Below are 54,706 nucleotides of genomic sequence, written 5' to 3' on the forward strand. Positions count from 1 at the left end.
GCGGTGGAAAGACAGTCGAGCATGGCTCGACTCTACAAGGCGGGCACCGGACGCCCCCGTGCGACAATGGGCGCCCCCACGCTTTCCCGGGCCGCTCCGAGCGGCCCGCCGTCGTCCTGATGTCCAATCCCGCTTCCCGTATCGCCACCGCCTCCCCACGCATTGCGCTGGGGGGTATCGGCCTGGCCGCGATCGGCGCCATCGCTGCTTCCGGCAAGGCGATCATTGTCAAGCTCGGCCTGCGTCACGGCGTGGATGCCACCACGCTGCTTGCCCTGCGCATGCTGATGGCGCTGCCGCTGTTCGTACTGATGGCGCTGTGGGCCGCGCGTCGGGCCGAACCACTGTCCTGGGCCGACCGTGCCCGCGTGCTGTGGCTGGGTTTCACCGGCTACTACCTGTCCAGCCTGCTCGACTTCCAGGGCCTGCAGTACATCAGCGTGACGCTGGAACGGCTGATCCTGTACTTGAATCCGACCCTGGTGCTGCTGATCAACGTGCTGCTGGCGCGCCAGCGGCCGGGCCGATGGCAGATCGGCGCGCTGGTGCTGAGTTATCTGGGCGTGCTGCTGGCGTTCGGCCATGACCTGCAGCGCGAGGGTGGGCAGATCATCGTTGGCAGCCTGCTGGTGCTGGGCAGTGCGCTCAGCTATGCGCTGTACCTGTTCGGCAGCGGGCAGGTGGTCGCGCGTGTCGGAGCGGTGCGGCTGACCGCTTACGCCAGCTGCGTGGCCAGCGTGCTGGTGCTGCTGCATTTCGCGGTGACCCATCCGCTGCCGTTGTTGTGGCAGGCGCCTGCGGCGGTGCAGTGGTTGTCGCTGGTCAATGCCACCGTGTGCACGGTGCTGCCAGTGCTGGCGATCATGCTGGCGGTGCAGCGCGTGGGTTCGTCGCTGGCCGCGCAGGTCGGTATGCTGGGCCCTGTTTCCACCATCGTGATGAGCCTATGGCTGCTCGACGAACCGATGGGGCCGGCGCAGATCGCCGGCACCGTGCTGGTGCTGATCGGCGTTCTGCTGGTAACCCGCCTGCGGCGCTGACGCCTGAGCAGGCGCGCGCGCATCCTGGCGGTGATCCGCGCGATCCCGGCGGGGCAGGTGATGGGCTATGGGCAGGTGGCGCTGCGCGCGGGCCTGCCCGGGCGTGCGCGCCTGACCGCGCGCATCCTGGGCCAGAACGACGACCCGGACCTGCCTTGGCACCGCGTGTTGCGCTCGGATGGGCGCATTGCCATGGAGGAAGGTTCGGCTGGTTGGCGCGAGCAGTCACAGCGGTTGCGCGCGGAGGGCGTGGTGGTGGAGAACGGCCGGGTGCGGATGACGGCGGCTGATCCGGCGGCAGCACTGGATGCCGCTGTGTGGGGTCCGGGCTGAGCACCGCTGGCGACTGAACAGGCCGCGCCTGCCGGTCGCCAACAAGACACGGTGCTGCGGCTATGATGGAGGCCGTTCCATGCCGGTGCTCCCATGTTCCCGCGACTGCCAACCGTCACCAAGGCCCTGCTGATCGCCAACGCGATCCTGTTCCTGCTGCAGCAGCCGTTCCTGCTCGGCATGCAGACCTTCGAGCCGTTCATGCTGCAACCCCTGCAGCAGGGCTTCGACGCATTCTCGCCGGGCGGCAACTTCCAGCCTTGGCAGCTGCTGACCTACGGCTTCCTGCACGGCAGCTTCGGCCATCTGTTCTTCAACATGCTGGCGGTCTTCATGTTTGGCGCGCCACTGGAGCAGACCTGGGGCGAGAAGCGCTTCCTGCTCTATTACCTGGTGTGCGTGGCCGGTGCCGGTGTCTGCCAGCTGCTGGTGGGCACGCTGCTGGAAAACCCGGCCACGGTGCTGGGCGCCTCCGGCGGCGTGTTTGGCCTGCTGCTGGCCTACGGCATGCTGTTCCCCAACCAGCGGGTGATGCTGCTGTTCCCGCCGATCCCGATGAAGGCACGGACCTTTGTGATCCTGTTCGGTGTGGGCGAGCTGGTGCTGGGCATGACCGGCTGGCAGCCGGGCGTGGCCCACTTCGCGCACCTCGGCGGCATGCTGTTCGGCTGGTTGCTGATCCGCTACTGGCGCGGGCAATCGCCGTTCAACAAGCGCCGCCCGCCCGGCCCACCGAAGCGCCCGAACCATCTGCGCAGCGTGAAGTGAGGCGCGATGCGCCTCGCTTCACGCGGGTAGGTGCCAACCTTGGTTGGCACGCCTTGAATGGAATCATTTGACGCGGTAGGTGCCGACCGTTGGTCGGCACGCCTTGTCCCACGCGGGTAGGTGCCAACCTTGGTTGGCACGCTTTGAATGGGATCATTTGACGCGGTAGGTGCCGACCGTTGGTCGGCACACCTCTACCCATCCTGCAACACCACCTGCGCGGCATTGTGCCCCGGCGCACCGGTGACGCCACCACCGGGATGGGTACCCGACCCACACAGATACAACCCCGGAAGGGCGCCGCGGTAGCCGGCTTGGCCGACCATCGGCCGTGCCGAGAACAACTGGTTGGCACTGAGCGCACCGTGGAAAATGTCGCCGCCGACCAGGCCGAAGGTGCGTTCCAGATCCAGCGGCGACAGCACCTGCCGACCGAGCACGCTGCCGGCAAAGCCGGGCGCATACCGTTCGACGGTGGCAATCATCAGGTCCGCCACAGTCTCGCGGTGATCATCCCAGTTACGCCCGTCGGGCAGTACCGGCGCCACGTGCTGGCAGAACAGGCTGGCCACATGCTGCCCGCGCGGCGCCAGTGAATCATCCAGCGTGCTCGGAATCAGCATCTCTACGATCGGTTCGCGCGACCAGCCTTCGCGGCGCGCATCCAGCCAGGCGCGGTCCATGTAGTCCAGGCTGGGGGCCATGATGATGCCGGCGCTGAGGTGATCGCCGGGGCCGGGCAGGGCACGGAAGTCCGGCAACCGCGACAGCGCCACGTTCATCCGGAAGGTGCCGGAACCGCAGCGCCAGTTCGTCATGCGTTCGCGTGTGGCAGCGGGTACCTGCGTCGGCTCCAGCAGCTGTTCGTACAGCAGCTTCGGATTGACGTTGGCCACCACCGCGCGAGCACGCAGGGTTTCGCCGTTGACCAGTTCCACCCCCACGGCGCGGCCTTGTTCGATCAGTACCTGTTGCACACCGGCATCCACGCGCAGTTCGGCCCCGGCCTCGCGCGCCGCGCTGGCGATGGCCTGGCTGATCGCGCCCATGCCGCCGATCGCGTGGCCCCACGCACCCTTTACGCCATTGCACTGGCCGAATACGTGGTGCAGCAGTACGTAGGCACTGCCCGCTGTATACGGGCTTGCGTAGTTGCCGACGATGCCATCAAAGCCGAACAGCGCCTTGATCGGCTCGCTCTCGAACCAACGGTCCAGGTAATCCGCCGCCGACAGCGTGAACAGGTCCAGCAGTTCCTGCCGCAGTGGCGCATCCAGCGCCGCCAGTTCGCGGCCGAGTTTCCCCATCTGCCATAGTGCGGGCAGCGCACGCCAACCGCCTGCTACACCCAGGTCGGGCGGCGCGCGCAGAGCCCATGCGCGCAGTACGTCGGCGAAGATTTCCAGGCGTTCCTCGTACGCGGGCAAGCGCTGCGCATCCCGCTCGGAGAACTTCGCCACTTCGGCCTGAGTGCGGCCAGGTGCCGACAACAGATAGCGGTCGTCGGGCAATGGCAGGAAGTTGTTGGCCGGGCGCGCGACGATGCGCAGCCCATACGCATGCAGCTGCAGGTCGTCGATCACCTTCGGCTGCAGCAGCGAGACCGTGTACGAGGCGACTGAATTGCGGAAGCCGGGATGGAATTCCTCGGTGACCGCAGCGCCGCCAAGAACGCCGCGACGTTCCAGCACCAGCACCTTCTTTCCGGCACGCGCCAGATAGGCCGCGCAGACCAGGCCGTTGTGGCCACCACCAACGATGATCGCATCCCAGGTCATCTGCACCTCGGAAAAAGGGGACGGAGGGGATTAAGTCGCAATTCGCATGGGGTCACCGGCAATGGGGAAAAAACGACTTAATCCCCTCCGTCCCCTTTTTTGATCGCTGCTTCGATGGTGGCGATGTCGATCTTCTTCATCGGTATCATCGCGTTGAATGCGCGCTTGGCCAGTGCCTTGTCCTGGCTGGTCACCGCTTCGATGAGCATGCGCGGGCTGATCTGCCAGGAGATGCCCCAGCGGTCCTTGCACCAGCCGCATTGGCTCTCCTGGCCACCGTTGCCGACGATCGCATTCCACAGGCGGTCGGTCTCGGCCTGGTCCTCGGTCTGGATCTGGAAGGAAAACGCTTCGCTGTGCTTGAACGCGGTGCCGCCGTTGAGGCCGACGCAGGGGATGCCGCAGACCGTGAATTCAACGGTCAGTACGTTGCCTTCCTTGCCGTCCGGATAGTCACCGGGGGCGTGATGCACGGCGGTCACCGCGCTGTCTGGCAGGATGCTGGCGTAGAAGGTGGCGGCCTCGAGTGCGCCGTTGTCATACCAGACACAGATCGTGTTCTTGTGTGCCATGTCGGGGCTCCACGTTGGACGAAGCCGCAGCGATAGCATGCGCGGTGTTAATCCGGGATCGTGCTGCACCTGCAAAAAAGGAGGGCGCCCGAAGGCGCCCTCTGCATTACCCGTGTGGCAGCTGGATCAGCGCCAGACCTTGATCTGCTCGGCTTCACTGCGCTGCATCGGCTGGCCGGCCTTGCAGCTGAAGGTGGCGCCGAAGGCCGGCAGGTTGGCCAGCGTGCCGTTGCTGCGCCACAGGCCCGGTGCACGGATGTCGGCGGTCAGGCGGCGTACGGCCTCGTTCGGCGCCAGCTGCTGCGCCCACAGCGCAGACCAGGCGCGGAAGAAGCCCTGCTGCTGGGCCTGCTTGGCCTTCGGCTCCTGCGCGACATACGCCGCCCAGGCCAGTTCCAGACCAGCGATGTCGGCCAGGTTCTCTTCCTGGGTGAGCGTGCCGTTGACCTTGGCACCCTTCACGCCCGGGAAGTCGTAGGCGCTGTACTGCGCGGCCACGCGGTTACCGAGCAGGGTCCAGGCGGTCTTGTCGGCCGGGGTCCACCAGCTGCGCAGCTCGCCCTTGGCGTCGACCAGCGCACCCTTGGCATCGATCGCGCGGGTCAGCTCATGGCCGACCAGGCCACCGAAGCTGCCGAACTTGTCGGCAGCGTCGGCCTTGGCGTTGAACACCGGGCCCTGCAGGATCGCGGCGGTGACGATCAGGCGGTTCTGGGCCAGATCGTAGGCCAGCGACGGCTGCTGCGGCAGCACGTCCCAGCGACGGTCGGCATTGCCCTTGCCGATGCGCTTCATTTCCTCGCGATGGCGCCAGGTCGAAGCAATCAGCATGTTGCCACCGAACGAACCGCGGCCCATCGGCTGCACGCTGTAGTCGAGGTCGCGCAGCGGGGTGCCGATCTCGATCTTCAGCGCAGCCAGCTTGGCCTGCGCTTCGGCCTTGGCTTCGGTGCTCATCCAGCTGCTGTTCTTGACCGCTTCGATCTGCACTTCGCGCACCTTGTCGACGATCCACGCCGCCTGGCGACGATCTTCGGCGGACAGGTAACGGGCAGCGTATTCGCGACCGACCATCGGGCCAGCGGCCACGTTGATCGCCTCCAGCACGTCTTCCCAGCGCTGCGGCGGCAGGGTCTCGCCACGCAGTACGCGGCCGCGGAACTCGAACTCGGCGTCGCGGTAGGCCTTGGACAGGTACGGTGCCATCGAGTCGCCCACGCGCCAGCGCAGGTAGGCCTTCCACTGGTCCGGCTTGAGCTTGGTGACCATGCCGTCGAGCTGCTTGAACAGGCCCGGGTCGGCCAGCGAGACCAGGTCGTCATCCACGCCCTGTGCCTTCAGGAAGGCATCCAGCTGCAGGTTGCGGTAGCGGCTGTTGAGCTCCTTGGTGGAGATCGGCGCGTAGTTGTTGAACGGGTTGTTGATGCCGGCCAGCGACTGCGCATTGCGTGCCAGCTCGGTTTCCAGCGCGATCACCGCCTGCGACTCGGCATCCAGCTTGGCCGCCGGGGTGCCGGTCAGCGCCAGGATCTGCTTGACGTAGTTGCGGTAGCGGCCCATCAGCGCCACGGTGTCGGCGTCGGTACGGGTATAGAACGCCGGATCCGGCAGGCCCATGCCGCCCTGCATGAAGTAGCCGATGTGGCGGTCAAGTGCCTTCAGGTCGACGTCCGGGCCGAAGTTGAAGGCCACCGGGATGCCGACCTGATGCAGTGCCGCGATCGAGGCCGGTACATCCTTGGCCTTCTTGATGGCGTTGATGCGGGTCAGCAGCGGGGCGATCGGGTTGGAGCCGTCTGCTTCCACGGCCGCTTCGTCCAGGCCACTGGCCCAGAAGTCACCCAGCAGCTTCTGCACGTTGCCCTGCGGCGCCTTCATCGCTGCGTCGAGCAGTTCACGCTGCTGCTGGCGGCTGCGGTCGACCAGCTGGCCCAGCGCGGTGGTGGCGCCGGTCTGCGGCACCGGGTTGGCCTTCAGCCAGCCTGCATTGGTGGCGTCGTAGAAGTCGCTGCACTGGGCACTGACAGCCGGGGCACGCGCGGCCTTTTTCTTGGCGGCGAAGGCATCGTGGGTCGGGACCAGAGTCGCCAGGCTGATGCCCAGGGCGATGGCAAGCGGACGGAAATTGGGCATGTGGAACGAATCCGTGATGGATTGAGGGCGCGCGCACTATAGCAAGCCGCGCATGGGCGCGGCATGCACGCATCACGGCGCATCCGCCGGGTATGGCCCGGCGCTACCGGGTGTGTGGCATCGACACCGCATGCACGCATCACGGTGGCTCCGCCGTGCCATACGCCGACCAAGGTCGGCATCTGCCAATGGCGTGGGCCTGCACAGGCGCAGCAGATCCACGCCATGCGTGGATGACGGGCGCGGCAAAAAAACAAAGGCCCGGGAATTCCCGGGCCTCTGCAGGTCTACCTTGGCATCAGCCAGGGCTTACCAGATCACCACCTGCTGCTCGCCGGCGCGGGCCATCGGCGAACCGGCCTTGCACTGGAAGGCCGCGGCAAAGGTCGGCAGGTTCGACGGCGCACCCATGGCGCGGAACTGCGCCGGCGCGTGCGGGTCGGTGGCCAGGCGGACCTTGGCGTTTTCCGGGGTGTACTTGGTGCGCCACACGGTGGCCCAGTTGAAGAAGAAGCGCTGGTCGCGGGTGAATCCATCGACCTTTGCATCTTCCTTGCCGGCGGACGCCTTCTGCAGGGCGTCGTAGGCGGTAGCCAGGCCGCCCAGGTCGGCGATGTTCTCGCCCAGGGTCAGGTGACCGTTCACGGCCTGGCCGTCGACCTTGTACTGGTCGAACTGCTTGACCAGCTTGCCGGTCAAGCCTTCGAAGTTCTTCTTGTCAGCGGCGGTCCACCAGTCTTCCATGTTGCCGGTCGGCCCGAAGCGTGCACCCTGGTCGTCGTAACCGTGGGTCATTTCGTGGCCGATCACCGCACCGATGCCGCCATAGTTCAGTGCGTCGTCGGCCTTCGGATCGAAGAACGGCGGCTGCAGGATGGCGGCCGGGAACACGATCTCGTTCTGCAGCGGGTTGTAGTAGGCGTTGACCGTCTGCGGGGTCATGCCCCACTCGGTCTTGTCCACCGGCTTGCCGATCTTGGACAGGTTGAACTTGTAATTGAACTCACTGGCCGCGCGCACATTGCCCAGGTAGCTGTCGCGCTGGGTCTGCAGGCCCGCCCAGTCACGCCACTTGTCCGGGTAACCGATCTTCGGAGTGAAGGTTTCCCACTTGGCGATGGCCTTGGCCTTGGTTTCATCGCTCATCCAGCTCAGGCCCTGGATGCGTTCCTTCAGCGAGGCGGCCAGGTTCTTCACCAGCTCTTCCATCTTCGCCTTGGCTTCCGGCGAGAAGGCAACCTTCACGTACAGCTGGCCGAAGGCTTCACCGGCGTCGTTCTCGATGGTGCCCAGCACGCGCTTCCAGCGCGGCTTCTGTTCCTTCTGGCCATTGAGGGTCTTGCCGTAGAACTCGTAGTTCTCCTGCACGAAGGCATCGGCCAGGTACGGCGAGGCGCTGTCCACGGTGTGGAAGCGCAGGTAGGCGCGCCACACCGACGGATCGGTATCGCCCAGCGCCTTGCTCACTTCCTCATGGAAGGCCGGCATGGCCAGCGAGAACTTCTCCGGCGCGGCTACGCCCTGCGACTTGAAGAACTCGGTCCAGCTGAAGTTCGGGGTCAGCTTGTCAGCGTCGGCCAGGGTGACCGGGTTGTAGTACAGCTCGACGTTGCGCGACAGCTCCACGCGCGACTTGGAGGCCTTGGCCAGGCGGGTCTCGAACTTGACCACGTCCTCGGCCTGCTTGGCAGCGTCGGCAGCGGCGACGCCGGACAGCTCCAGCACCTTGGCGATGTGCGCCTGGTAGGCCTTCAGCTTGTCGGCGTTCTTGGCATCGGTGTAGTAGGTGCTGTCCGGCAGGCCCAGGCCGCCCTGGCTGGCGTAGGCCAGGTTGACGGCCGAGTTCTTGAAGTCGGCTTCGGCGCCGAAGCCGAACAGGACGTTGTCACCCTTGGCCGCGCTGCTGCGCAGGTAGTCGGCGATGGCCGCCTTGTCCTGCAGGCCGTCGATCGCGGTCAGGTCGGCCTTCAGCGGCTCGATGCCCTGGGCATTGATCTTGGCTTCGTCCATGCCGGTGGCCCACAGGTCGCCGACGATCTTCTCGATATGGTTCGGGTTCTTGACCTGCGCGACCTGTTCAGCCAGCTGGTGCTGCACGGCCACCGAACGCTCGTCGAGGATGGTGAACGCGCCCCAGCTGGTGCGGTCGCCCGGAATTTCATTGGCGGCCAGCCACTTGCTGTTCACGTAGTCGCCGAAGGCGCCACAGGCGTCCTTGCTGGCATCCAGATCGCTGGGCTGGAAGGCGTTGTAGGCCGGCAGCTTGCTCTCATCCAGCGTGTAGTTGGTGGCTTCGGCCGCAGCCGGCGTGGAGGCGGTGGCATCCTTGGCCGGGGTTTCGTTCTTGCCGCAGCCGACCAGCGCGGCCGAAACGGCCAGGGTCAGCAGCACGATCTTGGGAGTACGGGTCACTTTGATGGCCTCCAGGCCGAGTGAGTCAGGGAAGGGCCGCGGGGACGGCCGTGGGCCGAACAATACGCCGCCGGCCTGCCCTGCAAGGGTGTCGAAGGTCATGGCCGGGCGCAAGGGGGCCGCTTCGTGGCCCGGAAAAGACAGACCCGGCAAAAGCCGGGTCTGTCGGGGTACTGCGATCAGGCGTGGATCAGAACTTGTACTTCAGACGCACGAACGGGGTGCGGCCGTAGTAGTCGTACTGGGTGGCGAACGCCGGTACGTTGCCGTAGCGGGAATCGGCGACACCGATGGAAACCAACGGCGGGGTCTTGTTGAAGATGTTGCTGACGCCCACCAGGATTTCCCAATCGGCCTGCGCGTAGCTGACCGAAGCGGTGTGGTAGATGCGCGAGTCGGCCACGATGTCACGATAGGAGTTCGGACGACCCTGGTAGGTGAACACCGGGCTCAGATCGATGTCTTCGGTCTTGTGGATGTAGGTGGTCAGCCAGTTGTACGACCAGTCACCGCGGGTCAGGCTCAGCGCCAGGTTGCCCACCACCTTCGGACGGCCGATGTCACCCAGCAGCTCCGAGGATTCCAGGCCGCTCGCAGCTGCGCTGGAGAACACTTCCTGGGTGTCTTCGATCGTGTAGGTGACCTGGGTCTCGGCCGAGAACTTGCCGAACGAGAAATCGTGGTCGAAGTTTGCGGTCAGGTCGTAGCCACGGGTGCGCTGCTTGTTGATGTTGATGAACTTGTTCTGGATCTGGGTCACCGCATACGGCTGGGTAGCACTGGCCGGATTGCGGGTCAGCAGATCGCAGTAGCTGTTCGGGTACACCGTGCCGCCGTAGCAGCCACGCATGACGTTGGTGCTGCCCAGCTGCGCGATTTCATTGCTCACTTCGTAGTCGAAGTAATCGATGGCCACGCTCAGGTTGGCGAAGGTCGGGGTGAACACGATACCGGCGGTCTTCGCACGCGAAGTTTCCGGAATCAGCGAATTACCACCGCCCTGGCGGTACACCGTGCCGCTGCTGCCGCCGCCGGCATAGTCGGCCGGGATACCTGCGGCCGCACAGTTGGCCTGGTAATTGGTATTGGAGCTTTCACCCCAGCGTACGCACGGATCGTTCGCCTGCTGGAAGAAACCAGTCTCGTTGCCAAGGTACAGCTCATACAGGCCCGGCGCGCGGTAGGAGGTGCCGATCGAACCGCGCAGACGCAGCGACGGAATGACCTGCCAGTTCAGGCCGACCTTCCAGACATTGTCCGAATCGGCAACGTTGTCGTACTTGAACACGCGACCCGAGGCGTTCAGGCTCAGCGATTCCACCGCCGGCAGGCCCTTCAGCAGCGGCACGTCGAACTCGACGAAGGCTTCCTTGACCTTGTCGTTGCCCTTGGTCACATCAGCCGAGGACGAGCCCCAGATGTCGCCAGTGCGGGACAGTTCGCTCGGCTGGTCGTTGAGCGAGTAATAGCGGTATTCCAGGCCGCCCGCAAAACCGACCGCACCGGCCGGCATCTCGAACAGGTCGCCGCTGACGATGGCGTTGATGGTAGCCTGCTTGTAAGTGGTCTTGCCCCAGTCCCACGCACCGAGCTTGTCGACCAGCTCGTCGACCTTGCGGCCGCTCAGGTAGTCCGGGTCGAAGTAGTTCACCGCCGGCGGCGCGTCGGTGTAGTCCAGGTCGCCGCTCTTGGAGGCCTGGATGGCCAGATTGCCGTACTTGCCACTGGAGTGGCTGAAGTTCGCGTTGACTTCCCACGCCCAGGTGTCGGTGCCCTTGAACAGGCCGTCAAGCTTGGTGGCGGCGTAGAAGTAATCGACGGTGACATCCTGCTGGGACTTGAACAGCATCACCGGGTTGGCGACGATCTCGGTACCCGGGATGTAGGCGTACGGGAAGAACTGGCGCCAGGAGAACGTCTCGGTTTCGCGACGGTTGAACAGGAACTGGGTCTTCCAGTTGACCGAATCGAAGCCGAAGTCGGTGGCCACGTAGGCGGTCTTCCGCTCCTGCTTGTTGATGATGTGGCCCTGGCCCCAGCGCGCGAAGTTCACCGGCTCATCGAAGAAGGCCTGGCCGCGCGCGTAGCTCTGGGTCTTGCGCGGGCGGTAGCCCGGCAGCGGGCCGACAGTGGTGCCATCACCCGACGGCACATAGCGGGTGCTGCCGATGTCGACCACGTTGTGCAGCATGTTGACGCAGTTGGCCAGCGGCGTACCGGCATTGAGCGAACGATCTTCGCGGTCGATGCGGTTGCCGTCGGCGTCCTTGACCAGGTCGTTGCTGCAGTTGAGGAAGTCGCGGTCGCCACGGGTCAGCTCGTTGTGCTGATACCACTCGACGGCAGCGATGATGCTGCCCTTCTCGAAGTTCCAGCCATTGGCCAGCGACGCCGAGAACACTTCACCGCCGCCTTCGGTCGGGACGCGGCCGGTAACGGTCAGCTCCGGGCGCTCGATGTTCTTCTTGGTGATCAGGTTGACCACACCGGCCACGGCGTCGGAACCATAGATCGAGGACGAACCGTCCTTCACGATCTCGGCACGCTGCAGGATGGCGGTGGGAATGACGTTCAGGTCGAAGGCGCCGACGGCGCCACGGGTACCGGCCGGGCCGGGGCGCTGGCCATCGAGCAGCACCAGGGTGCGGTTGGCGCCCAGGCCGCGAAGCGACACGGTCTGTACGCCGGTGCCGCCGTCCACGACGAAGCCGCCGAACTGGTGGGTGATCTGGGTTTCGGCCGAACCGATGGCCGACTTCTGCAGGAACTCGGCCACGTTGACCTGGCCCTGCTTCGCGTTGGTTTCGGCGTTGATGGTGAACACCGGCGAAGTGGTCTCGTAGTCCGCACGGCGGATCAGGGAGCCAGTGACTGTGACCTTGTCAAGATCGGTTGCGCGGGTGGAAGTGCTTGAGCTGCTTGACGCCTTTGCTTCCTGCTGGGTGGATTCCTGGGCCAGAGCCGGTGCGACCTGCAGGCAGGCCAGCACAGCAAGAGTCAACGGGACGCGGCTTGGCTTAGATTGGCGGTTGGCGTTGCGCATTTCGGTTTGATCCCCACTTGTTATGCTTCGGTTAATGGAGTGTATGAGTCGCGTAAAGTAAATGCAACATGAATATTAAAATCTCTTAACTTGCTGTTGTTATAGGGAAATTCAGTATTTGGGGCATGAAAAAGCCCCTGCCTGGCCGGCAGGGGCTTGGTGAAAGCGAGGGTGCCCGGGGAGGGATCAGAGGCCGCCGGGGCCGCAATCCTTGCTCAGGTAGTCGGCCATGAGCGTCAATGTCGTCCGGAAGTGCGCGGGGTACCACGGCATGCTGTGCGGCATGTCGGGGATCAGCTCGAACCGGGCTGGGACCTTGCCCTGTACGCCGTTGTAGAAGTTCCTCGCATGGAAGGACGGCGTGCGTACGTCACGGTCGCCGACGAAGGTCAGCAGAGGAATCGTGGCCTTCGCAGTGTTCTGCATCGGGTCCATGCCCTTCACCGTGCGCCCCTGCAGAATGCGTTGCAGGCGGTTCTGGCTCCAGGAGGTGCCCAGCCGGCCAAGATCGGTGACCGGGGCGCCAGCGATGGCGCACTGGTAGGGGGAGGGGCTGCGCACTGTCGCGGCGGCAGCCGCGAAGCCGCCGTAGGAATAGCCGAAGATCGCGATACGGTCCTTGGCGGCGATGCCCTGTGAGACGAGCCAGGCGGCGCCGTCATCCTTGTCGTCCTGCATCTTCTGGCCCCACTCGGCGTCACCTGCCAGCCAGAGCTTGCGGCCAAGGCCGGCGCTGCCGCGGTACTGAGGGCGCAACACGGCGTAGCCGCGCGAAGTGAAGAACGGTACCCAGCCGGATGCATCCCAGCCTGTGTAGTCGCGTGCCCACGGCCCGCCGTGCGGATGAACGAGTGCCGGCAGCGGGCCGTCGCCCTGCTTCCAGCCCGGCGGGAGATCCAGAATCGCTGGAATCTGCAGCCCATCGCGTGCGGTGTAGGTCACCCAGCGTTGTTCACCGATCTGCTTGCTGTCCACCCAGGGGCGCTCGCTGCCCAGCGGCACGACATTCTTGCGATCAGCCAGGATGAAGTAGCTCTTCGGGTTGCGGTTGCTTTCCGTGGTGAACAGGACGCGCGAAAGGTCGTCGTTGTAGCCGGTGATGTAGATGCTCAGGCCAGGATAGGCTTTCTGCAGGCCCTCCTGCAGGGCCTTCATCTGCGGATCCACGTACACGGCCTGTCGCTGCGGACCGTCGATATAGAAGCCGAGGACCTGGTTGAAGTTGCTCTTGCGCGTGCCCAGGATCAGTGAACTGATCGAGAAGGATGGATGGGCGGCCAGAGGCTCCTTGTCGAACTCCTTCTTGGCAGGATCGTACAGTCGCGCCTGCACCAGATCGGAGAACTGGTCGGTCAGCACGTACAGCTTGCCGCTGTCATCGTCTATGCCGACGACTTCCACCGTATAGCGTTCGCTCAGTCGGGTGGTCAGGGGGGCGTGCACTTCGAACTGGCCGGCGCTGTTCTTGATCAGAATGCGTTGTTCGAAATCGTCGGAGCCGGCGGATTCGACCTGGGTCTGGGTAAGGACTTCACCTGTTCGGGGATGGAACAGGCCGGGTGACGTGCGGGAGCTGCCCTTGAACAGCAGTTCGGTCTGGCCCGTGCGCAGGTTGAAGCGATAGTAGTTGGCCTGCAGCGTGGCCTCATTGAGCTGGCTGATGATGACCCTGTCTGCGTCCAGCGGCAGCCCATGGACGAGCGAGGCGGTACCCGCAAGTTCGAGGCAGCGAAGGGTCTCGGGGCTGACCCCGAGCGTGCGGGTGTTGTTGGCGAACGCCTCGTCGAACTTGGTCTGGGTGGCGTCGGTGAGGTAGGCCTTGGTCAGGAAGGTCTTGGTGGCTCCCGTACTGTTGCCTTCACCGCAGCCGCCGAGTTTGCCTGTCCATTCCTGGCGCCCGATGACGAGGTTGCGTCCCGCCTTCAGTGCGCTTGCCGCGATGAACTTCATCCGGTCACCGGATGGCGTGATGGCGACCGGACCGGCGCCGAGGTTATCCAGGTTCCAGTTGGCCAGGGCGGTATCGCTGTTGTCGCTGCCGGGCGCGGCGACGATCGCGACCAGCTGCTTGCCGTCGGCGCTCATGGTGACCGACTGGATGGTGGGGATCTTGGCGAAATCCTCGGCTGGCAGAGGGCTTGCGAGGGCAGGGGCAATGCACAGCGCCGCCAGTGCGGCGGCGCCAAGGCGGGCGGGGGACAAGCGCAGTTCCATGGTCGGCAGGGTCCTTGTGGCGGGCACATCAATATGACCTGAAGATGAACGAAGACGTGAATCCAGTCAACTTGGCGTGAATGCCCGGGCGCGCGTCACGCCCTGGAGGGACGACAAGCAAAAAAAGACCCCGCCGGGGCGGGGTCTTTGGTGCGGCAAGGGCCTGGATCAGTGATCGCCAAACTCGTACTTGGCCTGCACATAGATGGCACGCCCGTAGGCGTTGTACAGGTAATTGTTGTACGGCTGGCCGCTGGTGCCGGCGAAGCTGAAGCGCTGGTTGTCCGGCATCTTGTTGAACACGTTGTTGACCATCAGCGACAGGGTCAGGTTGTCCAACGCACGGTAGTTCACGCTCAGGTTGTAAGTGGTGTAGGAGCCCCACTTGCCTGCCTTGTAGCCGGAGCTGTGGACGTAGTCGTAGCCATTGCCCACGTACGCCATGTAGTTCGGCGTCTTGCCAATGTAGTTGGCGTACAGGGTGGTGGTCCACTTGTCCTTGGCCCAGCCGACCGAACCATCGGCGCGCACCTTGGCGTACGAGTCGTACACCCACATCGCGTACGGGTCACGCAGCAGGTCCAGGAACTCATCGCCCGGCTGCGGCTGCAGTTCGCGCTTGAGCATGTCGGTGTAGTTGCCCGAGAACTGAAGCGAACCGAAGCGGCCCATGTCGTGCACGTACTTGAAGCTGGCGGTCAGCGCTTCCAGGTTCTGGCGGGCGACGTTCATCTTCGGGGTATAGATCTCGTCCAGCACGCCGGACGCATCGCGGGTGATCCAGTCGTTGACGTTCTGGCAGCTGGCCGAGGTGTTGTTGGCCTGGCCGCCACGGCAGTAGTACTCAGCCAGCAGCAGCTGGTCGGAGCTGAGCGTATCGACCTCGTTCTTGATCTTCCAGTTGTAGTAGTCCACCGACAGCGACAGGTTGTTGATCGGTGCCCACACAACACCTGCATTCCAGACGTCGGCGGTGATCGGTTCCAGGTCCGGATTGCCGGCGCGGGTGCCGAACACCGAGACGCTGTCATACGGGCAACCGGTGGTGTTGGCCGGGTCGTAGCCCAACTGGCCGCAGCGGTAGTAGTCGGTGGAGCCGTTGGCGTAGTAGCCGCTACGGCCCTGGAACGCGTCGGACAGCGTCGGAGCGCGGAACGCCGTACCGTACTTGCCGCGGAACAGCAGGCTTTCGATCGGACGGAACTCGACGCCGATGCTGTAGGTGGACTTGTCGACGGTGTTGCTGCCGATCTTGAAGGCGTCGTAGCGACCGGAACCGGTCACCGTCAGCATGTCATGCAGGGGCAGGCGCAGTTCGCCGGTCACCGCATAGTTGCTGCGGTGGCCAGCACCGGAGACCGCCGTGGTGCCCCAGACGCTGCCATCCATCAGGCCCGGATCGGGGCTGTAGTCCCAGCCTTCGCTTCCACCTTCAACGACCACGGCCAGGCCGGCGTCGCCGCCGGGCAGCTTGAACAGTGATCCATTGGTGACCTGTGCACGGGCCAGGTTCTGCCAGGTGCGGCTCTGGCTGTAGCTGTAGCCGGTGAAGGTCTGGAAGTCACCGGCCGGCAGCGGCGCGTAGAACGCTTCCCAGTTCGGGCTGTAGATGTCGTAGCCGGTGCTGGTGGTTCCCAGCACCGGGCCGAGCACGCGCTGTTCGAAGTAATCGTTGATCGGGTCATTCCAGCGCACGAAGTTGCGCTCGGTCAGCTTGTACTCGCCGCGGGTGAAGCTGAGGCTGTAGTCCCAGTTGCCGGCCGTGCCGCGGCCGCCCAGCGTCACCTGATAGGCCTTGTTGCGGTCGGTGTTCATGATGTCGCGGTAGCCGGCGCCGCCGATGTCTTCCGGGGCGAACACGCGCTGCAGGTTCATGTACTGGCCGCTGGCCTGGTCGTAGAAGCGGCCCCAACCGGACGAAGTGCCCCACCAGGTGTAGCCGGAACCCGTCGCGTACTTGACCTCTTCCAGGCTGTACAGCGCATCGCCGAACAGCTGGAAGTTGTCATTCACGTCGAAGGTGGCAGAGCTGTAGATCTGCGCGCTTTCCTTGCCGTTCTTGATGGTCTTGTAGCCGGTGCCATAGGTCGAGCCACATGCCTGGCCGGTGGGCCGGGTGCCGAGCACGGTGGTGCCATCGAACTGCCCGGCGACGTTGGCGCACAGGTTCGGGTCCATCATCGCGTAACGGTTGTTGTTGGCCGGCAGCAGCACCAGGAAATCGTTGGAGACGTACTGCGGGCTGTAGCCGTCGGGATTGTTGACCTTGGTCAGATCGCGTTGGTAGCCCCAGATCGGGCTGGTCTTTTCGTACTGCACATTGACCAACGCGTGGAAGCGGTCATCGACACCATTGAAGCCGCGGGCGCCGCTGAAGCGGAAGCTGTTGCCGCCGCCTTCGCTGTAGGCGCCGCCACGGACGTTGAGGACGCCACCATCCATGCGTTCCTTGAGGATGATGTTGACCACGCCAGCGATCGCATCGGAGCCATACAGTGAGGACTGGCCGCCCGGCAGGATCTCGATGCGCTCGACGATGTCGATCGGAATGCCGCTGATGTTGTTGAACGTATCGCCGCCGTTGTACAGCGCCGGATACGAAAGCATCGGGCGGCCGTTGATGAGGTACTTGGTGTAACCCGGGCTGAGGCCGAACATGCCGGCGGCTTCGGCGCCCTGGGTGAACGAGGCCGAGGTCTGGCCACCCTGCAGGCCGCCAGTGGACAGCGAGGACTGCTGCAGGACATCGGCAACGCTGGTGAAGCCGCGGGTCTGGATGTCCTCTGCGGTCACGGTCAGGACCGGCGTGTGGTTCTCGATCTCGGTCTGCGGAATCAGCGAACCGGTGACCGTCACGCGGTCAAGCTGGGTCGGTGCATTGCCGCTTTGCGCCAGGGCCGTGCCGGAGGCGAGCAGTGTGCCGAGCAGGGCGAGCGTCAGTGGGTGGCGCGAGAGTGTGGAACGATGGCGAGACATGGAAAATCCCCGTAGTTAGCGATGTCTTGGCTACCGGCTTCCGTGTCGGCTTAACGATCTGTTCAGTTGCATTCCATTCAGCCGGACCGTAACACGCACTTAACGCAGGGAACACACGATCGTCATTTCGTCAATCGGGCTTTTGCCTGAAAAATGGTGATATATCAATGACTAACGCCAATTGTTTTGGAGTGTTTCAAAAGATGGCGATATGAAGGGCATTCTTTCGTAGTGCATTTGCTGCTTCTGCATCAATGCTTTACCGAAGGCTTCCTGGAACCAAAAAAAAGGCCCCGCCGAAGCGGGGCCTGGTCCAGACACGAAGTCCGGAAAACGACGGGATCAGAAGTTGTACTTGACCTGGGCCGAGATCTGGCGGCCGTAGACGCTGTAGAAGCCGTCATTGAACGGGGTCGATTCGTTGCCCGGGTAGTTGTAGCGCTGGCCTTCCGGCAGCTTGTTGAACACGTTGTTGACCATCAGCGACAGGACCAGATCTTCCTGTGCCTGGTAGTTCATGCTCAGGTTGTACGTGGTGTACGAACCCCACTTGCCGGCCTTGGCGCCGGAGGAGTGGACGTAGCCGTAGCTGCGGCCGGTGTAGGCCAGGTAGTTCGGGGTGCTGCCGACGTAGTTGGCGTACACGGTGGTGGTGAACTTGGCGATGTTCCAGGCCACCGACAGATCGCCGCGGACCTTGGCGAAGTTGTCGTAGTACCACATGTTGTACGGATCGCTCAGCAGATCCAGCTTGGCGGCACCCGGCATCGGCTGCACTTCACGCTTCAGCATGTTGGTGTAGTTGCCGGAGAACATCAGCGAGCCGAAGCGGCCGATATCCTGCTGGTACTTGGCCGCCACGGTCACCGCTTCCAGGTTCTGGCTGGCAACGTTGAGCTTCGGCGTGTACACGCGGGTCAGGTTGCCACCGGCATCGCGGGACACCCAGTTGGTCACGTCACCGCAGCTGGCCGAGGTGTTGTTCGGCAGGCCGTTGTGGCACTGGTACTCGGCCAGCAGCAGCTGGTCGCTGCTGAGGGTCTTGACCTCGTTCTTGATCTTCCAGTTGTAGTAGTCGGCCGACAGCGAGAAGTTGCTGACCGGGGCCCACACCACGCCTGCGCTCCAGACGTCGGCGGTGATCGGCTTCAGGTCCGGGTTGCCGGACTTTTCGCTGTACACCGAGGTGTTCTTGTAGAACGAGCAGGCCTCGTCACGCAGGCCGTAGCCCAGCTGGCTGCAGCGGTAGTAGTCGTTCTGGCCGGACGAGTACGAACCGCTCATGCCCTGGAAGGCATCGGACAGGGTCGGCGCGCGGAAGGCGGTACCGTACTTGCCGCGCAGCAGCAGGCTCTCGATCGGACGGAATTCCAGACCGATGCTGTAGGTGGCCTTGTCGACGGTCTTGTCGGCAATCTTGAAGGCGTCATAGCGGCCCGACGCGCTGACGGTCAGCTTGTCGTGCAGCGGCATGCGCAGCTCGCTGGTGACCGCATAGTTGCTGCGGTGGCCGGCACCGGCGACGGCGGTGGTGCCCCACACATTGCCATCAACGAACGCCTGGTCCGGCGAGTAGTCCCAACCTTCGCTGCCACCTTCCAGCACGACGGCCAGGCCGGCGTCACCGCCCGGCAGGCTGAACAGCGAGCCGTTGGTCACCTGCACGCGGCCCAGGTTCTGCCAGGTCTTGCTGCGATGGGTACCGTAGCCGGTGAAGCTGGCGAACTGGTCCGGAGTGATCGGCGAGTAGAAGGCCGCGTAGTCCGGGTTGTAGATGCCGAAGCCGCCAGCCGAGGTGCCCAGGCGCGGGCCCAGCACGGTCTGGCCGAAGAAATCTTCGATCTTGTCCTTCCAGCGCACGAAGCGGTTCTGGTCCAGGCGGTACTCACCACGGGTGAAGCTGGCGCTGTAGTCCCAGTCGCCGACCATGCCCTTGCCGCCCAGGGTGACCTGGTAGGCACGGCTTTCGTCGGAGTTCATGATGTTGTTGTAGTGGCCCGGGCCGATTTCTTCCGGCGCGAAGGCGCGCTGCAGGTTCACGACCTTGCCCAGGCCCTGGTCGTAGAAGCCGCCCATGACCGACTTGGTGCCCCACCACAGGGCGCTGGAGCCGGAGGTGAACTCGGTCTTTTCCTTGCTGTACAGCACATCGGCGAACAGCTGGAAGTTGTCGTTCACGTCGAAGGTCATCGACGAGTAGAACTGGCCGCTGTTCTTGCCGTTCTTCAGGGTCTTGTAGCCGGCGCTGTACACCGAACCGCAGGACTCGCCCGACGGGCGCTGGCCGACCACAGTGGTGCCGTCATACAGCCCAGCGACGTTCGCGCAACGGCTCGGGTCCATCATCAGCAGCTTGTTGTCAGCGTTGGTGATGACGGCGAAGTCGTTCGACGGAACCTGGGCGGTGTAGCCGACCGGGTTGTTCTGGCGGGTGATGTCGCGCTGGTAGCCCCAGATCGGGCTGCCGTTCTCGATCTGCACGTTGAACAGTGCATGGAAGCGGTCATCGAAGGCGTTGATGCCCTTGGCGGCGCTGAAGCGGATGTTGCTGCCACCGCCTTCGGTGTAGGTGCCGCCACGGAGGGTCATGGTGCCGCCGTCCATGCGCTCCTTCAGGATGATGTTGACCACACCGGCGATCGCGTCCGAGCCGTACAGCGAGGACTGGCCGCCCGGCAGCACTTCGATGCGCTCGACGATGTCGATCGGAATGCCGCTGATGTTGTTGAAGGTTTCGCTGCCGTTGTACAGCGCCGGATACGAGAGCATCGGGCGGCCGTTGATCAGGTACTTGGTGTAGCCCGGGTTCAGGCCGAACATGCCGGCAGCTTCGGCGCCCTGGGTGAACGAACCCGAGGTCTGGCCACCCTGCAGGCCGCCGGTGGTCAGCGACGACTGCTGCAGCACTTCAGCAACACTGCTGAAGCCGCGGGTCTGGATGTCTTGGGCGGTGATGGACATCACCGGGGTCTGGGTTTCAACCTGGGTCTGCGGGATCAGCGAACCGGTGACGGTGATCTTGTCCAGGTTGGTCGCCTTGTCCTGGGCCATTGCCGGGGCGGCGGCCATCAGAGCGGAAATCAGGGCGACGGCGAGCGTGTTGCGACGTGCGGTGTTGCTTACGTAGTTCATGTAGTTCCATTGGAGAGCAAAAACAAAAACGGCACTGCGCATGCGCCATCGCGCGGGCTGGCGCATGCCAGCTCCGCAGCCCAAAACAGTGCGGGTCGAACGTAACATGAACTTAACAATCTGTGCACGAATCTGTAGCAATCCTGAATTTCAGTCAGGTTACGTCCAGCTTGTATGATGCTCGGTTATTCCCCCTGACCCCGCTGGTGCTCGTTGTGAACAGTTCTCCCCGCCGTCCCCATGCAAGCCAGGTCCAGAAGGGACTTACGCCGCATGCCCGCATCCGCAACGTGATCGCGGTTGGTTCGGGCAAGGGCGGCGTCGGCAAGTCGACCACTGCGGTCAATCTGGCCGTGGCCCTGCAGCAGCTCGGCGCACGCGTGGGCGTGCTTGATGCGGACATCTACGGGCCGAGCGTGCCGGCCATGCTGGGCCTGTCCGGTCGCCCGGAAAGCCCCGACAACAAGAGCATCGAGCCGCTGCGTGCGTTCGGCGTGGACACCATGTCGATCGGCTACCTGATCGAAGAAGACACGCCGATGATCTGGCGTGGACCGATGGCCACCTCGGCGATGACCCAGCTGTTCAATGACACCCTGTGGGATGACCTGGACTACCTGCTGATCGACCTGCCACCGGGCACCGGTGACATCCAGCTGACCCTGACCCAGAAGATCCCGCTGGCCGGCGCGGTGATCGTCACCACCCCGCAGGACATCGCCACGCTGGATGCGAAGAAGGCGCTGAAGATGTTCGAGAAGGTCGAGGTACCGGTGCTCGGCATCGTCGAGAACATGGCGGTGCATACCTGCAGCAGCTGCGGGCATGTCGAGCACCTGTTCGGCGAGGGCGGCGGCGAGCGCATGGCCGCGCAGTACGGCGTGCCGTTGCTGGGTTCGTTGCCGCTGCAGATCGGCATCCGCGAGCAGGGCGATTCCGGTACCCCGATCACCGTGGCCCAGCCGGATTCGGTCCCGGCCCAGGCCTACCGCCATGCCGCCCAGCGCCTGATCGAGGAGGTTGGCAAGCGTCCGCGTGCCTCGATCCCGATCCTGTCGTCGCTGCTGTAAGTGCCAGGGCAGGGGCCGCCGGCAACGCCCGGCCCCCTGCTAGAATCCTCGCGCCCCCTCGTACCCCAGGACAAAGCATGAGCATCAAGAGTGACCGTTGGATCCGCCGCATGTCCGAGCAGCACGGCATGATCGAGCCGTTCGAGGCCGGGCAGGTCAAGCAGGCCAACGGCGAGCGCATCGTCAGCTATGGCACCTCCAGCTACGGCTACGACGTGCGCTGCTCGCGCGAGTTCAAGGTGTTCACCAACATCAACTCGACCATCGTCGATCCCAAGCACTTCGATCCGGGCAGCTTCGTGGATATCGTCGGCGATGAATGCATCATCCCGCCCAACAGCTTCGCGTTGGCGCGCACCGTGGAGTACTTCCGCATCCCGCGCGACACCCTGGTGGTGTGCCTGGGCAAGAGCACCTACGCGCGCTGCGGCATCATCGTCAACGTGACCCCGCTGGAGCCGGAGTGGGAAGGCCACGTCACCCTGGAATTCAGCAACACCACGCCGCTGCCGGCACGCATCTACGCCAATGAAGGCGTGGCGCAGATGCTGTTCTTCCAGGCGGCCGCCGATGACATCTGCGAGACGTCGTACCGCGATCGTGGTGGCAAGTACCAGGGCCAGACCGGCGTGACCCTGCCGCGGACCTGAGCGGCGCGCCATCGCATGACGAAAACGCCGGGCATGCCCGGCGTTTTCATGGGTGCGGCCACACGCTGCGCTCGCCGGGCATGGCCCGGCGCCAGCTTATTTCCCGCGACCGAACAGCATCGCGATGCCCACGCCCACCAGTGCCACCGGCCACCAGGTCAACAGCAGCTTGGACAGGTTCAGGTGCGTCCAGCCGAGGTTGCTGGCGAGCATGAACAGGCCGATCAGGATCAGCAGGACGGCGGCAACGAGGTTGAATCGCATCGGGTCGGCAAACGCTCAGGACTGGGCTGGATATCCTAGCCGTTCCTTCCAGTAGGCGACATGCTGGTCCAGCGCACCCGGCTCGTAGCGGTGCGCGGGGCCGCTGCCCCAGACCGGGCCCGGCCACGCGGGGTCGCCGTCATGGCGGCCGATCACATGGAAGTGCAGCTGGCGCACGATGTTGCCCAGCGCACCGATATTGATCTTCTCCACCCCGTCGGCGCCCTTCAGGGCCTTGCAGGCGCGGTTGAGCTCGGTGCGCAGCTTGTCCTGCTGCTCGCCGTCCAGCTCGATCCACTCGGTCACCCCGGCCAGGCGCGGTACCAGCACCAGCCAGGGGAATCGTTCGTCGTTCATCAGCCGCACTTGCGACAACGGTCCTTCCGCCACCAGCACGCTATCGGTGGCCAGGCGTGAATCGAGTTCGAAATCGCTCATCCAAGATGCTCCGAGAAGAAGTCCAGGGTGCGTTGCAGCGCCAGGGTGGCGCTGTCTGGATCATACGCATGTCCGACCTCCCGGTTGAAGGCGTGGTCGGCCGGATAGACGAAGGTGGCCATCTGCGGCAGCTTCTCGCGATGGGCCTGCACGGCCTCCGGCGGAATGCTCTTGTCCTGGGCACCGAAGTGGAAGATCACCGGGGCCTTGGGTGTCTCATCCAGGAACTGGACGTTGCGCGCACCGTAGTAGCTGACCGAGGGCAGGCCCAGACGCAGGGCCGACAGCATCGCCACCGTGCCGCCCCAGCAGTAGCCCACCGTGCCGACCTTGCCGTAGGGGGCCAACCGGGTCGCTGCGGCACGGACCACCTCCAGCGCCTTCTCCATGCCCAGTGCGGTCACCCGTTCCAGGCCCTGCTTCACGCCGTCGGCGTCATAGGGCAGGGCGTCCGGATCGGCTTCTGTGCCGTCAATCAGGTCGAAAAAGGACGGCGCCAGCACCGCATAGCCTTCGGCCGCGAAGCGCTCGGCCACGCCGCGGATGTGCGGGTTGGCGCCGAAGATTTCCTGCACCACCACCAGCCCGCCACGCGGGGTGCCCTCCGGCAGGGCGTGCCAGGCCCGTACCGGGCCGTGATGCGTATCCAGGGTGATCCACTCGGCCATCGTTTCCATCTCGTTGCGGGGAACAGAACGGCATTGTCGGCGCTGCGTGGGTTAGCGCGGTGTCAGCGGCTGTGCGTGATCGGGCGGCTGGCCATTCAGAGCGCGGCCGCCAACCCCGGTATACTGGCGCCCTTTCAGGCCCCGGCCCCCAGGAACCCCTGCCACGACGGCAGGGGCCCAGGCCCCCAGAGTCCCGCGATTCCATGTCCCAGCTGAACCCCAAAGTCGGCTTCGTCAGCCTTGGCTGCCCGAAGGCCCTTGTCGATTCCGAACGCATCCTTACCCAGCTCCGCTCGGAAGGCTACGACATCGTGCCGTCCTACGATTCGGCCGACGTGGTGGTGGTCAATACCTGCGGCTTCATCGATTCGGCGGTGACCGAGTCGCTGGACGCGATCGGCGAGGCGATGAACCAGAACGGCAAGGTCATCGTCACCGGCTGCCTGGGCAAGCGCCCGGAGCAGATCCGCGAGGCGTACCCCAACGTGCTGGCGGTGTCCGGCCCGCAGGACTACCAGAGCGTGATGGAAGCGGTGCACGAAGCGCTGCCGCCCAAGCACGATCCGTTCGTGGACCTGGTGCCCGACTACGGCATCAAGCTGACCCCGCGTCACTATGCCTACCTGAAGATTTCCGAGGGCTGCAACCACAAGTGCAGCTTCTGCATCATTCCGTCGATGCGCGGCAAGCTGGTCTCGCGCCCGGTGGATGAAGTGCTGCGTGAAGCCGAGCGCCTGGTGCGTGGTGGCGTGCGCGAGCTGCTGGTGGTTTCGCAGGACACCTCGGCCTATGGCGTGGACGTGAAGTACGCCGAGAAGATGTGGCGTGACAAGGCCTACCAGACCCGCCTGAAGGCGCTGTGCGAAGGCCTGTCCGAGCTGGATGCGTGGGTGCGCATGCACTACGTCTACCCGTACCCGCACGTGGACGAGGTGGTGCCGCTGATGGCCGAAAACCGCATCCTGCCGTACCTGGACATCCCGTTCCAGCACGCCAGCCCACGCATCCTGCGCCTGATGAAGCGCCCCGGCGCGGTCGAGAAGACCCTGGAGCGCGTGCAGAACTGGCGCCGTATCGCGCCGGACATCACCGTGCGTTCCACCTTCATCGTCGGCTTCCCTGGCGAGACCGAGGCCGAGTTCGAAGAGCTGCTGTCGTTCCTCGACGAAGCGCAGCTGGACCGCGTCGGCGCGTTCGCCTATTCGCCGGTCGAGGGTGCCACCGCCAACGACCTGCCGGATGCGGTTCCGGAGGAAGTGAAGCAGGAGCGCCTGGCCCGTTTCATGGAAAAGCAGGCGCAGATTTCCGCTGCGCGTCTGGAGGCCAAGATCGGCACCGTGCAGCAGTGCCTGGTCGACGCCATCGAAGGCGATATCGCGGTGGCCCGTTCCAAGGCCGATGCCCCGGAGATCGATGGCCTGGTGCACATCCAGAATGCCGACCAGGTGCCGTTGCGCGTGGGTGAGTTCGTCGACGTGGACATCACCGAGAGCGACGAGCACGACCTGTACGGTGACGCGCTGCCGGCCGCCACCCGCCCGGCATTCGATCTCAAGATGCTGTGACCGCGGCGACGACCGCCGCCGGTGACGGGGGCGGCGTCCGCCGTTTCGTGCCGCCGCCGCGTGCGGCGGTCGATCCACAGGTGTTCGGGCACCCGGTGTTTGCCGGATTGCGCGACGTTCGTGATCTGTTGGAAGGCCCGGAGTGGCCGTCCATTGCAGCGCTCGAGGCACGCCTCGCGCTACCGGGCAAGCAGCTGGTCGAGCAGGATGCCAGGCTGCTGGCCGACGGCCTGCACTACGAAGCCCGCATCGCACAGGGCCGCATCGCCACCCGCGCCGACAACTGGCATGACCTGTTCAACGCACTGGTGTGGGCCCACTACCCGCAGCTCAAGCAGGCGCTCAATGCGCAGCAGTGCCGGCATATCGAGGCGATGCCGCCGGGTCAGCGCAACCGCGCGCAGGCGGCACAGACCCAGTTCGACGAAACCGGCGTGATCGTGCGTGTGCGCGATCACACGCTGCTGGCTGCCTGGGATGTGCACGACTGGTGTGCGCTGTTCGAATCGAGACACTGGCTGAGCGGCGACATCGCCATCGCTGCGGTATTCGGGCACGCGCTGATGGAGCAGGCGCTGCTGCCGGGCCGCCGGCTGGTGGGCAAGTGCGTGGTGGTGCACGGCAAAGCCGATGACACCTGCGTTGACGCAGTGACCGCGGCCATTGCCGAAGGCAGGGCAGTGACCGATCCCCTGCAGTTGCGTCCGCTGCCGTTGGCTGGAGTTCCGGGCTGGCACGAGAGACAGGACGCCGACTTCTATGCAGATGCCGAGTACTTCCGCCCGTTGCGTGCCGGACGCCAGTATCCGCCGCCGTTGCACGGGGCTATGTAGAGTCGACTGTCAGTCGACTGCTCTTCGTTCCGAGGCCGTGAACGCCTGACAGATGGCTTCGGCGAGTCATCAACCGCGATTGAGGATCGCGGTGCGTTTGCCGTCCGGCTGCGGAGGTTTGTGCCGCGCTTCGCGCGGTAGTCGCCTGACAGTCGACTCTACAACGGCTCGTATTCCACCCCGATTACCGCAAAGGTGAACTGGCCGCCGGGCAGCTCCACCGAGAATTCATCATCCAGCCGCTTCTTCAGCAGTGCACGTGCCAGCGGCGAATCGATGCTGATCCAACCCAGGCCTGCGTCGGTCTCATCCGGGCCGACAATGCGATAGCGGCTGGTGTCGCCACTGTCCACGTTCTCCAGTTCCACCCACGCACCAAAGAACACCGCCTGCGGATCGGTCGGCGTGGTGTCGACCACGCGCAGCGATTCCAGCCGCTTGGTCAGGTAGCGCACGCGGCGGTCGATTTCACCCAGCTGCTTCTTGCGGTAGGTGTACTCGGCGTTCTCGGAGCGGTCGCCTTCCGCGGCAGCGGCGGCCAGCGCCTTCACCACCTCCGGGCGGCGCACACGCCACAGCTCATCCAGTTCGGCCTTCAACCGGGCGTGGCCGGAGGCGGTGATCAGGGCGGTACTCTTTTCTGCAGGGGGGCGCCAACGCGACATGTGGTGCAACTTCTTTTCAGGGGAACGATGGGGCCGGGTCCTTTCCACAGGAAAGGCCTCCGACCCCGGGAGGGCAGGTCAGCGCTTGCCGCCGAAGATGCCGCCCAGCAGGCCGCGCACGATCTGGTTGCCCAGCTTGGTGCCGACGGTGCGCGTGGTCTGCTTGGCCATGGTTTCGATCATGCCCTGGCGTCGTTTGGTGCCGAAGATCGCATCCTTGATCGCCTGGCCGAAACCGCCTTCCTGCGCCTCGTCCTGCTCGCGGCTGCGGGCCGCCGGCGCCTGCGCCTGCTCGACTGTTTTCTGCGCACGCTGGGCCAGCAGCTCGGCGGCCGATTCGCGGTTGATCGCGGTGTCGTAGCGGCTGCCGACCGGGCTGCCGGCACGCACCTGGGCGCGCTCGGCCTCGGTGATCGGCCCCATCCGGCAGCGCGGCGGTGCGATCATCGTCTGCTGCACCGGCATCGGCACGCCCTTGTCCTGCAGCGTGGAGACCAGTGCTTCGCCGGTACCGAGCTGACTGAGCACCTTGGCCACGTCCAGCTTCGGATTCGGCACGAAGGTCTCGGCAGCGGTCTTCACCGCCTTCTGGTCGCGCGGGGTGAACGCACGCAGTGCGTGCTGCACGCGGTTGCCGAGCTGGCCGAGGATGTTGCCCGGTACGTCGTCGGGGAACTGCGAGCAGAAATACACGCCCACGCCCTTGGAGCGGATCAGGCGCACCACCTGCTCGATGCGCTGCACCAGCGAGGCCGGTGCGTCGTCGAACAGCAGGTGGGCCTCGTCGAAGATGAAGACCAGCTTCGGCTTGTCCAGGTCGCCCACCTCCGGCAGCTGCTCGAACAGCTCCGACAGCAGCCACAGCAGGAAGGTGGAATACAACTTGGGCTTGAGCACCAGCTGGTCGGCGGCGAGGATGCCGATCACGCCGCGGCCGTCGTGATTGACCCGCATGATGTCGGCCAGTTCCAAGGCCGGTTCGCCGAAGAAGTTCTCGCCGCCATCCTGTGCCAGGCGCAACACCGAGCGCTGGATCGCAGCGATCGACTGCGCGCTGACCAGACCGTACTCGGTGGAGATGTCCTTGCGTTCCTCGGCAACCAGGCCGAGCAGGGCGCGCAGGTCGTCCATGTCCAGCAGCAGCAGGCCGCGATCGTCGGCCAGCTTGAATACGATATCGAGCACCCCGGCCTGGGTGTCGTTCAACTCGAGGATGCGTGCCAGCAGGGTCGGGCCCATTTCGCTGACCGTAGTGCGCACCGGGTGCCCGAGCTTGCCGTACAGGTCCCAGAAAATGGTCGGGCTGGCGGCCGGCGCGTAGTCGGCCACGCCGATCTCGGCGGCGCGCTTGAGCAGGTTCTCGGCACCGGTGCCGGGCACGGCCAGGCCGGACACATCGCCCTTCACATCGGCCAGGAACACCGGCACGCCCAGCCGCGAGAAGCCCTCGGCCAGGGTCATCAAGGTCACGGTCTTGCCGGTACCGGTGGCGCCGGCCACCAGGCCGTGGCGGTTGCCGAGTTTCGGCAGCAGGGTGACGGCAATATCGTCGGTGATGCCTTTACCGAGCAGAATCGGATCCATGGTCCAGCCCTTGTGGTGAATAGCCCAATGTTAACCGCCGGCGGTGACGGGCCGAAGGTCGGCTTGCCCGGACCTTGGCGGCGCCGCTACTCTGCCTGCCTGTTTCGCACACAGTGCCATCAATGCCCGTTCCTGTCCTGATTTCCCGCGGTTGGCCGCTGCTGGCCCTGGCCGGCCTGGTTTCCCTGGCGCCCGACGCCCATGCGCAGCGGGTTTCGGCCCGGGACAAGGTGAAGGTGGATGCGCTGCAGCAGCGCATGACCGCCGCCGAGAAGCGCTACAGCGATGCGCTGCTGCTGGTCGCCAATGCCGACCCCAAGGGCAGCAACGAGGCGGACGCCGCGCTGGAGGACATGGAAGATGTCCTCAACGACTGCGTGAAGCAGAAGGGCTGCCAGATGGGCACCCTGCTGGCCAGCTACAAGCGCCTGCTCAAGCATGATGCTGATGCCGCTGCCAGCGATGACGTGGCCGATGAGGGTGGTGACCGCCTGGAAGCCGACCCCGACCATATCGGCCCGCTTACCGCCGATGTGCCGGAGGCCGCGCGCGCTGCAGCGCTGCTCAACGACAAGCGACATGCCTTCGACACCATGGTCGAGTACAACCCCGCCGTGCAGGCCGGCATCCGCCGCTGGTTGACCGACATGCGCCCGGCGCTGCTGACCAGCTACGAGAACTACCAGAACCTGCGCGCGGTGATGTGGCCGGAGTGGGAAAAGCGTGGTCTGCCGGAGGCGCTGCTGTTCGGCATCATGGCCAAGGAGTCCAACGGCCGTGTGCATGCCTCCTCGCGTGCCGGCGCCGCCGGGCTGATGCAGTTCATGCCGGCCACCGGCCGCCGCTTCGGCCTGGGCCCGGACGGCACCGGCTTCGACACGCGCTTTGACGCACGCAGTGCCGCCGAGGCCAGCGCCAGTTATCTCAACGAGCGCCTGCGCGAACTGAACAACAACGTGGAAATGTCGGTGGCCGCCTACAACGGTGGCGAAGGCCGCGCCGCGCGCGTGTTCAAGCAGAGCGGTGGCCAGAGTTTCTGGACCGACAGCGTCTACAACCAGTTCCCCGGTGAAACCAAGGACTACGTGCCGATGGTGATCGCCGCGGCCTGGATCTTCCTGCACCCGCAGCAGTACGGTGTGGAGCTGCCGAAGATCAGTGCGCAGCCGGCCACGCTGCGCCTGGCCAAGTCCACCACCATCTACGAACTGACCATCTGCCTGGGCAGCCACGGCACCCGTGATGGCTACATGCGCGCGCTGCGCAATCTCAATCCGCGCTATGAGGCCGATGGCTGGATTCCGGCCGGCACGCTGATCAACGCCACCACCCGCATTGCCGGCCTGTACCAGCGCAACTGCGTCAGTGGCCCGCGTGCCGACCTGGCCCGCACCCTGATCACCGCCGATCTGAACGCGGCGATCAAGCGCCCGACCGCGGCCAGCTACACCGGCAGCGTGGCCGTGGGCGGCGTGGTGCCGGTGGCCGACGCCGCGGCCTCCACCAGCGTGCCGACCACACCGGTCGCTCCGGTAGCCACGCCGCGCCCGGCGGCACGGCCGAAGCCGGTGCGCAGCCACAAGGTGGGCCGGGGTGAGACCCTGGGCGCCATTGCCGCGAAGTTCCAGTGCGACGTGCCGACCCTGGCCCGCGCCAACGGCCTGAAGGCCCCGGCCTACAGCCTGCGCCACGGCCAGACGCTGAAGCTGCAGGGCTGCGACAAGTAATCCCCCACGACCTCTGGAACCCACATGGATCTCGAAGACACCCGCAACCTGTTCGCCAACCTCCGCGAAAACACCGACTGGGACATCAACGGCCCGTTGCTGTGGGGGTACTTCTTCGTGCACTCCACTGCTGAGCCGTTGCAGGCACTGGCAGAGCACCTGCAGGCGCAGGGCTATACCTTCGTGGAACTGTTCGAGCAGGAGCCGGAAGAGGGCGACGCGCCGTTCCACGTGCTGCACGTGGAGCGTGTGGAGATCCATGACGAAGCCTCGCTGGACCGCCGCAACCAGGAATTCGCTGCCCTGGCCGCGGAAAAGGGCGTGGAAGACTACGACGGCATGGACGTCGGCCCGGCCCCAGCCCTGCAGTAACGCGCGTACCGGCAGTGCCGGCCGCTGGCCGGCATTCCGTTGTGGAAAAAGGGGACGGAGGGGATTAAGTCGTTTATGCATAAACGACTTAATCCCCTCCGTCCCCTTTTTGTCAGCGCAGCTTCGCCAGCGCCTGGCCCAGCTGCACCGGGCTTTCGGCGCCCAGCTGCGGGGCGAACTCGGCCACGCCCGGCGGCAGCAGCACGATCACGGTCGAGCCGTAGTTGAAGCGCGCCATCTCGGCGAAGCGCTCCAGCTGGATGCCCTGGCCGCGGTAGTCCTTGCGGGTGATGCGGTCACCGTAGGCCGGAATTTCTTCGCCGCTCCACACGGTTTCCACACCGGACACCAGCAGCGCACCGACCATCACGCTGACCATCGGGCCGAAGCTGGTGTCGAAATGGCAGACCAGGCGCTCGTTGCGCGCGAACAGGCGCGGCACGCCGTTGACGGCGGCCGGGCCGACGCTGAACAGGCGGCCGGGCACGTGCACGGTTTCGCGCAGGGTGCCGGTCCACGGCATGTGCACGCGGTGGTAGTCGCGCGGCGACAGGTACACGGTGGCGTACAGGCCTTCGTTGTACGGCTTGGCGTCCTCGTCACTGCCCAGCAGTTCGGCGGCGGTGAACGACTGGCCCTTGGCCTGGAAGATGCGGCCGGCCTCGATCCTGCCGAGCTGGCTGATGCGGCCGTCGGCCGGCATCACCAGGCTGCGCGGATCGGCATCGGCCACGCGCGCGCCCGGCTTCAGCGCACGGGTGAAGAACTGGTTGAAGGTGGCATAGCTGCGCGGGTCCGGGTTGGCCGCTTCGTCCAGATTGACGTTGAACTTGCGGGTGACCGTGTCGATCAGCCAGCGCGACACGCGCGGATCGTCCGAGTACGCCAGCGAACGCGCCATCGAGGACAGCAGGCGGTGGGGCAGGGCGTACGTCAGGGCGGTGGTGAGGCTCATGGGGCGGTTTTCTCGGTCAGCTTCTGCAGGTCGCGGGCAATGGCCGGCGCGTTGAACGGGGGGCGCACCAGGCCGGCAAGGCGGCCCTGCGGGTCGAGCACGGCCAGGCTGGCCGAATGCTCGACGGTGTAATCCTCGGGGTTCTCGTCGAAGTGCTTGCCTGGCACCTTCTGGAACACGAAGCCCAGCGAGGTGGCGAAGCGCTCCAGCGAGGGAACGTCGGCGGTGGCGGCCAGGGTGTCCTTGTGGAAGCCGTGCACGTACTCGCCCAGGCGGGTGGCGCTGTCACGGTCCGGGTCGACCGAGATGAACAGCACGCGCGGGCGCAGGCTGTCGGGCAGGGCCTCCCACTGGTTCTGCGCGCCGGCCAGCTCGGCCAGGGTGGTCGGGCAGACGTCCGGGCAGAAGGTGAAGCCCAGGAACACCAGGGTCCAGTGGCCCTTCAGCTCGCCCGGGATCAGCCGGGTGCCGTCGGACTGGGCCAGGTTGAAGTCGGGCAGTTCACGCGGTTGCGGGTACAGCGTGATCGCTTCGGTGGCCGGGGCATTGGCCGGCGGCTTCGGCGCGAACACCTGCTGGGCGGCCAGCAGGCCGAGACCTGCCGCCAGGGCGATCAGCAGGATGATGCCGGCGTTGCGATTGAACATGGGAGCCCCCGCGCGAAGTGGGCTCCATCATACCGGCTGCGGCCCGATCGTTTCTGCCGCAACGGATGCCGCCGCGGGCGTCAGCCCCTATAATCGGGGGCCACTTTGCCCGCAGTACCGCCATGACCGCTGAAACGGCCGCCGAACTCCACACGATCATCGATCTGATCCGCTACGGCACCAGCCGTTTCAACGAAGCCGGGCTGACCTTCGGTCACAGCTACGACAATGCGCTGGACGAGGCCACCCAGCTGGTGCTGCACAGCCTGCACCTGCCGCACGACCTCGGCCCGGCGTACGGCCAGGCGCGTCTGCTGCAGGAAGAGAAGGTGCGTGTGCTGGAACTGTTCCAGCGCCGCATCGACGAACGCATCCCGGCCGCCTACCTGACCGGTGAGGCCTGGTTCGCCGGTCTGAGCTTCAAGAGCGACAAGCGCGCCCTGGTGCCGCGCTCGCCGATCGCTGAACTGATCGAGTGCGGCTTCGAACCGTGGTTGGCCGGCCGCGATGTCAGCCGTGCGCTGGACCTGTGCACCGGTTCGGGCTGCATCGCCATCGCCATGGGCCACTATTACCCGAACTGGGAAGTGGACGGTGTCGACCTGAGCGACGACGCGCTGTCGCTGGCCGAGGAAAACAAGGAACGCCTGCAGGCGCACAACGTGACCCTGCTCAAGTCGGACCTGTTCAACGGCCTGACCGGTCGCCACTACGACCTGATCGTCACCAACCCCCCGTACGTCACCAACGACGAGACCGATGCCCTGCCGCAGGAATACTCCTACGAGCCGGAGATGGGTCTGCGTGCCGGCGACGACGGCCTGGACCTGGTGCTGAAGATCCTGCGCGATGCGCCGCTGCACCTGAGCGAAGACGGTCTGCTGATCTGTGAAGTGGGCGAGTCCGAGCAGCACCTGATCAAGCTGCTGCCGGAAGTCGACTTCGCCTGGATCGAATTCAAGGTCGGCCAGATGGGCATCTTCGCGGTCGAATGCCGCGAGCTGATCGCCCACAGCGCGCGCATCACCGAGCTGGCGGCGCAGCGCCCGTGAGCTCCAATTCGTTCGGCAAGCTGTTCACCGTCACCACGTTCGGCGAGTCGCACGGGCCGGCCATCGGCTGCGTGATCGATGGCTGCCCTCCGGGGCTGGCGCTGGACGCGGCCGAATTCGCTCACGACCTGCAGCGTCGCGCTACCGGCAAGAGCCGCCACACCTCGGCGCGCCGCGAGGCGGACGAGGTCGAGATCCTGTCCGGCGTGTACGAGGGCCTGACCACCGGCACGCCGATCGCCCTGCTGATCCGCAACACCGACCAGCGCAGCAAGGACTACGCCAACATCGGCCAGCAGTTCCGGCCGGGCCATGCCGACTACAGCTACTGGCACAAGTACGGCATCCGCGACCCGCGCGGTGGCGGCCGTTCTTCCGCGCGCGAGACCACCATGCGCGTGGCCGCCGGCGTAGTCGCCAAGAAATGGCTGGCCGAGCGCTTCGGCGTGACCGTGCGCGGCTACCTGTCGCAGCTGGGCGAGATCACCCCGGCCGGTTTCGACTGGTCGGCGGTGGAAGACAATCCCTTCTTCTGGCCGCACGCCGCACAGGTGCCGGAACTGGAGGCGTACATGGATGCGCTGCGCAAGTCCGGTGATTCGGTCGGTGCGCGCGTGGACGTGGTGGCCGACAACGTGCCGCCAGGCTGGGGCGAGCCGATCTACGGCAAGCTCGATGGCGAACTGGCTGCCGCACTGATGAGCATCAACGCGGTGAAGGGCGTTGAGATCGGCGACGGTTTCGCCAGCGCCGCACAGAAGGGCACCGGACACCGCGACCTGCTGACCCCGCAGGGCTTCGCCAGCAACCATGCCGGCGGCATCCTCGGTGGCATTTCCACCGGCCAACCGGTGGTCGCGTCGATCGTGTTGAAGCCGACCTCCAGCCTGCGCCTGCCGGGCCCGTCGCTGGACACGGCCGGCAACGTGGTCGAGGTGGTCACGACCGGTCGCCACGATCCCTGCGTCGGCATCCGCGCCACTCCGATCGCCGAGGCGATGGTGGCGATGGTGCTGATGGACCAGGCGCTGCGTCATCGCGCGCAGTGCGGCGATGTCGGCACGATCACCCCGCGCATTCCCGGGCAGATCGATGGCTGACACGCGGCCGACCGTGTGGGTGAGCCAGCCGCTGATCGACGCGGCCATCGCGCCGCTGCGCGATCGCGTGCAGCTGCGCAGCACCGACACCGTCACCGCGTGGTCGCCCGACCAGATCGCCGATCAGCTGGCCAGCGCCGACGGCGCCATCATCACCCTCAACGAGCGCATCGGTGCGGCCCAGGTGGCCGGCGCCGCGCAGCTGCAGGTGATCGCCAATGTCGGGGTGGGCTACAACAACCTGGACGTCGACGCGCTCAGCGCGGCCGGCATCCTCGCCAGCAATACCCCGGACGTCCTGACTGAAACCACCGCCGATCTCGGTTTCGCTCTGTTGATGGCCACCGCGCGCCGCATCACTGAATCCGAGCGCTGGCTGCGCGAAGGCCAGTGGCAGCAGTGGTCGTTCCAGGCCATGCTCGGTGCCGACATCCACGGCAGCACGCTGGGTATCCTCGGCATGGGCCGCATCGGCCAGGGTATCGCCCGCCGCGGCGCGCATGGTTTCGGCATGAAGGTGCTGTACCACAACCGTTCGCAGCTTCCGGCCGCGATCGAAGCGGAGGTGGGGGCCCGTTATGTGGACCTGGACACGCTGCTGGCGCAGGCCGATCACCTGCTGCTGGTGCTGCCGTATACCCCGGCCTCGCATCACCTGATCGATGCCGCCGCACTGGCGAAGATGAAGCCGTCGGCGACGCTGGTGAACATCGCCCGCGGCGGCCTGGTCGATGAGATCGCGCTGGCCGATGCGCTGGCCAACGGCCGCCTTGCTGCAGCGGGTCTGGATGTGTACGAAGGCGAGCCAAAGGTACGCCCCGAACTGCTGGCGCTGCGCAACGTCGTGCTCACTCCGCACATCGGCAGCGCCTCGCTGGCCACGCGCACGGCGATGGTACAGCTGGCCGTGGATAATCTGGTTGCCGGGCTCGGCCTGGACGGCGGCCCGTCGCGCATGCCGAGCGCGATCAACGCTGACGCGGCGATGGCCGCGCGCGTGACTCTGGGCAAAAAAACCGGGAAACGATAGGGAACCTCCGCGCGCCCCGCTTGAGGAGGTTCCCCGAACCCAGCTGTCGTGCGTGTTTTTTCCCCATCCCCGTTTTCGTGAGAGTTTCCCCCATGAGCAATGCACAGCGCAGTTTCCACGTCGCCGTCGTCGGTGCCACCGGTGCGGTCGGCGAGACCATGTTGTCGATCCTGGCCGAGCGTGATTTCCCGGTCGGCACCCTGAGCGTTCTCGCTTCCGAGCGTTCGGCCGGCGGCGAGATCGAGTTCAACGGCCAGAAGGTCAAGGTCCAGGACCTGGCCACCTTCGATCCGAGCGGCGTCGAGATCGCCCTGTTCTCGGCCGGCGGCAGCGTGTCGAAGGAATACGCACCGAAGTTCGCCGCAGCGGGTGCAGTGGTGATCGACAACTCCTCGGCCTTCCGCTACGACGATGACGTGCCACTGGTGGTGTCCGAGGTCAACCCGGAGCAGGTCGCCAACCGTCCGCGCGGCATCATCGCCAACCCGAACTGCTCGACCATGCAGATGCTGGTGGCGTTGGCGCCGCTGCACCGCAAGTACGGCATCGAGCGTATCAACGTCTCCACCTACCAGTCGGTGTCCGGCGGTGGCCGTTCGGCAACCGAGGAGCTGGGCAAGCAGACCGGCCAGCTGCTGAGTTTCCAGGAAATCGATCCGCAGCGCTTCCCGGTGCAGATCGCCTTCAACCTGATCCCGCACATCGACGACTTCCAAGACAATGGCTTCACCAAGGAAGAGATGAAGCTGATCTGGGAGACCCGCAAGATCCTCGGTGACGACAGCATCCTGGTGAACCCGACTGCAGTGCGTGTGCCGGTGTTCTACGGCCACTCCGAGTCGGTCGCGATCGAGACCCGTGATAAGGTCACCGTGGCCGAAGCGCGCGCGCTGCTGGAGCAGTCGCCGGGCATCGAAGTGGTGGATCGCCACGAGGCTGGCGGCTATCCGACCCCGGTCACGCATGCGTCGGGCACCGACGCGGTGTACGTTGGCCGCATCCGTGAGGATCTGTCGCACCCGCGCGGCCTGAACCTGTGGATCGTGTCGGACAACGTGCGCAAGGGCGCGGCGTTGAATGCCGTGCAGCTGGCCGAGCTGGTCGCCGCCGAGCAGCGCTGATCACAGCGGTTGCCTCATCGGTAGTGCCGGCCGCTGGCCGGTATTGCCGTGATGGGGGCGTGCGTGTATGCCGGCCAGCGGCCGGCATTACCGAAGGTCTCCCATCGGTGGGTGCGGACCCCGGTCCGCACGCTTTATAGTGTCGCCCATGAATAAACGGGCCAAGGGCGCAAAGCGCCCGCTCACCTATCTGTCCGCCGCACTGCTCGCCCTGGCCAGCAGTTCGGCGCTTGCCCTGGGGTTGGGCGACATCCGGGTCCTGTCCAAGCCGGGCCAGCCCCTGCTGGCCGAAATCCCGGTGGTCTCGGCGGACCCGTCCGAACTGGAAAACCTGCGCGTGGCGCTGGCCTCACCGGTCACCTTCGAACGTGTCGGCCTGCAGCGGCCAACCGGACTGGTCAGTGAACTGCAGTTCGAACTGACCCGCGACACGCAGGGCAGGGCGGTGGTGCGCGTCACCTCGCAGGCGCCGGTGGAGACGCCGTCGCTCAGCTTCCTGATCGAAGCCGACTGGGGCCAGGGCCGCCTGGTGCGTGAGTACTCGGCACTGGTCGATGCGCCGCCCAGTGCGTTGGCCGTGGCCGAGCCGGAAATCGTCGCGCCGGCCGGTACGCTCTCCAATACCATCGTGCGCGAACCTGCACCGGCTTCGGTGCCAGCAGCAGAGACGCCCACGACGCCGCCACCAGCGGTGGCGCCAGCACCGGCACGCCCGCGTGCGGCCTCCGCGCCAGTTGCTGCACCGGCGGCCGATGGCAGCATCACCGTGCAGCGCGGGCAGACCCTGTCGCAGATCGCCAGTGCGGTGGCACGTGGCAACCAGGTCAGTCGCGACCGCGCGATGATTGCCCTGCTGCGTGCCAATCCCGAAGCCTTCATCCGCGGCAACGTCAATCTGCTCAAGCAGGGTGCGGTGCTGCGCATGCCCGGCAGTGATGCGCTTGCTGCGGTCGACGCTGCCGAAGCGGCGACGCTCGTGCGCGAGCATGCCGCGCAATGGCGGCAGGCGCGTACCGTGCCGCAACCGGTGGGCATGGCCGCACCGGTTGCCAAGGCGGCAGCCACGAACGCTTCTTCCCCGGCTGCGGCCAATGGGGCACGACTTGAGATCGCTCCGGCGCTGGCGTCCGACGCCGCGCACGCGGGCACAACCACCGGCACCGCTGCCGGCAGCGAGGGTGACATGCTGGGCAACGAACAACTGCGCCAGGCGCATGAGGACATCGCCACCCGCGATGCCGAGATCGGCGAACTGAAGCAGCGCGTGGCCGACCTGGAAAAGCTCAAGGAACAGCAGCAGTCGCTGATCGCGATGAAGGACAACGATCTGGCCGCCGCGCAGCAGCGCCTGGCGCAGGCACCGGATGCCCGCGATGCGGCAACGCCGTGGTACTGGCTGGGGCTGCCGGTGCTGCTGCTGGCGGCGGGCGCCGCCTGGCTGCTGCGTCGTCGCAAGCCGTCGCCGCTGCCGCCGCTGCGTGAGGAAGACGATGCCGCCGGCCTGGCCGCAGCGTTGCCGGCGGGTGCGGCGCTGGATACGCTGGCCGAGCAGTCCTCGTGGTCATCGGCTGTTGCCGGCAACGGCCGCCAGGAACCGGCGATGCCCGACTGGGCGACCGAAACCGAAGTGCACGACGTAGTGGTCGCCGAACCTGTCGTCGAGCACGCGGTACGGGCCGAAGGGCAGGCCGACACGCTGCGCGACGAGGACGCGGTGGCCTTGCCCGAAGCGGTGACCGATCTGCCGCGCTGGGACGATTCCGCAACCACCGCCGACGAGGCTGTCGTCGCCGCGCCGCTGCAGGACGAACGCGTTGTACCGCAGGCGCCGGCCGAAGTGGCGGTGCCGGACTACGCACTGCATGCCGAACAGCAGCCGCAGTTCCGCGGCGTGTTCGATCTGCCGGCCGACGCGCATGACAACGAGGCGCCGGCGGATGCCGCTCATCCCGAAGCCGTCGACGGCATCGACCATGGCAGCATCGAGGCCTCTCATTCCGACGACATCGCGTCGAGCGCGGCCGCGCCTGCCGGCGACGCCGGCTGGTCGCCACGTGCCGGCCAGGAGCGCGTGGAACTGGCCATTGCCTACCTCGATCTGGGCGACGCGCAGACGGCGCGCACCCTGTTGCTGGAAGTCGCCGAAGGCGGTGACCTGCACAGCCAGGCCCAGGCCCGCGAACTGCTGGCCCGCCTGCCGTGACCGAATCTGCCGACAAGGACCTTGCCATGAGCCGCGAACGCCGCATCGACTACGTTGAATTCGCGTCCAGCGACCCGGCTGCCAGCCGTGCCTTCTTCGAGAAGGTGTTCGGCTGGTCGTTCGTCGACTACGGCAGCGACTACACGGCGTTCGACGATGGCCGCCTGCAGGGCGGCTTCTTCCGTGGCCAGCCGCAGCGGGCCAGCGACAGCGGTGCACCGCTGCTGGTGCTGTATGCCGACGCACTGGCACCGGTCGAGGCCGCCGTGCGCGAAGCCGGCGGCGAGATCGTGCGCGCGGTGTTTTCTTTCCCCGGTGGCAGCCGCTTCCAGTTCGTCGAGCCCGGTGGCAACGAACTGGCGGTCTGGTCCGAACGCGATCCGGCCTGAGCGCCGCCCCATCCGCAACATCGAGGTAGCACATGCGTTATGCGCTTGGCGTCGAGTACGACGGCAGCGATTTCAGGGGCTGGCAGAACCTGGGCGAGGGTGGTCCCAGCGTGCAGGCCAGCCTCGAGCAGGCCCTGTCATCGGTGGCTGATGCGCCGCTGCAGGTGGTCTGCGCCGGCCGCACCGATGCCGGCGTGCATGGCCAGTGCCAGGTCGTGCATTTCGATACCGACGTGGTGCGCGATCCGCGTGCCTGGATGCTCGGCACCACCACCCGCCTGCCGCGCTCGATCGCAGTGCGCTGGTGCGTGCCGGTGGCCGATGATTTCCACGCCCGCTTCTCCGCGCGTGCGCGCCGCTATCGCTATCGGCTGCTCAACCGCGAGGTACGGCCGGCGCTGGACCGGCAGACCCTGAGCTGGGAGCGCCGTGCGCTGGACGAGACCCTGATGCATGCCGCCGGCCAGGCATTGCTTGGTGAGAATGACTTCAGCGCGTTCCGTTCGGTGCAGTGCCAGGCGCTGCATGCGCGGCGTGAACTGCAGTCGCTGCAGGTCAGCCGTCATGGCGAAGTGATCGAAGTCGCAGTACGTGGCAATGCATTTCTTCATCACATGGTCCGCAATATCGTCGGATCGTTGATCCTGGTGGGCAGCGGCGAAAAACCGGTGGAATGGATCGCCGAACTGCTGGCCGGGCGCGACCGCACCGTAGCTGGTCCCACCGCACCGCCGCAGGGCCTGGTGTTCCTTGGGCCCCTGTACCCCGACAACTGGCATCTGCCCGCCGAGGTCACGCTATGAGCCGTTCCTACTACCGTACGCGCATCAAGTTCTGTGGAATGACCCGTGCCGGCGACGTCCGCCTGGCCGGTGAGCTGGGCGTGGACGCAGTGGGTTTCATCTTTGCCCGCGAGAGCAGCCGCCGGGTTGCACCGGCCGAGGCCCGCGCGATGCGCCAGGCGATCGCGCCGATGGTCGACGTGGTGGCGCTGTTCCGCAACAACAGCAAGGAGGAAGTGCGCGAGGTGCTGCGTACGGTACGTCCGACCCTGCTGCAGTTCCATGGTGAGGAAGACGAAAGCTTCTGCCGCAGCTTCAACATGCCGTACCTGAAGGCGATCGCCATGGGCGGCCGTGAAGAGGTCAACGCCCGCACCCTGCAGCTGCGCTACCCCAGCGCTGCCGGCTTCCTGTTCGACAGCCACGCCCCGGGTGGCGGTGGCGGCACCGGCGTGGCGTTCGACTGGGGCCGCGTTCCGACCGGGTTGCACCGGCCGTTCCTGCTGGCCGGTGGCCTGAACCCTGAGAACGTCTACGATGCTGTGCTGGCGACGCTGCCGTGGGGCGTGGACGTGTCCAGCGGCATCGAGCTGGAGCCGGGCATTAAGGACGGCTACAAAATGCGCACCTTCGTCGAAGAAGTGCGTCGCGCGGATTGCACCGTTCTGGAGTGATCCGCGTCACCTGAGGGGTCACCCGGAATGTCATCGTCGACGGTGCATTCCGCCGTGCCGTGAAGGCGGGCGAATCCTGAATGCGATGAATATCACGCTTTCGGGTAATTCAGGTTCCAGCGCCAAAAAGTCGACACCCCCCGAACATCTGATCGGACACAATGCGCCCAGCCTGTCTTGGCTGGGTGCGATGCCGTGTGCGTGTCGCTGGCCGCACCCTTGATATACGCCCTACCTTTCGAACGAGGACGCAATGGATATGCCCCATCTCTCTTCCCGCCGTATCCGCCTGGCCCGCCTGACGCTCGTGCCCAGCCTGCTGCTTGCCTTGGGCGCGTGTGCGGCCGGTGACTCATCCGCCCCGACCGCATCGGCACCGGCCGCTGCCGCACCGGCAGATGCACCTGCCACAGCACCGGCCACGGTTCCGGCGGCAGCACCGGCAGCCGACGGCCTGGCTGCGCTGATCCAGGCCAGTGGCGTGAAATGCAGCAACGCCAGTACAGGCAGCGGCTGCACGGCGGGCGATGTGGACAGCGGTGATTTCTACGATGTCGAACTGTCGCCGGACTGTGGCGACCAGGGTTTCTTCGCGGGCGTAGCCGATGCCAAGGGCGTGGAGACGTTGAGTGCGGTGCCATCCACCGGCAGCACGGCCAGCGTGACCGCGAAGCTGTCGAAGGGGCAACTGGTCTGCGTGCAGGGCATCGGGCGCACCGGACAGAATCCGCTGTTCTATTACGTCGTTGCGGTTCCCGCTGCGACGGTCGGCAAGTGCAAGGGCAACACGTTGTGTGACACCTATGGCGACAGGCCGATCACTGGCCTGGCGACCACGGGGGGCGAGGCCTGCCATGCGGCGGCGCCGGGACGTTACGCCGGGAACTGCGCACAGGGCTGGGTCAGTGCGGACGTGCTCGACGTGTTTTCCAACGGAATGTAATCACCGCCAGGGGAGCGGTCCAATCAACCACTGGCAAAGGAACAGCTCATGTCGGATCCAAAAATCACCCGGCTGGTCAGCAGCGTAGGTACCACACGCACGCTGGAAATGGACGATGGCAGTGTCGTCGAACGATCAGGAGGCAGCGTCTCGTGGCGCAACAACAATCCTGGCAATCTCAAGTTTGAATTTGCCGGCAGCGCGGACAAGACGGTGACCAATCCGCGTACCCGCGAGCAGGCGCTGGAATCGGCGCAGGGGCGCTACAAGGGCGTGGTCGATCTCGACCAATGGGGCAACGCGGTTTTCGAAAGCTATGAAGCCGGCCGGGTAGCGAAGATCCAGCTGCTCGAACGCCGGTTCGGCGACAAGACCGTGGAGGAAATGCTGCCGAGCTACTCCACCAAGGATTACAGCGGCACCACCCACCACAAGGAGCAGGCGGCCACCATCTATGCCGAAGGCGATCGCCAGGGTGTCGACCTGCGCTCGAAGACCGTCGGCCAGATGAGCGTGCGAGAGCGTGAAGTGCTGGCCGACGGCATCCGCCGTTTCGAGGGCTGGCAGCCGGGTGAGGTTGCCACGCAGCAGCCTCCTACGCGCACACCGGCGGCTGCGCCCGTGCAGACCCAGACCCAACCGCAGGTACAGACGCCTTCGGCGGCGGCGCCCGCTGCGGGCCAGGCCGCGGCTGCAGTCGGCAGTGCCGCGCTCTACAACGAGGCCTATCAGCATTTCATGGCCTCAGGCCGCCAGTACGAATACGGGCGCCCGGACCATCCGCGCCCGGGTCGCGACAGCAGCCGGCTGGAGCGTGACCTCGATGGTGACGGACGCTTCGGCGTGGATTGCTCGGCGTTCGTATGGCGAGGCCTGAAGAACGCGGGTTACGACGTGCGTGGCGAGAACGCTGCGGGGTTCACTACGTCGACGCTGTTCAATGGTGCGAACACCACGGCTTACGCACGCGAGCATTTCGATGTGACCTCGGCTGCCGAAGCACGCAAACCGAACGGATCGCTGAAGCAGGGCGACATCCTGATGTTCTCCTCGTCGCAGGGCCAGCATGTCGGCATTTTCAAAGGCTACGACGCGCAGGGAAACATCCAGTTCATCGGCTCGCAGGGAAGCACCGGGCCGGCCGAAGTCACCATCCGGCCGGGCGGGTACTGGGATGGCGGAAGCACCCGCATCGTTGGTGCGCTGACACCGAAGCCGGAATTCCAGGTGCGCGCGCCGCTGCACGGCAATGGCGAACCTGCGCTGTCCCGGCCAACCGCCACCGTGCAGCCGGCTGCATCACACGCGGCCGCCAGCGAGGTGATGAAGCAGGGGCAGCGTGGCGCGGATGTGCAGGCGTTGCAGCAGACTCTCAACCAGCTCGGTGTGCGTGATGCGCAGGGCCATCGGTTGTCAGAGGATGGTCGTTTTGGTGATCACACCCGCGAAGCGGTGATCGCGCTGCAGAAACAGCAGGGGCTGGTGGCCGATGGAATTGTCGGTCGCCAGACCGCTGCCGCGCTGGCGGCGGGCCGTGCGCAGGGCCATGAACCTGCAGCGGCTGTACCGAAGGGGCCGTCGCTGAACGATGCATCGCATCCGGACCACGCACTGCACAACGCCGTCCGCAGCAAGCTTCCCAGCGTGTTTTCCGAAGAGGCTGCCGCCAATATCACCCTGCATGCAAAGCAGAACGGAATCGACGCGGCCGACAAGCTGCAGAGCATCACGGTGCAGGATGGCAAGGCGTTCGTGATGGGCACGACGCCGGGCTTCCGCACCGCGGTGGACCTGGCCCAGGCGCCGCCGTCGCTGGAGCAGACCAGTGCAAAGCTGCTGGCAGATCCTTCGCACCAGCAGCAGGTGCATGAGGAGCAGCAGCGGGTCGCGATGGGCGGTCGCTGAGGCCTGTGTTGCCGGCTCCGGGCGGTGAACGCCGCCCGGGGCCTCGTCTCATTGCAGCTGTGCTGCTGCCCAGTCGGCCAGGGCGTCCACCCGTGCATCGGCCGGGCCATCCGGCCGCGCCAGCACCCAGAAGCCGCCGGTGGCGGTAAACCCCCACGGTGCGACCAGCCTGCCTGCTGCCAGATCTTCGGCCACCAGTGGCTCCGGTGCGATCGCCGGGCCCAGCCCGGCCACGGCTGCTTCCAGCAGGTAGTACAGATGTTCGAAAGCGGTGCCCAGCTGCAGCTTCGCGGTGTCCAGATCGTGCGCCTGCGCCCACGCCGGCCACGCCTGCGGCCGTGAGCTGGTGTGCAGCAGCGTTTCCTGCAGCAGCGCCGAGGGCGGTACCTGCCGCAGGCGCTGCGCGGCCGGATGCGAGGGTGCCACCACCACGCCGACCCGTTCCGGCGCCAGCTCACGCACCTGCCAGCCCCGTGGCCACGGCCCCTGCGCCAGCAGTAGTACGGCATCCAGCGCCGCCTGTGCTTCGGTGAAACTGCCATCCAGCGCCGACCACTGCAGGCGCACGCCGGGCAGGGCGGCCTGCAGCACGGGCAGGCGCGGGATCATCCAGCGCGCCAGTACGCTGCCGCTGCAGCCCAGCACCAGTGCTGGGGCCGCCGTCGGCCGGCGCAGCTCGCGCACGCAGTCTTCGATGCCGCTGAACGCCTCGCTGCACGCGGCCTGCAGTCGCGTGCCCGCAGCGGTCAGGCGCAGCCCGCGGCCGGCACGCTGGAACAATGCCAGGCCGAGATGATCCTCCAGCAGCTTCAGTTGCCGGCTGACCGCGCCGTGGGTGACATGCAGGTCCTGCGCGGCGCGCCCAACCCCGCCCAGACGGGCGGTGGCCTCGAACGCACGCAGCGCATTGAGGGGAGGCAGCAGGGAACGACTCATGTGAGATTTCCTGACGATATGCGCCAGATAATATCCATTTTCCGGTCACGACCCGTGCGCTAGAGTATCCACCTGTCTCGAACCAGCGGTCGCTTCCATGTCTGCCTCCCCCATTGCCGACTACCACGCCTTCCCGGATGCCCAGGGCCACTTCGGCCGCTACGGCGGCAGCTTCGTTGCCGAAACCCTGGTCGGCCCGCTGCAGGAACTGGCCCAGGCCTATGACCAGGCCCGCCAGGACCCGGCATTCCAGGCCGCTTACGACCGCGACCTGGCCCATTACGTGGGCCGGCCGAGCCCGATCTATCACGCCCAGCGCCTGAGCGATCATGTCGGCGGTGCGCAGATCCTGCTCAAGCGCGAGGACCTGAACCACACCGGTGCGCACAAGATCAACAACACCATCGGCCAGGCGCTGCTGGCCGCGCGGATGGGCAAGAAGCGCATCATCGCCGAGACCGGTGCCGGCCAGCATGGCGTGGCCAGTGCCACGGTTGCCGCGCGCCTGGGCCTGGAATGCGTGGTGTACATGGGCGCCACCGACATCGAGCGGCAGAAGATCAACGTCTACCGCATGAAGCTGCTGGGCGCGACGGTGGTACCGGTCACTTCCGGCTCGGCCACCCTGAAGGACGCGCTCAACGAAGCGATGCGCGACTGGGTGACCAACGTGCAGGACACCTTCTACATCATCGGCACCGTGGCCGGCCCCGATCCGTACCCGCGCATGGTGCGTGACTTCAACGCCATTGTCGGCCGCGAAGCGCGTGAGCAGATGCTGGCCGAATACGGTCGCCTGCCCGATGCGATCACCGCCTGCGTGGGCGGCGGCAGCAATGCCATCGGCCTGTTCCATGCCTTCCTCAATGATCGCCAGGTCGAGATCGTCGGCGCCGAAGCTGCCGGTGATGGCATCAGCACCGGGCGCCACGCTGCATCGATCGCGGCGGGTCGGCCGGGCGTGCTGCACGGCAACCGCACCTATGTGCTGTGCGACGACGACGGCCAGATCATCGAGACCCACTCGGTGTCAGCCGGCCTGGACTACCCGGGTGTCGGGCCGGAGCACGCGTTCCTGGCCGATACCGGCCGCGCACGCTACCTCGGCATCACCGATGGGGAAGCGCTGCAGGCCTTCCACCTGCTGGCGCACACCGAAGGCATCCTGCCGGCGCTGGAATCCAGCCATGCGCTGGCACAGGCGATCAAGCTGGCGCGTGAGCGACCGCGTGACCAGATCGTGCTGTGCAATCTGTCCGGCCGTGGCGACAAGGACGTGCATACCATCGCCGCGCGCGAAGGGCTGGTGCTGTGAGCGCGCTGCTGCGGAACAGTGGCGTGCTGCTGCTGGCACTGGGGTTGGCCGCGTGCCAGCCGCCGGAGCCGCCGGTGCTGGCACCGGCCGCCAAGGCCACCACGCAGCCTGTGCAGCAGGCTGCCAACGATGATCTTGACCCGATGGCGCGTACGCCCATTGTCGATGCCCCCTCCGAAGAAGGGACGAGCGGCGATGACGCGCCTGCGGTGGCTTCGGTGGCACTGGACCATGCCGGTGACGTGCTGGTTGGCCAGCACATGACTGACCTGAAGGCGCTGGGTCCCTGGAAGGCGCAGGGCGCGAAGGAATTCTTCGAAGGCGACTGCGAGTACTACGACGGCAAGGGGCTGCCGCCGGGCGTGTCGATGATGACCGACGACGACCGCGTGGTCCGTTTTGATCTTAAGCCGGGCGATGAGCCGGAACTGCCGGTCGAACAGCCGGGGCCGTTCGGCCTGCGCATCGGCATGACCCGAGCCCAGGCCATGGCCCAGTTCCCGAAACCGCCGGTGTCCAGCCCGCATGCCTACGACGGTGACCAGGGCGAGTACCTCACCTGGCAGGACCCGGGTTCGGACCTGGGCATCCGCCTGGAACTGTTTGAAGGGAAGGTCACCCGGATGTACTGGGGGACCAGCGATGCGATTGAACTGATTGAAGGATGTGCCTGAGATGCCTGTATCCCGACTCGATGCCTGTTTCCAGCGACTGCGCGAGCAGCAGCGCAAGGCGCTGATTCCCTTCATCACTGCCGGTGATCCCTCGCTGGAGGCCACCGTGCCGGTCATGCATGCACTGGTCGATGCCGGGGCCGATGTGATCGAACTGGGCGTGCCGTTCTCCGACCCGATGGCCGATGGCCCGACCATCCAGCGCAGCTCCGAACGTGCACTGGCACGCGGGGCGGGCAGCCGCTACGTGCTGCAGGCCGTGGCGCAGTTCCGAGAGCGTGACGCGCAGACGCCGGTAGTACTGATGGGCTACCTGAACCCGGTGGAGATCCACGGCTACGCCGCCTTCGCCAAGGCGGCCGTGGAGGCCGGTGTGGATGGTGTGCTGCTGGTCGACCTGCCGCCGGAAGAAGCCGGTGAAGCGCAGCAGGCTTTCGATGCAGCCGGCCTGGCGCTGGTGCTGCTGGCCTCACCGACCACCAGCGAGGCACGTGCCGACAAGCTGCTGGCGCTGGCCCGTGGCTACCTCTACTACGTCAGCTTTGCCGGTGTCACCGGCGCGTCCGAGCGGCTGGACAGTGATGCTGCCAGCGCCCGCCTGCAGACCCTGCGTGCGCGCGCTTCGGTACCGGTGGTGGCTGGCTTCGGCATCAAGGATGCGGCCAGTGCGGCGGCGATGGCGCGCCAGGCCGATGGCGTGGTGGTCGGCAGTGCACTGGTGGCGGTGCTGGCCGAAGCGGGCTCGGCTGAAGAGGCCGCGCAGCGCGCTGGAGCCTTCCTGGCCCCGCTGCGGCAGGCGCTGGATGCGTAACGGTGGTGCCGGCCGCTGGCCGGCATCCTCCTGACGGCTCGCATGCAAGGGCTGCCGGCCAGCGGCCGGCACGACCCAGCACCTAAACGTACGTCCCAGCATGGTTTTTTCAGGCTGCCCCGTGGCCGGCAAGGGGGTGCACGGGCGGGGAAAGCGGAGCTAGACTGTCCGCCTTTGCGGCCCTTGGGCCGCCCTGAACGGAAGTGTCCTCCCGCATGAGTTGGCTCAGCAAGTTGATGCCGTCCGGCATCCGCACCGACAACACCCCCAGCAAGAAGCGCAGTGTCCCCGAGGGCCTGTGGGAAAAGTGCAGCAACTGCGGCAGCGCGTTGTACCGTCCGGAACTGGAAGAGAACCTGGAGGTCTGCCCGAAGTGCGGCCACCACATGGCGATCCGCGCACGTGCGCGCTTGGCCGCCCTGTTCGACGCCGACAGCACCACCGAGATCGGTGCGCGCCTGGGCCCGACCGACCTGCTCAAGTTCAAGGACCAGAAGAAGTACAGCGAGCGCATCAAGATCGCGCAGAAGAACACCGGCGAGTACGACGCGCTGATCGCCATGCGCGGCCTGCTCAAGGGCCGTGCGCTGGTGGCCTCGTCGTTCGACTTCGCCTTCATGGGTGGCTCGATGGGCTCGGTGGTGGGTGAGCGTTTCGCGCTGGCCGCCGAAACCGCGGTCGAGATCGGCGCCCCGTACGTGTGCTTCTCGCAGAGTGGCGGCGCGCGCATGCAGGAAGGCCTGTTCTCGCTGATGCAGATGGCCAAGACCTCGGCCGCGCTGGGCAAGCTGCGTGAAGCGGGCCTGCCGTACATCTCGGTGCTGACCCACCCGACCACCGGTGGTGTGTCGGCCTCGTTCGCGATGCTGGGCGACATCAACATCGCCGAACCGCAGGCGCTGATCGGCTTCGCCGGCCCGCGCGTGATCGAGCAGACCGTGCGCGAGAAGCTGCCGGAAGGCTTCCAGCGCTCGGAGTTCCTGCTGGAGCACGGTGCCATCGACCAGATCTGCGACCGCCGCGAAATGCGCGACCGCCTGTCCGATCTGCTGGCAATGCTGGGCCGTCAGCCGGCGCCGGAGGTGGCTTGATGGGAGGCCGCAAGTACTTCGGTACTGATGGCATCCGTGGGCGGGTCGGCCAGGGCGTGATCTCGGCCGACTTCGTGCTGCGCCTGGGCAATGCCCTGGGCCGTGTCCTGGTCGCCCAGCGCGGCCAGGACGGGCGCCGGCCGATCGTGGTGATCGGCAAGGACACCCGCATTTCCGGTTACATGTTCGAAGCGGCACTGGAAGCCGGCCTGGTCGCCGCCGGCGCCGACGTACAGCTGCTGGGGCCGATGCCGACCCCGGCGGTGGCGTTCCTGACCCGCACGCTGGGCGTGGACGCCGGCATCGTCATCAGCGCCTCGCACAACCCGCATTACGACAACGGCATCAAGTTCTTCTCGGCCCAGGGCGAGAAGCTCGACGATGCCACCGAACTTGCCCTGGAAGCGGCGCTGGACGTTCCGTTCACCACCGCCGAATCGGAGAAGCTGGGCAAGGCATCGCGTGCGCGTGAAGCGGTCGGCCGCTACATCGAGTTCTGCAAGGCCAGCGTGCCGCGCGCGTTCGACCTGCGTGGCGTGCGCCTGGTGCTGGATTGCGCACACGGCGCCACCTACCAGATCGCACCGCTGCTGTTCCGCGAACTGGGGGCCGAGGTGATCGGCATCGGTGCCGAGCCCAACGGCGTCAACATCAACGCCGGTGTGGGTTCCACCCATATCGACAACCTGGCGGCCAAAGTCCGCGAGACCCGTGCCGATCTCGGCATCGCGTTCGATGGTGATGGCGACCGTGTGCTGATGGCCGACGACCAGGGCAACCCGGTCGACGGTGATGACCTGCTGTACATCCTGGCCCGCGCCTGGAAGGACGAAGGCCGCCTGCGCGGCCCGGTGGTCGGCACGCTGATGAGCAACTACGGCGTGGAGAAAGCTTTCGCCGATCTGCAGATCCCGTTCGTGCGCAGCAACGTTGGTGACCGCTACGTGCACCAGGCATTGGTCGAAGGCGGCGGTGTACTCGGTGGTGAAGCGTCGGGCCATCTGCTGTGCCTGGACCGGGCCACCACCGGTGATGGCATCGTCAGCGCTCTGCAGGTGCTGGTCGCGCTGCGCAACAGTGGGCAGACCCTGCGCCAGGCACTGAAGGGCCTGGTGCGGGTGCCGCAGAAGACCGTCAACGTGCGTCTGGGCAATGTCTCGGCCAAGGCCACGGTGCAGTCTGAAAGCGTGCAGTCCGCGCTGGCTGTGGCGCAGCAGGCCGTAGCCGGCCGTGGCCGCGCGTTCCTGCGGCCGTCCGGTACCGAGCCGGTGGTGCGGGTCACCGTGGAAGCCGATGACGCCACGCTGATGCAGCAGACGCTGGACCGCTTGTCCGCTGCGGTGCGTGAAGCCGCCAGCTGAGGCGACTGCACATCCGTACAAAGAAAACGCCCCGGAATTCCGGGGCGTTTTCTTTTGCGGCGGCCAGGGGGGATGGCGTGTTCAGGGCCCCGGCACCATCTTCTTCTGGCGTGCCTTGAACCCATTGAACAGCGGCGCGATCAGCGGGTTGTAACTCAGGCGGATGCGCTTGCGCAGCCAGTTGGCCGGGCGGTTGCGGATCGCGAAACGATAGATGCATTCCGGGTCGCCACCGATCACGTTGCGGCCGAACGGGTGGGTGGTGTGCAGGTAGCGGAAGCCCTGCTCGCGCGCCACTTCGATGTGATCCTGGTCGAAATCACCGTACGGCCAGCACAAGGTATCGGACACGTCGCCAAGCTTGTCCTGCAGGACTTCGCGCGAGATCGCCAGATCCCGGCTCAGGCCCGCACGGCGCTGCGCACGGTCCAGATCGTCACGGCGCAACCAGCGGGTGTGGGTATGGGTGTGGCAATGCACTTCGAAGGTGCCGGCGGCGATGGCCGCACGTGCTTCGCTCCAGCGCATCATCACATCGTCACTGCGGTCCTGCTCGTAGATCGCCGCTTCGCAGCCGCGATGGTCCGGCGTCGACGGCAGCGTCGCTCCGGCAATGCCGGCATGCGGACGTTCCGGGCCTTCGCCCATCCAGCCGGTGACCACGAACACCACGGCATGCATGCCGTACTTCTGCAGGATCGGATGGGCATACACCCAGTTGTCCAGGTAGCCATCGTCGAAGGTGATGACGATCGACTTGCGCGGCACCGGCTTGCCGGCCAGGAAGCCGGCGTACTGGTCCAGCGTCAGTGAGGTCCAGCCATTGCCTGCCAGCCACGCGATCTGGCTTTCGAAGTTTTCCGGCGACACGGTGATCATGCCCGGCGATGGGCTGACATGGTGGTGCATCAGCACCGGAACGGTTCGCGCATCAGCCATGTCCCAGCTCCTTCAGCCACTGGTGGTAGTAGTGTTCGGTGGCTTCACCGTGGCCGTCCGGCGTGAAGCGGTGTGCGCCGTGCATCCAGTCCCAGCCAGCGCGGCCCATCTGCCGCCGCCGTTCCGGGTCGTCCACCAGCAGGCGCAAGGCACCTGTCAGGGCGGCATTGTCTCCCAAACGGGTGAGGATCGCATTGCTGCCATCGACCACCATCTCCGGCACGCCACCCACCCGCGTGGCTACGATCGGTACGCCCACATAAGCCGCTTCCAGGAACACGGTGCCGGCCGCTTCCTTGTGCGAGGCCAGCGCGAAGATGTCGAAGCCGGCCATCAGCCGGCAGGCTCCATCGCGGTAGCCGAGCAGGTGCACCTGGCGCTGCAGGCCGTGCTCGGCGCACATCGCCTGCAGTCGTTCCGTCACGGCCTGGCCATCACCGACGATCACCAGGTGCAGGTCCGGGTTGGCCTTGCACAGCGGGATCATCGCCTGCAGCAGGTCGGCATGGCCCTTGGGCTCGCGCAGTACCGCCACGCAGCCGACCACGATGTCCTGTTCGCCGAAACCGAGCTCGGCACGCACCTGCGCGCGCGCGTCCTGCAGGCACTGCCAGGGATCGGCCTTGCGGATCTCGCTCCAGCGCGGCGGAACCGCAATCGGCGGCACGATGCCGATGCGCTCGGCCGGAATGCCACGGTCGGCCAGCAGCTGCTTGACGAAACTGCTGACGGTCAACACCCGGTGCGGAAGCCCGGTATAGGTCAGCAGCGAATTGACCGGGCTCATCAGGTGGCGCGAGCGCACCACCAGCGGCGTGCCGCCCAGGCGTGCACCGGCGGCGGCGATCAGCGCATCGCGGCGGCTGGTGGTGTTGACCACGTCGTAGCGTTCGCGACGCACCAGTCGCGATACCGACCACACGCCGCGCAGCAGGCGCGCCAGGCCTCCCATGCGCAGCGTATGCACGGTGAAACCGTCGTCGCGTGCCAGTGTGGCCAGGCGCGCATCGGGCTGGCACAGCAACGACACTTCATGGCCACGCGCGCGCATCACCTGCATGTGCCGGAAGATGTAGATCTCCTGCCCGCCCATTCCCTTGGCGGCTTCGGTATGCAGGATGCGCAGCGGACGGTTCATGCAGGATCGGTCCTTGAAGTTCAGCGGTTGCGGAAGCGGGTCAGCGCTTCCCATGCGGAGCGGATGGCGGCGGCGTCCGGCGCCTGCCGCGACAGCGGACGGTAGTGCCGGTCGAGCGCGGTGGCGTTGCCGAACTTGTCGAACACGTAGATGGCATCGCCATGGCGTACCGCGCGCTGCGACCAGCTCTCCACCACCAGCGCACGTTCGCTGGTGGTTGGCGCGGCCAGCAGGTCCTGGCCAGTACTGAAGTCGCTCAGGGCGTTCTCGCAGCCCAGTGCGTGGCGCATCAACGTCGGCACCCAGTCCTCATGCGAACTGGTGCGCATCTCATGGCCGCTGGGCTGGCCTGGCCAGTGCAGCACGAACGGCACCTGCAGCTGGTAGTCGGAGAAGTTGCCGTTGTGACCCCAGTAGTTCAGCTTGAGGTCGTTGAACTCTTCGGCATGGTCACCGGTGACCAGCACGATGGTGTTCTCGGCCAGGCCTTGTGCGCGAAGGTCGTCCAGCAGCGAGCCGACCAGGCTGTCGGCGTAGTGCACTGCGGTGCGGTAGCGGTTGAGCTCCGGCGTCGGGTCGTGGTCCGGGCCGAAGGACAGGAAGTCGATCTCCTTGGCCATCGGCGTGGCCACCGGCGGGTAGCTGGCGGGCAGGTGGTAGCCGGCGTGGGTGGAGTCGAGGAACACGAAGCCGAACCACGGGTGCTGCGCGGCCTGGCTGGTGCGGATGTCGTTCTGCAGCGCGGTGACGATGGCTGCGTCACGCTTGTCGGGTGTCAGGGCGGAGGGGCCCTGGTGCAGCTGGTCGCGTACGTCGGCGAAGGCGGTGCGGTCGAACTCCGGGCTGTACAGCGGCGCGCTGCCGTACAGGTGCAGGTCGTAGCCCTGCTGGCCCAGCACCTGGAACAGCTGCGAGCCGCGCTGTTCGTCCAGCATGCTCTGCCAGTAGCCGCCGGGCAGGCCGTAGAGCAGGCCGAACAGGCCGTAGCGGGTGGCGTTGCCGGTGCTGAAATGCTGGTCGTACACGCGCGAAGCCTGTGCCAGTGCCGTCGTATTGGGCATCAGCTGCGGCGTCATGGCGTCCTGGCGCAGCGACTCCAGCACCACCATCAGCACATTCGGCCGATGTGGGTTCTGGCAGCGCAGGGGCTGCAGCGGATACAGCAGCTGCGCATGGCGCGGGTCAGGCAGGCCAGCCTGCTGTTCGCTGACAACGCCCAGTTTGCGCATGAAGCTCTTGGCGGTGATCGGCTGCGCCCAGGGCAGGTAGTTCCATTGCGCGATGACGTCGCGGTCGCCGCGGGCATCGTAGTAGGCGGTGGCGACCTGGCCCCCCCCCATCAGCAGAGCGACCACCGCCCAGGCCTGCAGGACCCGGCGGCGGCGGGGCAGGGCGGGCAACAGCTTCCAGCATGCCCAGGCCAGCAGGCCTTCGGCGGCGAAGATGGCGGCGACCAGCAGTCCGGCCTGCAGCCAGGTTTTCCAGGACAACGCGACCTGGTCCTGCAGCGCGCCGCCGAACACCATGTTCACCACCATGGCATTGAGGTGGAACCGATACAGAGTGAAAACCTTCGCATCAACCAGCAGCAGGCACAGCCACAGGCCCTGCAGCAGCACGGCGCTGATGCTCAGCGTGCGCGCGCTGCGCGGCCACAGGCCCAGCAGCAGCGGCAGCAGGCCTGCGAGGGCACCGAAGGCGAGCAGATGCCCCGGCAGAGCGACCGACAGGTAAACCAGGCCGATTGCGCCACCGGGGTTGTCGGCCAGCGGTACGTTGCCGAGCGTGATCGCCATCGCCAGCAGCGCGTTGCCGGCCACGAACAGCGACCACCAGGCCAATCGGCGCCAGTGACGTGCCGGGCCGGAGGGCAGGGAGGTGTTGGCAGAAGGAGCAGCAGGGCGCATGAAGGACGGAGGCGGCAGGTGGAACAGGGGCAGGAGTCCCGGTTGTGACGGAATCGTTAATCCGCGCGCGGGTTGCGCATTGTATCGGTTTGTTTCTTCGTATCGAGTGGCGTCCCCCGGGCGATCTGTCACAATGTTCAGGTGGGCCATGAATGCGCTGGCCCTTCCAGACCCAACGACAAGCCAGGAACCGCTGTGAGCCAGATCCCCACCCTCGACATCACCCGTTTCGACAGCGACCGCGAGGCCTTCGTGGCCGAGCTGGGCGCGGCCTACCGCCAATGGGGATTCGCGGGCATCCGCAACCACGGCATCCCGCAGGCCGACATCGACGCGGCCTACGATGCCTTCAAGGCCTTCTTCGCCCTGCCGGAGGAGGTCAAGCGCAAGTACCACGTGGCCGGCAGTGGCGGCGCCCGCGGCTACACCCCGTTCGGCGTGGAGACCGCCAAGGGCTCCAAGCATTTCGACCTGAAGGAGTTCTGGCACATCGGTCGCGAGATCGCCGACGACTCCAAGTACCGCGACGTGATGGCGCCGAACCTGTGGCCGACCGAGGTCGAGGGCTTCCGCGAGCGCGGTTACGGCCTGTACCAGGCGCTGGACAACCTGGGTTCGCGCGTACTGTCGGCGCTGGCCCTGCACATCGGCCTGCCGGAAGACTTCTTCGCCGACAAGACCAACTTCGGCAACTCGATCCTGCGCCCGATCCACTACCCGCCGATCACCACCGACGACATCCCGAACGTGCGCGCCGGCGCGCATGGCGACATCAACTTCATCACCCTGCTGGTCGGTGCCAGCGCCGCGGGTCTGGAAGTGCAGTCGCACGAGGGCGAGTGGGTGCCGTTCACCTCGGACGCGGACACCATCGTGGTCAACATCGGCGACATGCTGCAGCGCCTGACCAACCACGTGTATCCGTCGACCATCCACCGCGTGGTCAACCCCCCGGGCGAGCTGGCGCGCCAGCCGCGCTACTCGGTGCCGTTCTTCCTGCATCCGAACCCGGACTATCTGATCGACGTGCTGCCGTCCTGCATCACCCCGGAGAACCCGAGCCGGTACCCGGAGGCGATCACCGCCCATGGCTTCCTCGAGGAACGCCTGCGCGAGATCAAGCTGAAGTAATGAGAAGTGAGGCCGCCGAAAGGCGGCCTTTTTCTTTAGCAGGGCTGCGCCCCGCACCCGCGGTAGTGCCGGCCGCTGGCCGGCAAGTCCAAAGCCAAAGCGGCTCTGGGTTTCTGCTGGTTGGGCGGGGCGGTGTGGGTTGTCAGGACACGCCGTAAACCCGTCCCTGGGGGCTCGATGGCGCCATCCATGGCGCCAACGGTCCTGCCAACCCACACCGCCCCACCCCCGACAGTTTCCCGGTGACGGTGGGTAAATCGCGATTCCCGGTAGGTGTCGACCTTGGTCGACACGGTAGATCCACGCCATGGGTGCGGGCAGCTACCCGCACTGCCGCTTTTGCTTTTGATCTTCTTATTTCTTTC

Annotated in this window: 44 protein-coding genes; 25 read left to right on the forward strand and 19 right to left on the reverse strand. The window is 66.0% G+C overall.

Annotation, left to right across the window (positions count from 1 at the left end; translation table 11 throughout):
* Window positions 1-119: 119 nt before the first annotated feature.
* The 3 genes from N7573_RS14940 to N7573_RS14950 all read left to right on the forward strand — a co-directional run bounded on the left by N7573_RS14940 (window position 120) and on the right by N7573_RS14950 (window position 2,141).
* Window positions 120-1,040 (forward strand): DMT family transporter, encoded by a 921-nt coding sequence (locus N7573_RS14940; protein WP_279943208.1) that lies wholly within the window; start codon window positions 120-122, stop codon window positions 1,038-1,040.
* Between the two features lie 30 nt (window positions 1,041-1,070).
* The gene (locus N7573_RS14945; protein WP_279914045.1) at window positions 1,071-1,373 is read left to right on the forward strand and encodes an MGMT family protein; all 303 of its coding nucleotides are present in this window, start codon (window positions 1,071-1,073) and stop codon (window positions 1,371-1,373) included.
* Window positions 1,374-1,466: 93 nt separating this feature from the next.
* A complete protein-coding gene (locus tag N7573_RS14950) occupies window positions 1,467-2,141 on the forward strand; it encodes a rhomboid family intramembrane serine protease (RefSeq protein WP_032128229.1) in 675 nt (224 codons plus the stop codon).
* A gap of 194 nt (window positions 2,142-2,335) precedes the next feature.
* On the opposite strand, the gene N7573_RS14955 is transcribed toward N7573_RS14950, so the two are convergent.
* From N7573_RS14955 to N7573_RS14990, 8 genes are all read right to left on the reverse strand, one after another.
* Complete coding sequence (locus N7573_RS14955) at window positions 2,336-3,919, reverse strand: NAD(P)/FAD-dependent oxidoreductase (RefSeq protein WP_279943209.1); 1,584 nt, start codon at window positions 3,917-3,919, stop codon at window positions 2,336-2,338.
* 77 nt (window positions 3,920-3,996) lie between these two features.
* Entirely contained in the window at window positions 3,997-4,491 is a 495-nt protein-coding gene (locus N7573_RS14960) for a VOC family protein (RefSeq protein ID WP_279912773.1), read from the reverse strand.
* Window positions 4,492-4,617: 126 nt separating this feature from the next.
* Entirely contained in the window at window positions 4,618-6,624 is a 2,007-nt protein-coding gene (locus N7573_RS14965; protein ID WP_049460715.1) for a M13 family metallopeptidase, read from the reverse strand.
* Window positions 6,625-6,933: 309 nt separating this feature from the next.
* The gene (locus N7573_RS14970) at window positions 6,934-9,036 is read right to left on the reverse strand and encodes a M13-type metalloendopeptidase (protein ID WP_279912772.1); all 2,103 of its coding nucleotides are present in this window, start codon (window positions 9,034-9,036) and stop codon (window positions 6,934-6,936) included.
* 190 nt (window positions 9,037-9,226) lie between these two features.
* Entirely contained in the window at window positions 9,227-12,079 is a 2,853-nt protein-coding gene (locus tag N7573_RS14975; protein ID WP_121504576.1) for a TonB-dependent receptor, read from the reverse strand.
* A 186-nt stretch (window positions 12,080-12,265) separates the two neighbouring features.
* Window positions 12,266-14,293: a prolyl oligopeptidase family serine peptidase gene (locus N7573_RS14980; RefSeq protein ID WP_107431283.1), complete on the reverse strand. Its 2,028-nt coding sequence runs from the start codon at window positions 14,291-14,293 to the stop codon at window positions 12,266-12,268.
* A 168-nt stretch (window positions 14,294-14,461) separates the two neighbouring features.
* Window positions 14,462-17,269: a TonB-dependent receptor gene (locus N7573_RS14985; protein WP_049460709.1), complete on the reverse strand. Its 2,808-nt coding sequence runs from the start codon at window positions 17,267-17,269 to the stop codon at window positions 14,462-14,464.
* A gap of 342 nt (window positions 17,270-17,611) precedes the next feature.
* Entirely contained in the window at window positions 17,612-20,401 is a 2,790-nt protein-coding gene (locus N7573_RS14990) for a TonB-dependent receptor (RefSeq protein WP_032128235.1), read from the reverse strand.
* 215 nt (window positions 20,402-20,616) lie between these two features.
* Here N7573_RS14990 and apbC point away from each other — a divergent pair, with 215 nt between their 5' ends.
* Together apbC and dcd are read left to right on the forward strand one after the other, a co-directional pair.
* Complete coding sequence (apbC, locus tag N7573_RS14995) at window positions 20,617-21,471, forward strand: iron-sulfur cluster carrier protein ApbC (RefSeq protein ID WP_026347084.1); 855 nt, start codon at window positions 20,617-20,619, stop codon at window positions 21,469-21,471.
* A 77-nt stretch (window positions 21,472-21,548) separates the two neighbouring features.
* On the forward strand, window positions 21,549-22,121 hold the full coding sequence (gene dcd, locus N7573_RS15000) for a dCTP deaminase (protein ID WP_010483020.1): 573 nt from the start codon (window positions 21,549-21,551) through the stop codon (window positions 22,119-22,121).
* A 96-nt stretch (window positions 22,122-22,217) separates the two neighbouring features.
* Here dcd and N7573_RS15005 read toward each other — a convergent pair whose 3' ends face one another.
* Genes N7573_RS15005 through N7573_RS15015 form a run of 3 tightly spaced genes read right to left on the reverse strand, consistent with a single transcriptional unit; the run spans window position 22,218 to window position 23,491 of the window.
* Window positions 22,218-22,385 carry a DUF5668 domain-containing protein gene (locus N7573_RS15005; RefSeq protein ID WP_005418011.1) on the reverse strand — a complete coding sequence of 56 codons (168 nt, stop codon included), beginning with the start codon at window positions 22,383-22,385 and terminating at the stop codon, window positions 22,218-22,220.
* 15 nt (window positions 22,386-22,400) lie between these two features.
* Window positions 22,401-22,823: an HIT family protein gene (locus N7573_RS15010; protein ID WP_010483023.1), complete on the reverse strand. Its 423-nt coding sequence runs from the start codon at window positions 22,821-22,823 to the stop codon at window positions 22,401-22,403.
* Entirely contained in the window at window positions 22,820-23,491 is a 672-nt protein-coding gene (locus tag N7573_RS15015) for a dienelactone hydrolase family protein (RefSeq protein WP_154264097.1), read from the reverse strand. The genes N7573_RS15010 and N7573_RS15015 overlap by 4 nt, the downstream gene beginning before the upstream one ends.
* 203 nt (window positions 23,492-23,694) lie before the next feature.
* On the opposite strand from N7573_RS15015, the gene rimO reads away from it, so the two are divergent.
* Together rimO and N7573_RS15025 are read left to right on the forward strand one after the other, a co-directional pair.
* On the forward strand, window positions 23,695-25,056 hold the full coding sequence (rimO, locus tag N7573_RS15020) for a 30S ribosomal protein S12 methylthiotransferase RimO (RefSeq protein WP_049398716.1): 1,362 nt from the start codon (window positions 23,695-23,697) through the stop codon (window positions 25,054-25,056).
* Window positions 25,053-25,889, forward strand: coding sequence for a DUF3025 domain-containing protein (locus N7573_RS15025; protein WP_279943210.1), 837 nt, complete (start codon window positions 25,053-25,055; stop codon window positions 25,887-25,889). Before rimO ends, N7573_RS15025 begins: the two co-directional genes overlap by 4 nt.
* A 158-nt stretch (window positions 25,890-26,047) precedes the next feature.
* On the opposite strand, the gene greB is transcribed toward N7573_RS15025, so the two are convergent.
* Complete coding sequence (greB, locus tag N7573_RS15030) at window positions 26,048-26,554, reverse strand: transcription elongation factor GreB (protein ID WP_032128239.1); 507 nt, start codon at window positions 26,552-26,554, stop codon at window positions 26,048-26,050.
* A 78-nt stretch (window positions 26,555-26,632) separates the two neighbouring features.
* The gene (locus N7573_RS15035; RefSeq protein WP_279912817.1) at window positions 26,633-28,138 is read right to left on the reverse strand and encodes a helicase HerA-like domain-containing protein; all 1,506 of its coding nucleotides are present in this window, start codon (window positions 28,136-28,138) and stop codon (window positions 26,633-26,635) included.
* Window positions 28,139-28,260: 122 nt separating this feature from the next.
* On the opposite strand from N7573_RS15035, the gene N7573_RS15040 reads away from it, so the two are divergent.
* On the forward strand, window positions 28,261-29,865 hold the full coding sequence (locus N7573_RS15040) for a transglycosylase SLT domain-containing protein (RefSeq protein ID WP_071228772.1): 1,605 nt from the start codon (window positions 28,261-28,263) through the stop codon (window positions 29,863-29,865).
* A gap of 24 nt (window positions 29,866-29,889) precedes the next feature.
* Window positions 29,890-30,237 (forward strand): ribonuclease E inhibitor RraB, encoded by a 348-nt coding sequence (locus N7573_RS15045; RefSeq protein WP_032128242.1) that lies wholly within the window; start codon window positions 29,890-29,892, stop codon window positions 30,235-30,237.
* 112 nt (window positions 30,238-30,349) lie between these two features.
* Here the strand turns inward: N7573_RS15045 and asd are convergent, their stop codons facing one another.
* Window positions 30,350-31,192 carry an archaetidylserine decarboxylase gene (asd, locus tag N7573_RS15050; protein ID WP_125895651.1) on the reverse strand — a complete coding sequence of 281 codons (843 nt, stop codon included), beginning with the start codon at window positions 31,190-31,192 and terminating at the stop codon, window positions 30,350-30,352.
* A complete protein-coding gene (locus N7573_RS15055; RefSeq protein WP_006381470.1) occupies window positions 31,189-31,839 on the reverse strand; it encodes an SCO family protein in 651 nt (216 codons plus the stop codon). The genes asd and N7573_RS15055 overlap by 4 nt, the downstream gene beginning before the upstream one ends.
* Window positions 31,840-31,961: 122 nt before the next feature.
* On the opposite strand from N7573_RS15055, the gene prmB reads away from it, so the two are divergent.
* From prmB to N7573_RS15105, 10 genes are all read left to right on the forward strand, one after another.
* The gene (prmB, locus tag N7573_RS15060; protein ID WP_032128243.1) at window positions 31,962-32,891 is read left to right on the forward strand and encodes a 50S ribosomal protein L3 N(5)-glutamine methyltransferase; all 930 of its coding nucleotides are present in this window, start codon (window positions 31,962-31,964) and stop codon (window positions 32,889-32,891) included.
* A complete protein-coding gene (gene aroC / locus N7573_RS15065; protein WP_279912818.1) occupies window positions 32,888-33,991 on the forward strand; it encodes a chorismate synthase in 1,104 nt (367 codons plus the stop codon). The genes prmB and aroC overlap by 4 nt, the downstream gene beginning before the upstream one ends.
* A complete protein-coding gene (locus N7573_RS15070; RefSeq protein WP_279912819.1) occupies window positions 33,984-35,021 on the forward strand; it encodes a D-glycerate dehydrogenase in 1,038 nt (345 codons plus the stop codon). The genes aroC and N7573_RS15070 overlap by 8 nt, the downstream gene beginning before the upstream one ends.
* A 92-nt stretch (window positions 35,022-35,113) precedes the next feature.
* Window positions 35,114-36,142, forward strand: coding sequence for an aspartate-semialdehyde dehydrogenase (locus tag N7573_RS15075; RefSeq protein WP_012511725.1), 1,029 nt, complete (start codon window positions 35,114-35,116; stop codon window positions 36,140-36,142).
* Between the two features lie 148 nt (window positions 36,143-36,290).
* Window positions 36,291-38,345 (forward strand): FimV/HubP family polar landmark protein, encoded by a 2,055-nt coding sequence (locus tag N7573_RS15080; protein ID WP_279912820.1) that lies wholly within the window; start codon window positions 36,291-36,293, stop codon window positions 38,343-38,345.
* 26 nt (window positions 38,346-38,371) lie between these two features.
* Window positions 38,372-38,734: a VOC family protein gene (locus tag N7573_RS15085; RefSeq protein ID WP_125895654.1), complete on the forward strand. Its 363-nt coding sequence runs from the start codon at window positions 38,372-38,374 to the stop codon at window positions 38,732-38,734.
* Window positions 38,735-38,766: 32 nt separating this feature from the next.
* Entirely contained in the window at window positions 38,767-39,537 is a 771-nt protein-coding gene (gene truA / locus N7573_RS15090) for a tRNA pseudouridine(38-40) synthase TruA (RefSeq protein ID WP_049398724.1), read from the forward strand.
* Window positions 39,534-40,190 carry a phosphoribosylanthranilate isomerase gene (locus tag N7573_RS15095; protein WP_019660598.1) on the forward strand — a complete coding sequence of 219 codons (657 nt, stop codon included), beginning with the start codon at window positions 39,534-39,536 and terminating at the stop codon, window positions 40,188-40,190. Before truA ends, N7573_RS15095 begins: the two co-directional genes overlap by 4 nt.
* A gap of 253 nt (window positions 40,191-40,443) precedes the next feature.
* Window positions 40,444-41,133: a hypothetical protein gene (locus tag N7573_RS15100; RefSeq protein WP_279912821.1), complete on the forward strand. Its 690-nt coding sequence runs from the start codon at window positions 40,444-40,446 to the stop codon at window positions 41,131-41,133.
* A gap of 48 nt (window positions 41,134-41,181) precedes the next feature.
* Complete coding sequence (locus tag N7573_RS15105; protein WP_180845121.1) at window positions 41,182-43,038, forward strand: peptidoglycan-binding protein; 1,857 nt, start codon at window positions 41,182-41,184, stop codon at window positions 43,036-43,038.
* Between the two features lie 48 nt (window positions 43,039-43,086).
* Here N7573_RS15105 and N7573_RS15110 read toward each other — a convergent pair whose 3' ends face one another.
* Complete coding sequence (locus tag N7573_RS15110) at window positions 43,087-43,974, reverse strand: LysR family transcriptional regulator (RefSeq protein ID WP_032128249.1); 888 nt, start codon at window positions 43,972-43,974, stop codon at window positions 43,087-43,089.
* Between the two features lie 97 nt (window positions 43,975-44,071).
* Here N7573_RS15110 and trpB point away from each other — a divergent pair, with 97 nt between their 5' ends.
* From trpB to glmM, 5 genes are all read left to right on the forward strand, one after another.
* Window positions 44,072-45,289, forward strand: coding sequence for a tryptophan synthase subunit beta (gene trpB, locus N7573_RS15115; RefSeq protein WP_279912822.1), 1,218 nt, complete (start codon window positions 44,072-44,074; stop codon window positions 45,287-45,289).
* Window positions 45,286-45,963: a hypothetical protein gene (locus N7573_RS15120; RefSeq protein ID WP_010483068.1), complete on the forward strand. Its 678-nt coding sequence runs from the start codon at window positions 45,286-45,288 to the stop codon at window positions 45,961-45,963. Before trpB ends, N7573_RS15120 begins: the two co-directional genes overlap by 4 nt.
* A 1-nt stretch (window position 45,964) precedes the next feature.
* On the forward strand, window positions 45,965-46,774 hold the full coding sequence (gene trpA, locus N7573_RS15125; RefSeq protein ID WP_279943211.1) for a tryptophan synthase subunit alpha: 810 nt from the start codon (window positions 45,965-45,967) through the stop codon (window positions 46,772-46,774).
* 215 nt (window positions 46,775-46,989) lie between these two features.
* The gene (accD, locus tag N7573_RS15130; RefSeq protein WP_005410473.1) at window positions 46,990-47,865 is read left to right on the forward strand and encodes an acetyl-CoA carboxylase, carboxyltransferase subunit beta; all 876 of its coding nucleotides are present in this window, start codon (window positions 46,990-46,992) and stop codon (window positions 47,863-47,865) included.
* On the forward strand, window positions 47,865-49,226 hold the full coding sequence (glmM, locus tag N7573_RS15135; RefSeq protein ID WP_032128253.1) for a phosphoglucosamine mutase: 1,362 nt from the start codon (window positions 47,865-47,867) through the stop codon (window positions 49,224-49,226). The genes accD and glmM overlap by 1 nt, the downstream gene beginning before the upstream one ends.
* 81 nt (window positions 49,227-49,307) lie before the next feature.
* Here the strand turns inward: glmM and N7573_RS15140 are convergent, their stop codons facing one another.
* From N7573_RS15140 to N7573_RS15150, 3 genes are read right to left on the reverse strand one after another with little or no spacing between them, the layout of a single operon-like run.
* Window positions 49,308-50,165, reverse strand: coding sequence for a polysaccharide deacetylase family protein (locus N7573_RS15140; RefSeq protein WP_279913758.1), 858 nt, complete (start codon window positions 50,163-50,165; stop codon window positions 49,308-49,310).
* Window positions 50,158-51,303: a glycosyltransferase family 4 protein gene (locus N7573_RS15145; protein WP_032128255.1), complete on the reverse strand. Its 1,146-nt coding sequence runs from the start codon at window positions 51,301-51,303 to the stop codon at window positions 50,158-50,160. Before N7573_RS15145 ends, N7573_RS15140 begins: the two co-directional genes overlap by 8 nt.
* 20 nt (window positions 51,304-51,323) lie before the next feature.
* Entirely contained in the window at window positions 51,324-53,210 is a 1,887-nt protein-coding gene (locus N7573_RS15150; protein WP_279913759.1) for a DUF3413 domain-containing protein, read from the reverse strand.
* Between the two features lie 195 nt (window positions 53,211-53,405).
* Here N7573_RS15150 and N7573_RS15155 point away from each other — a divergent pair, with 195 nt between their 5' ends.
* A complete protein-coding gene (locus N7573_RS15155) occupies window positions 53,406-54,341 on the forward strand; it encodes a 2-oxoglutarate and iron-dependent oxygenase domain-containing protein (RefSeq protein ID WP_032128257.1) in 936 nt (311 codons plus the stop codon).
* The last annotated feature ends 365 nt before the right edge of the window (window positions 54,342-54,706 follow it).

It is taken from the genome of Stenotrophomonas sp. GD04054, from assembly GCF_029836955.1.
GTDB classification, from domain to species: Bacteria; Pseudomonadota; Gammaproteobacteria; order Xanthomonadales; family Xanthomonadaceae; genus Stenotrophomonas; species Stenotrophomonas maltophilia_A.

What these genes read in the sequence shown, in the direction of transcription:
- N7573_RS14940 (WP_279943208.1), top strand. Translation starts at nt 120, where the DNA reads ATGTCCAATCCCGCTTCCCGTATCGCCACCGCCTCCCCACGCATTGCG.
- N7573_RS14950 (WP_032128229.1), top strand. Translation starts at nt 1,467, where the DNA reads ATGTTCCCGCGACTGCCAACCGTCACCAAGGCCCTGCTGATCGCCAAC.
- N7573_RS14955 (WP_279943209.1), bottom strand. Translation starts at nt 3,919, where the DNA reads ATGACCTGGGATGCGATCATCGTTGGTGGTGGCCACAACGGCCTGGTC.
- N7573_RS14960 (WP_279912773.1), bottom strand. Translation starts at nt 4,491, where the DNA reads ATGGCACACAAGAACACGATCTGTGTCTGGTATGACAACGGCGCACTC.
- N7573_RS14965 (WP_049460715.1), bottom strand. Translation starts at nt 6,624, where the DNA reads ATGCCCAATTTCCGTCCGCTTGCCATCGCCCTGGGCATCAGCCTGGCG.
- N7573_RS14975 (WP_121504576.1), bottom strand. Translation starts at nt 12,079, where the DNA reads ATGCGCAACGCCAACCGCCAATCTAAGCCAAGCCGCGTCCCGTTGACT.
- N7573_RS14980 (WP_107431283.1), bottom strand. Translation starts at nt 14,293, where the DNA reads ATGGAACTGCGCTTGTCCCCCGCCCGCCTTGGCGCCGCCGCACTGGCG.
- N7573_RS14985 (WP_049460709.1), bottom strand. Translation starts at nt 17,269, where the DNA reads ATGTCTCGCCATCGTTCCACACTCTCGCGCCACCCACTGACGCTCGCC.
- N7573_RS14990 (WP_032128235.1), bottom strand. Translation starts at nt 20,401, where the DNA reads ATGAACTACGTAAGCAACACCGCACGTCGCAACACGCTCGCCGTCGCC.
- dcd (WP_010483020.1), top strand. Translation starts at nt 21,549, where the DNA reads ATGAGCATCAAGAGTGACCGTTGGATCCGCCGCATGTCCGAGCAGCAC.
- N7573_RS15005 (WP_005418011.1), bottom strand. Translation starts at nt 22,385, where the DNA reads ATGCGATTCAACCTCGTTGCCGCCGTCCTGCTGATCCTGATCGGCCTG.
- N7573_RS15010 (WP_010483023.1), bottom strand. Translation starts at nt 22,823, where the DNA reads ATGAGCGATTTCGAACTCGATTCACGCCTGGCCACCGATAGCGTGCTG.
- N7573_RS15015 (WP_154264097.1), bottom strand. Translation starts at nt 23,491, where the DNA reads ATGGCCGAGTGGATCACCCTGGATACGCATCACGGCCCGGTACGGGCC.
- rimO (WP_049398716.1), top strand. Translation starts at nt 23,695, where the DNA reads ATGTCCCAGCTGAACCCCAAAGTCGGCTTCGTCAGCCTTGGCTGCCCG.
- greB (WP_032128239.1), bottom strand. Translation starts at nt 26,554, where the DNA reads ATGTCGCGTTGGCGCCCCCCTGCAGAAAAGAGTACCGCCCTGATCACC.
- N7573_RS15035 (WP_279912817.1), bottom strand. Translation starts at nt 28,138, where the DNA reads ATGGATCCGATTCTGCTCGGTAAAGGCATCACCGACGATATTGCCGTC.
- N7573_RS15040 (WP_071228772.1), top strand. Translation starts at nt 28,261, where the DNA reads ATGCCCGTTCCTGTCCTGATTTCCCGCGGTTGGCCGCTGCTGGCCCTG.
- N7573_RS15045 (WP_032128242.1), top strand. Translation starts at nt 29,890, where the DNA reads ATGGATCTCGAAGACACCCGCAACCTGTTCGCCAACCTCCGCGAAAAC.
- asd (WP_125895651.1), bottom strand. Translation starts at nt 31,192, where the DNA reads ATGAGCCTCACCACCGCCCTGACGTACGCCCTGCCCCACCGCCTGCTG.
- N7573_RS15055 (WP_006381470.1), bottom strand. Translation starts at nt 31,839, where the DNA reads ATGTTCAATCGCAACGCCGGCATCATCCTGCTGATCGCCCTGGCGGCA.
- prmB (WP_032128243.1), top strand. Translation starts at nt 31,962, where the DNA reads ATGACCGCTGAAACGGCCGCCGAACTCCACACGATCATCGATCTGATC.
- N7573_RS15070 (WP_279912819.1), top strand. Translation starts at nt 33,984, where the DNA reads ATGGCTGACACGCGGCCGACCGTGTGGGTGAGCCAGCCGCTGATCGAC.
- N7573_RS15075 (WP_012511725.1), top strand. Translation starts at nt 35,114, where the DNA reads ATGAGCAATGCACAGCGCAGTTTCCACGTCGCCGTCGTCGGTGCCACC.
- N7573_RS15080 (WP_279912820.1), top strand. Translation starts at nt 36,291, where the DNA reads ATGAATAAACGGGCCAAGGGCGCAAAGCGCCCGCTCACCTATCTGTCC.
- N7573_RS15085 (WP_125895654.1), top strand. Translation starts at nt 38,372, where the DNA reads ATGAGCCGCGAACGCCGCATCGACTACGTTGAATTCGCGTCCAGCGAC.
- truA (WP_049398724.1), top strand. Translation starts at nt 38,767, where the DNA reads ATGCGTTATGCGCTTGGCGTCGAGTACGACGGCAGCGATTTCAGGGGC.
- N7573_RS15095 (WP_019660598.1), top strand. Translation starts at nt 39,534, where the DNA reads ATGAGCCGTTCCTACTACCGTACGCGCATCAAGTTCTGTGGAATGACC.
- N7573_RS15100 (WP_279912821.1), top strand. Translation starts at nt 40,444, where the DNA reads ATGGATATGCCCCATCTCTCTTCCCGCCGTATCCGCCTGGCCCGCCTG.
- N7573_RS15105 (WP_180845121.1), top strand. Translation starts at nt 41,182, where the DNA reads ATGTCGGATCCAAAAATCACCCGGCTGGTCAGCAGCGTAGGTACCACA.
- N7573_RS15110 (WP_032128249.1), bottom strand. Translation starts at nt 43,974, where the DNA reads ATGAGTCGTTCCCTGCTGCCTCCCCTCAATGCGCTGCGTGCGTTCGAG.
- trpB (WP_279912822.1), top strand. Translation starts at nt 44,072, where the DNA reads ATGTCTGCCTCCCCCATTGCCGACTACCACGCCTTCCCGGATGCCCAG.
- trpA (WP_279943211.1), top strand. Translation starts at nt 45,965, where the DNA reads ATGCCTGTATCCCGACTCGATGCCTGTTTCCAGCGACTGCGCGAGCAG.
- accD (WP_005410473.1), top strand. Translation starts at nt 46,990, where the DNA reads ATGAGTTGGCTCAGCAAGTTGATGCCGTCCGGCATCCGCACCGACAAC.
- glmM (WP_032128253.1), top strand. Translation starts at nt 47,865, where the DNA reads ATGGGAGGCCGCAAGTACTTCGGTACTGATGGCATCCGTGGGCGGGTC.
- N7573_RS15140 (WP_279913758.1), bottom strand. Translation starts at nt 50,165, where the DNA reads ATGGCTGATGCGCGAACCGTTCCGGTGCTGATGCACCACCATGTCAGC.
- N7573_RS15145 (WP_032128255.1), bottom strand. Translation starts at nt 51,303, where the DNA reads ATGAACCGTCCGCTGCGCATCCTGCATACCGAAGCCGCCAAGGGAATG.
- N7573_RS15150 (WP_279913759.1), bottom strand. Translation starts at nt 53,210, where the DNA reads ATGCGCCCTGCTGCTCCTTCTGCCAACACCTCCCTGCCCTCCGGCCCG.